Here is a 54,215-nt window from a genome sequence, read left to right as displayed (position 1 = left end):
AGCATCAAGTACCTGCAGATCAGCCCGGCGCCGGCGCGCCTGGACGACGACGGCACGCTGCGCGGCGCCGAGCTGATCGTCTGAGGGCCGTCCGCCTCAGTTACCCTCCCGGCGCAGCGCCTGCGGGGTGAAGTCGCGCGGCCCGAGCTACGCGCCGAAGTCGTACATCGGCTCGTTGTTGTCCAGCCCATCGACGAAGTAGCGGCCGCCCTTGAAGTCGTAGATCGCTTCCAGGGTGCTGGAGACCAGCGGCACATCGTAGTAGTTGATCGGATGGACCTCCTGGGCCCGGGTCAGCACGCCATCCTTGTCGTAGATGTCGGTGGCGAGGATCTGCCAGCTGTCTTCGTCGAGGTAGAAGCGGCGCTTGGCGTAGGGATGGCTGAAGCCCTTGCGCAGGGTCGCCTCGACCACCCAGACGCGATGCAGCTCGTAGCGCAGCAGGTCGGGATTGATGAAGCGGCTCTTGAGGATGTCGCCATAGGCGAGGCCCTTCTGGTGCACCGCGTAGCTGTTGTAAGGCACCAGCATCTCGCGCTTGCCGAGCAACGCCCACTCGTAGTGGTCCGGTGCGCCGTTGTAGACATCCACGGTGTCCGCCGTGGCCATGCCGTTGGTATCCGGCTGCAGGCTGTCGTAGGCCAGGGTCGGCAAGCGCCGCACGCGCCGCTCGCCACGGTTGAAGCGCCAGGCCTTGCGGATCGACAGCACCTGGTCGAGGGTTTCCTGCACCACCAGCGCCGAACCGGCCAGGCGCGCCGGCGCGACCACCTTGTACTTGTAGTAGAACAACGTGTTGTCGAGGTTCTCCGGGATCATCCCCTCGCGGCCATAGACGAAGTACAGGTAGCGGTCGAGCTTGAGCAGGTTGTAGCTGCCGTTGGCCAGCACCGCCGCCTGGTTGGTCTGCAGGTGCAGTTGCTCGCCGCGGTAGCGCATGATGTGGTTCCAGATCGCTTCCTGGCCGCTCTGCGGCAGGGGGAAGGGCACGCCGGCGGCAGCGCCCTGCACGCCGTTGCCATCGGCGATCAGCTCGGCGCGGCTGGCGTTGGCGCGGGTAGCGTCGTACAGGCGCTGCGGCAGGGATGCGCTGCGGCGGGTGGGGAAGACCCGCAGGTGGTAGTCCGGGTTGGCCTGCAGCAGGGCCTGGGTGCCCGGCGTCAGCAGCGTCTGGTAGGCGGCCATGTTGCGGCTGTCGACGACCAGGCGCGGACGATCGGCGGCGAACGGGTCGAGGTGATGCATGCCGGGCCGGTAGCCGGCCGGCGCCTGGGTGATGCCGCCGGTCCAGGGCGGGATGCTGCCATCGGCGTTGCCGGCCCGCTCCGCTCCCAGCGGGGTCAGGTCCTGGCCCAGGCGTGCGGCCTGGACTTCGTCTACCTTGGCCTGCGCCGCCCAGGCGCAACCGGCCCCGAGCAACAGGATGCCCAGTTTCTTCAACACAGCAGTCTCCTTTGCAGCCGGCCGAGCCGTGCCGCTCTTATTATTGGATCCGGCCGAAGCCGGGAAACGTGCAGCTTGAAGGTGAGGTCCGCCGGGTGTTCCCGGTCTGCTTGGAGTCCCGGTGCCGGTTCGGCGCCAGGGGTACGTCGCTGGTGCGGTGGATCAGTCGACGCGCTCGAACTTGAGGTCCCAGACGCCATGCCCCAGGCGCTCCCCGCGCCGTTCGAACTTGGTCACCGGGCGCTCTTGCGGGCGCGGTACGAAGCGACCGTCTTCGGCCTGGTTGCGGTAGCCCGGCGCCGCGCTCATGACGTCCAGCATGTGCTCGGCATAGGGCTCCCAGTCGGTGGCCATGTGCAGGACGCCGCCGACCTTCAGCTTGCGCCGCACCAGTTCGGCGAATTCCGGCTGGACGATCCGCCGCTTGTGGTGGCGCTTCTTGTGCCAGGGATCGGGGAAGAACAGCAGCAGCCGATCGAGGCTGGCGTCGGCCACGCAGTGGCGCAGCACTTCCAGCGCGTCGGAGCTATACACCCGCACATTGCCCAGGCCCTGGGTCAGCAGGCCGTTGAGCAGCGCGCCGACGCCCGGCTTGTGCACCTCGACGCCGATGAAGTCGATGTCAGGCGCGGCGGCGGCCATTTCCAGGGTGGAATGGCCCATGCCGAAGCCGATCTCGAAAGTCCGTGGCGCCTGGCGGCCGAAGATCGCGTCGAAGTCCTGGACCTTATCGCTCAGTTCCAGGCCGAACTTCGGCCAGCCCAGATCGAGGCCACGCTGCTGGCCTTCGGTCATGCGCCCGGCGCGCATCACGAAGCTCTTCACGGTACGCATCGGCCGTGCTTCGTCGTGTTCCGCCAGGGAGTCCTGGGCCGGGGATTGCGGGGTATCGCTCATGGAAAAGAAAACCTTGCTAGAGACAGAAGGGCGGGCTGCCTGCCGGACGCTTCCCGCATCCGGCGGACAGCCCGCCCCTGGTGGTCGGTATCAGTCGATCAGGCCGTCCAGCGGCGACGAGGCGCTGGCATACAGCTTGCGCGGCATGCGTCCGGCCAGGTAGGCGAGACGACCGGCGACGATCGCGTGCTTCATGGCCTCGGCCATCATCACCGGGTCCTTGGCATGGGCGATGGCGGTGTTCATCAGCACCGCCTCGCACCCCAGCTCCATGGCGATCGCTGCATCGGAAGCGGTGCCCACGCCGGCGTCGACCAGCACCGGGACCTTGGCTTCCTCGAGGATGATGCGCAGGTTGTAGGGGTTGCAGATACCCAGGCCGGAGCCGATCAGGCCGGCCAGCGGCATCACCGCGATGCAGCCGATCTCGGCCAGCTGGCGGGCGATGATCGGGTCGTCGCTGGTGTACACCATCACGTCGAAGCCGTCCTTCACCAGTTGCTCGGCGGCCTTGAGGGTCTCGACGACATTGGGGAACAGGGTCTTCTGGTCGGCGAGGACTTCCAGCTTGACCAGGTTGTGCCCGTCCAGCAGCTCGCGGGCCAGGCGGCAGGTGCGCACGGCCTCGACCGCGTCATAGCAGCCGGCGGTGTTCGGCAGGATGGTGTAGCGATCCGGCGGGATCACATCCAGCAGGTTCGGCTCGTCGGGATTCTGCCCGATGTTGGTGCGCCGCACCGCCACCGTGACGATCTCCGCTCCGGAGGCCTCGATGGCCCGGCGGGTCTCGTCGAGGTCCTTGTACTTGCCGGTCCCCACCAGCAGGCGCGAGCCATAGGTACGGCCGGCGATGACGAAGGGGGTATCGGTACTGGATGCTTGGCTCATCGGATGACTCCTGGATGGAAAGGCTTGCGGGGCCGATGGAAGGGTTCGGGGGCCAGGCCTAGCCGCCGCCGATGGCGTGGACGATCTCCACGCGGTCGCCATCCTTGAGCGCGGTGCTGGCGTGCTGGCTGCGCGGCACGATATCCAGGTTCAGCTCGACGGCCACGCGGCGGCCGCCAAGCTCCAGGCGGGCCAGCAGGTCCGCGACGCTCTGCGCGTCGGGCAGCTCGAAGGGCTCGCCGTTCAGTTGAATCTGCATGGCTGGACGGTCACGAAAGTGAAAGGGAGCGGCATTCTAGCCCGATCCACCCCGATGACCAAGGCGCCTTGTCGACAAGTGCGCCGCCTGAGGCAACCGGTCTCAGGCGCTGCCCAGGCGCCAGGCGGCCAGCCCCAGGCACAGCCAGCCAGCGAGGAAGGAGACGCCGCCGAACGGGGTGACGATGCCGAGCTTGCCGACGCCACTGAGGGCCAGCAGGTAGAGGCTGCCGGAGAACAGCAGGATGCCCAGCGTGAACAGGCCACCCGCCGCGCTCACCAGGCGGCCGTCCAGGCGGGTGGCGAGCAGCGCCACGCCGAACAGCGCCAGGGCGTGGATCAACTGGTAGTGCACGCCGGTCTGGAATACCGCCAGGTACTCGGCGCTGAGCTGCTTCTTCAGGCCGTGGGCGGCGAACGCCCCGAGGGCCACGCCGGTAAAACCGAAAAATGCCGCCAACAACAGGAAGGGACGAAGCATGGACAAGACTCCGGTGATAGCATCCAGCCCGCTATAATGGCCGCCCCCTTCTTCCAAGCCAAGCCGCGCATGTTGCGATCCCTGTTCCGCCGCCTGTTCAAGTACCTGCTCTGGTTCATGGCCGCCAGCGTCGTGCTGGTCGCGGTCCTGCGCTGGGTGCCGCCACCGGGGACCATGGTCATGGTCGAACGCAAGATCGGCTCCTGGGTCGACGGCCAGCCCATCGACCTGCAGCGCGACTGGCGCTCCTGGGAGCAGTTGCCGGACAGCCTGAAGGTCGCGGTGATCGCCGGCGAGGACCAGCACTTCGCCGAGCACCACGGCTTCGACCTGCCGGCCATCCAGCAGGCCCTCGCGCACAACGAGCGCGGCGGCAGTATCCGTGGCGCCAGTACGCTCAGCCAGCAGGTGGCGAAGAATGTCTTCCTCTGGTCCGGGCGCAGTTGGCTGCGCAAGGGCCTGGAGGCCTGGTTCACCCTGCTGATCGAGACGCTCTGGACCAAGCAGCGGATTCTCGAGGTCTACCTGAACAGCGCCGAATGGGGCCCGGGCGTCTTCGGCGCGCAGGCTGCGGCACGCTATCACTTCGGCCTCGACGCCGAGCGCCTGAGCCGCACCCAGTCCAGCCAGCTCGCCGCGGTGCTGCCCAGCCCGCTGAAATGGAGCGCGGCCAGGCCAGGACCCTACGTGCGCCAGCGCGCGGCCTGGATTCGCCAGCAGATGTGGCAATTGGGCGGCGACGACTACCTGCTGCGCCTGGAGCGCTGAAAGCTCAACGCGGCGGTTGTTCCAGGGCCTGGCGCGGCACCGCGAGCATCAGCCGCAAGTCGTCGTCCGGCAGGTGCGCGGTCAGGCCCAGTTGCGGATAGACCCAGGCCTCGCCCTGGGCCAGTTGCAGGCGCAGGCGCGGCTGGCCGAGACTGGCCAGCAGCCGCTCGGCGCCGACCCTGCCTTCGGGAATCATGCTCAGCGCCACGATCGGCTTGTCGCCCAACTGTCCTTCCAGCCCGGCGCTCAATGGCTGCGGCGCACTGCCAGGCTGCAACGCGGATGCCCGCTGCAGGCTCAGTTGCTCCTCGGCGCTCAGTCCCAGCTCGCCCTCCACCCGCCAGGGGCCGCCGTCGCCCAGCAGGCGGCCGCGGAAGGCCAGGCGCACGCCATCCAGGCGCGGGTCCACCCACAACTCGCCATCCACCGCGTCGTGCAACTGGCGCAGGGTCAAGGCGTTGTCCGCCAACGGCGCCAGCACCTGCTCCTGCCAGTCGGCCAGCCACGGCAACGGCCGCGCCGGTTCCGGCGTACGGACCAGCCAGGCGCCGACGACGAAGGTCAGGACCGCCAGCGACAGGTAGAACAGCCAGCGGGTATTGCGCGGCATGGGATTCCTCCGGGCAGAAAAAAACCGCACCCTTGCGGGGTGCGGTTTTCGCGTGGCACGGCGATCAGGCGAGAATCCGCCCTTTCAGCTTGCTCATGGCGTTCTTTTCCAGCTGCCGGATACGCTCGGCGGAGACGTTGTACTTTTCCGCCAGGTCGTGCAGCGTGGCCTTCTCCTCGGACAGCCAGCGCTGCTGGAGAATGTCGCGACTGCGCTCGTCGAGGCCTTCCAGCGCCTCGTGCAGGTTGGCGCTGGAGCTGTCGCTCCAGTCGGCGTCTTCCAACTGGCGCGCCGGGTCGTAGCGGTGGTCTTCGAGGTAATGCGCCGGCGACTGGTAGGCGCTCTCGTCGTCCGCGTCGGCGGCCGGGTCGAACGCCATGTCCTGGCCGGTCAGGCGGCTTTCCATCTCACGCACTTCGCGGGGCTCGACCCCCAGGCTCTCGGCGACGCGATGGACTTCCTCATTGTTCAACCAGGCCAGGCGCTTCTTCTGGCTGCGCAGGTTGAAGAACAGCTTGCGCTGCGCCTTGGTGGTGGCGACCTTGACGATCCGCCAGTTGCGCAGGATGAACTCGTGGATCTCCGCCTTGATCCAGTGCACGGCGAAGGACACCAGGCGAACGCCCATTTCCGGGTTGAAACGCTTCACGGCCTTCATCAGGCCGACGTTGCCTTCCTGGATCAGGTCGGCCTGGGCCAGGCCATACCCCGAATAACTCTTGGCGATATGAACAACGAAGCGCAGGTGCGCCAACACCATCTGCCGCGCCGCTTCCAGGTCTTGCTGATAGAAGAGGCGTTCGGCCAGTTCACGCTCCTGTTCCGGCGACAACAGCGGAATGCTGTTCACCGAGTGCACGTAGGCTTCCAGGTTTGCGCCTGGAACCAAGGCATGTACAGGTTGCAAAGAAGTGGTCATGCGAATCCTCCGATTCACGAAACTCGCGCAGTGTAGCACTCGGATATCTGACTGCAAGCGGGTGTATAAGTTCCTTTACAGCGACCCGCTGGCCGATCGTGATCCCCCTGTCCTCAGCGCGGCGCCAGCTCGCGCAGGTGGCGGGCCACGGCCAGCCAGGCGCCGACCCAGCCAAGCAGCACCGCGCCGACGGTCAGCGACAGGCCGTCGTCCAGCGGCACGCCCTGCAGGCCGAAGTCGCTGCCGTACAGCCCTGAAAGGTTGACCACCGAACCGTTCAGCCAGTTCAGCGAATAGGCCAGCAGCGCCCAGGACAGGATGCCCGCGCCCAGGCCGTACAACGCGCCCATGTACAGGAATGGCCGGCGCACGTATCCGTCCGTCCCGCCGACCAGCTTGATCACCTCGATTTCGTTACGGCGATTTTCGATGTGCAGGCGGATGGTGTTGCCCACCACCAGCAAGAGGGTCAGCACCAGCAGGATGGTCAGGCCGAAGACGAAGCGTTCGCCGAGCTTGAGGATCGCGCTCAGGCGCTCGACCCATACCAGGTCGAGCTGCGCCTGCTGCACATGAGGCAGCTCCGCGAGCTGCTGGCGCAGCGCCTCCAGGCCGGCCCGGTCGATCTGCTTGGGCGTGACCGAGATCACCGGCGGCAGCGGGTTCTCCGGCAGCTCCTTGAGCGCTTCGCCCAGGCCGGACTGTTCCTGCAATTCGCTGAGCGCCTGCTCGCGGCTGATCAATTGGGCCTCGATCACGTCCGGCAGGCGTTCGATCTGCTCGCGCAGGTCCTGGCCCTGGTCTTCGCTGGTCTTCAGGTCGAGGAACAGGGAGATCTGCGCCGCGCGCTGCCAGGAGCCGCCGAGCCGTTCGACATTGTTCAGCAGCAGCGAGAGGCCCATCGGCAGGCTCAGGGTGATACCCATCACCAGGCAGGTGAAGAAGCTGCCGAACGGGTGGCCGAACAACCGGCGCAGGCTGTCCACCAGGCTGGCGCGATGGCTTTCCAGGTAGGCGCTGAACGAGCCGCTCCAGTCGGTCTGTTCCTGGCTCGGTTTCTCGCGGGTCTTGCGTTCCGGTGCGCCCTCCTCGGGGCCACGGGGAAGATCGTTGGCGCTCATCAGGCCTCATCCTCACGGTCAGCGATGATCCGGCCACGCTGCAGGGTCAGCATGCGATGGCGCATACGGGCGATCAGGGCCAGGTCGTGGCTGGCGATCAGTACGGTGGTGCCCAGGCGATTGATATCCTCGAACACACCCATGATTTCCGAGGCGAGTCGCGGGTCGAGGTTGCCGGTGGGTTCGTCCGCCAGCAGCAGGGCCGGCTGGTGGACGATGGCGCGGGCAATGCCGACCCGCTGCTGCTGGCCGGTAGAAAGGTCGGAAGGCAACGCCTCGCCCTTTTCCTTCAGGTTCACCCGTTCCAGGGCCGAGGCCACGCGCTTGGCGATCTCCGGCTTGGGCATGCCGAGGATCTGCAGCGGCAGGGCGATGTTGTCCGCCACCGTACGATCGGTGAGCAGTTGGTGGTTCTGGAACACCACGCCGATCTGCCGGCGCAGGAAAGGGATCTGCGCGGTGGTGATGCGCCCCAGGTCCTGGCCGCCGAGCAACAGCTTGCCGCTGGTCGGTCGCTCCATCGCCAGGATGAGGCGCAGCAGGGTGCTCTTGCCGGCGCCGGAGTGGCCGGTGACGAAGAGGATCTCGCCACGGTGCACGCGGAAGGACACCTCGTGCAGGCCTACGTGGCCGTTGGGATAGCGTTTGCCGACCTGCTCGAAGCGGATCATGCGTTCTCCCGCTCTGCGAAGAGTGCCTGGACGAAGGCATCGGCCTCGAAGGTACGGAGATCGTCGATCCCCTCGCCGACACCGATATAACGGATCGGCAGGCCGAACTGCTTGGCCAGGGCGAAGATCACCCCGCCCTTGGCGGTGCCGTCCAGTTTGGTCAGGGCCAGGCCGGTCAGCTCCACCGCGAGGTTGAACTGCTTGGCCTGGTTGATGGCGTTCTGCCCGGTGCCGGCGTCGAGCACCAGCAGGACCTCATGGGGCGCCGTCTCGTCCAGCTTGCCGATCACCCGGCGCACCTTCTTCAGCTCCTCCATCAGATTGTCCTTGGTATGCAGGCGTCCGGCGGTATCGGCGATCAGCACGTCGATGCCGCGGGCCTTGGCGGCCTGCACCGCGTCGAAGATCACCGAAGCGGAGTCGGCGCCGGTGTGCTGGGCGATCACCGGGATGCGGTTGCGCTCGCCCCAGACCTGCAACTGCTCCACGGCGGCAGCGCGGAAGGTGTCGCCGGCGGCCAGCATGACCTTCTTGCCCTCGAGTTGCAGCTTCTTCGCCAGCTTGCCGATGGTGGTGGTCTTGCCCACGCCGTTCACCCCGACCACCAGGATCACATAGGGCTCGCGCGCGACGTCGACCTGCAACGGCTGCTCCACCGGGCGCAGCAGGCTGGCCAGCTCTTCCTGCAGCGCCTTGTACAGCGCGCCGCTGTCGGCCAGCTCCTTGCGCGCCACGCGCTTGGTCAGGTTCTGCACGATCAGGGTGGTGGCCTCGACGCCGACGTCGGCGGTCAGCAGGCGCGTCTCGATGTCGTCGAGCAGATCGTCGTCGATTTCCTTGCGACCGAGGAACAGGCTGGCCATGCCTTCGCCGATGCTGGCGCTGGTCTTGGACAGTCCCTGCCGGAGGCGGGCGAAGAAGCCCGGCCTGGTCGCCGGCTCGCTGACTGCCGGAGCGGCGGCCAGCGGCACAACGGGCTCGGGCTCGGGCTCGGGCTCGGGCTCGGGCTCGGCAGCCAGGATAGGCTCGGGTTGCGCGACGGGCGCCTCGGGCCGGGGCGAATGCTCCTCGGCCGACACTGGCCCGTCACTGGCGAGCGGCGCTTCGGCAACCGGCGCCGGCGGCTCGGCCGGCTCGGCAGCGGAGGGCTGCTGCCGACCTGGCTGTTCTGTCAGGGATTGCGCCACATCATCGGCAGGCGCGCGCTGCTCGGCGGCCGACGTCTCGGAGACCGGCTCGACAGGCTGATCGGCAGGCTGCTCGCCGGCTTGCGGCTTTTTCCGCCACCAGCCGAACAGACCTTTCTTTTCCCCGCCCTGCGGGGCCTTCTTGTCGTCGTTGGAACCAAACATGAATGCTTGTATCTCAAGGGAGCGGCACGGGACGTGGCCGCCCGGAAAACGGATGGGTATCCTAGCATCTCCTCGCCCGACGGGGCTAAGGGTCCTGCCCCGCAGTGACCTGAGACCCCGGTGGCGGCACGAAAGGTCCAGATCACCATGAAAACCCCAGCTCGCCGCCGCGTCGGCCTGCTCCTAGCCAGCCTTTGTCTCCCGCTTTTCGCCCAGGCGGCGGAAACCCAGCCCACCCACGAGTTCAGCCTCGACAACGGCCTGAAGGTCATAGTGCGTGAAGACCACCGCGCCCCGGTGGTGGTTTCCCAGCTCTGGTACAGGATCGGCTCCAGCTACGAGACACCCGGGCTCACCGGCCTGTCCCACGCCCTCGAACACATGATGTTCAAGGGCAGCCGCAAGCTCGGCCCGGGCGAAGCCTCGCGGGTGCTGCGCGACCTGGGTGCGGAAGAGAACGCCTTCACCACCGACGACTACACCGCCTATTACCAGGTCCTGGCCCGCGACCGCCTGCCGGTGGCGCTGGAGATGGAAGCCGACCGCATGGCCCACCTGAGCCTGCCGGCCGACCAGTTCAAGAGCGAGATCGAGGTGATCAAGGAGGAGCGCCGCCTGCGCACCGACGACAATCCCAACGCCCTCGCCTTCGAGCGCTTCAAGGCCGCCGCCTACCCGGCCAGCGGCTACCACACCCCGACCATCGGCTGGATGGCCGACCTGCAGCGCATGACCATCGACGACCTGCGCCACTGGTACGAATCCTGGTACGCGCCGAACAACGCCACCCTGGTAGTGGTCGGCGACGTCACCGCCGACGAGGTCAAGACCCTCGCCAAGCGCTACTTCGGCGAGATCCCCTGGCGCCAGCTGCCGCCGGCGCGCAAGCCGCTGGAACTGGCCGAGCCCGGCGAGCGTCGGCTCAAGCTGTACGTACGCACCCAGCTGCCGAACCTGATCATGGGCTTCAACGTGCCCAGCCTGGGCAGCAGCGAGAACCCTCGCGAAGTCAACGCCCTGCGCCTGATCGGCGCACTGCTCGATGGCGGCTACAGCGCCCGCCTGGCCTCGCGCCTGGAGCGCGGCGAGGAGCTGGTCGCCGGCGCCTCCACCTACTACGACGCGTTCAACCGCGGCGACAGCCTGTTCGTCCTCTCGGCCACGCCGAACGTGCAGAAGGGCAAGACCCTCGAGCAGGTCGAGGCCGGTCTGTGGAAGCAGCTCGACGACCTCAAGCAGAACCCGCCCAGCGCCGCGGAGATCGAGCGCGTGCGCGCGCAGATGATCGCCGGGATGGTCTACGAGAAGGACTCCATCGCCGCCCAGGCCAGCAGTATCGGCCAGTTGGAAAGCGTCGGCCTGTCCTGGAAGCTGATCGACCAGGACCTGGAGGCCCTCAGGGCAGTGACTCCGGACGATATCCAGAAAGCCGCCCGCACCTATTTCACCCCGTCGCGCCTGACCCTGGCGCAAGTGCTGCCTGTGAAGGCCGAGGAAAAGGAGGCCCGTCATGAGTGAGCGCACAGGGCTGCGTTATGGCCTGCTCGGCCTGATCGTCATCGCGTTGCTGGCCGCGCTGGCCTACTTCGTCGCGCGTCCCGTCCAGACCCCGGCGGCGGCCCATGCCGCGGCGGTCGAGGAAAACCAGTTGCAGTCGCTGAAGGACGTCGCCAAGCAGGCGCCGGTCCATCGCAAGCTGGACATCCAGGAATGGAAGACCGCCGAAGGTGCCAAGGTGCTGTTCGTCGAAGCCCATGAACTGCCGATGTTCGACCTGCGCCTGACCTTCGCCGCCGGCAGCAGCCAGGACGCCGGCACCCCCGGCCTGTCGATGCTGACCAACGCCATGCTCAACGAAGGCGTGCCGGGCAAGGACACCACTGCCATCGCCGCCGGCTTCGAGGACCTCGGCGCCTCGTTCAGCAACGGCTCCTACCGCGACATGGCGGTGGCCGGCCTGCGCAGCCTGTCCGATGCCGACAAGCGGACCCAGGCGCTGAAGCTGTTCGAACAGGTGATCGGCCAGCCGACCTTCCCCGAGGACGCCCTGGCACGCATCAAGAACCAGGTCCTGGCCGGTTTCGAGTACCAGAAGCAGAACCCCGGCAAGCTGGCCGGCCTGGAGCTGTTCAAGCGCCTCTATGGCGAGCATCCCTACGCGCACTCCAGCGACGGCGACGAAAAGTCCGTTCCACCGATCAGCCGCGAACAATTGCAGGCGTTCCACAAGAAGGCCTACGCCGCCGGCAACGTGGTCATCGCGCTGGTCGGCGACCTCTCGCGGCAGGAGGCCGAAGCGATCGCCGCGGAAGTCTCCAAGGCGCTGCCCCAGGGCCCGGCGCTGGCCAAGACCGTCCAGCCGGAAACGCCCAAGCCCGGCCTGACGCACATCGACTTCCCCTCCGAGCAGACCCACCTGATGCTCGCCCAGCTTGGCATCGACCGCCAGGATCCCGACTACGCGGCGCTCTACCTGGGCAACCAGATCCTCGGCGGCGGCGGCTTCGGCACCCGCCTGATGGACCAGGTGCGAGAAAAGCGCGGCCTGACCTACGGCATCTATTCCGGCTTCACCGCCATGCAGGCACGCGGTCCGTTCATGATCAACTTCCAGACCCGCGCCGAACTCAGCGAAGGTGCGCTGAAGCTGGTCCAGGACATCGTCCGCGACTACCTGGCCAACGGCCCGACCCAGAAGGAACTGGACGACGCCAAGCGCGAACTGGCCGGCAGCTTCCCGCTGTCCACCGCGAGCAACGCCGACATCGTCGGCCAGCTCGGCGCCATCGGTTTCTACGGCCTGCCGCTGGACTATCTGGAAAGCTTCCTCAAGCAGGTCGAGGGACTCAGCGTCGAACAGGTCAGGACCGCCATGGCCAAGCACCTGGACGCCGACGCCTTCGTCATCGTCAGCGCCGGCCCGAGCGTGCCGCAGAAACCCCTGCCGCCGCCCACCGCCAAGCCGGCCCCGCAACCCAGCGGCGTTCCGGAGCATTGATGAGCAAACCTACTGCGAAAGCCCCCGGCCGCCACGGCGGCCAGGGACAGCTGCGGATCATCGGTGGCGAATGGCGCAGCCGGCGTTTCGTCTTTCCCGACGGGCCCGGCCTGCGACCGACCCCGGACCGGGTCCGCGAGACCCTGTTCAACTGGCTGGCACCCTATGTCGAAGGCGCACGGGTGCTCGATCCCTTCGCCGGCAGCGGCGCGCTGTTCCTCGAGGCGTTGTCGCGCGGCGCCCGCGAGGGGCTGGCCCTGGATACCAACGGCGAAGCGGTGGCGGCCCTGCGCAACCACCTCGACGCTCTCAAGTGCGGCACCGCCCAACTGGTCCTCGGCGATGCCGTGCGCTACCTGGGAAACCAGGCTCCGAGCGCCTTCGACCTGGTGTTCCTCGACCCGCCGTTCCATCAGAACCTGCTGCAGGACGCCTGCCGCCTGCTCGAAACCCGCGGCTGGCTGAACCCCGACGCCTGGATCTATACCGAGAGCGAGAGCGTCCCCTCGTCCCTCGGCCTGCCCGGAAACTGGCGGCTGCACCGGGAAAAGAAGGCCGGCAACGTACATTACGCGCTCTGGCAGCGGGGAGCCTGAGGATGAGCCCGGCTTCCGCGAACATTCGCCAACGCCTGCTGGCGCTTGGCGAGCCTTGCGCGGCGCAACCCGCCGCCGACTGGCAGGGCGATATCGCCCTGCCCGCCGAGCTGGAGCGTTTCTACCGCGAGGTCGGCCCGCTCGACTGCACCCTGGAGAGTGCCGGCAACCCGTTTTTCCTGCCGTCCCTGGCCCGCCTCTGGCAGCGCCAGGCCGGCTATCGCTGGCACGGCATCAGCGGCGAGCGCCTGTCGGGCTGGCAGGACGACTGGCTGGTGGTGGCCGACCAGGGCGCCGACCCGTTCATCCTCGAGACCGGCAGCGGGCGCATACTCTTCGACCTGCATGGCGGCAGGGGCTGGGACCCGGCCCCGTGCTTCGACGACCTGTGGCAGATGGCGGCCAGCCTGGCCTGCTTCGGCGAGGTCTGGAGCGGCGCCGGCGAGGACATCCTGCTGGACGACTGCAGCGTCGCGCCCCGCTATCGGCAGCAGCTCGTCGACGAACTGCGACCGATCCTCGGTTCGCGCCAGCGGGCGGAGGACCTCGCCGACGAGTTCGGCTGGTAAGCTGGTGGTCACACCACCACCGCCCATGACCTGCGCATGACCGCGTCCCCGACCTTCCAGCCCGCCTGGTGGCTGCCCAATCCGCACCTGCAGACCCTGTGGAGCCCGTTCTTCCGCCGCGGGCCGGCCCTGGAACGGCAGCGCGAACGCCTGTGGCTGGCCGATGGCGACTTCATCGACCTCGACTGGGCCGGCCCGCACGACGCCGAAACCCCGCTGGTGCTGGCGCTGCACGGCCTCACCGGGTCATCCTCGTCGCACTACATCCTCGGTCTGCAGCACGCCCTGCTGGAGCGCGGCTGGGCCAGCGTGGCGCTGAACTGGCGCGGTTGCTCGGGGGAGCCGAACCGCCTGCCGCGCGGCTACCATTCCGGGGTCAGCGACGACCTCGCCGAGGTGGTCGCGCACCTGCGCGCCAGGCGCCCGCAGGCGCCGCTGTACGCGGTCGGCTATTCGCTGGGCGGCAACGTGCTGCTCAAGTACCTGGGCGAAACCGCTGGGGACTGCCCGCTGCTCGGCGGCGTCGCGGTGTCGGTGCCGTTCCGCCTGGACGAGTGCGCCGACCGCATCGGCCTGGGCTTTTCCCGGGTCTACCAGGCGCACTTCATGAAGGCCATGCTGGCCTATGTGCGGGACAAGCAGCGGCTGTTCGGCGAGCAGGGCCAGGTGGAAGGCCTGGCCGCCCTGCAACGCCTCGGTCCGCTGGAGGGCATGCGCACCTTCTGGGACTTCGACGGCCGGGTCACCGCGCCGCTGCACGGCTTCGCCGACGCCAGGGATTACTATCGGCGCGCGTCCAGCCGCTACTACCTGCCGGACATCCGCACGCCGAGCCTGATCATCCATTCCAGCGACGACCCCTTCGTGTTCGCCCGCAGCCTGCCCGATCGCAGCGAACTGGCACCCTGCACCGAGCTGGAACTGCACGCCCGCGGCGGTCACGTCGGCTTCGTCGACGGCTCTCCGCGCCAGCCCACCTACTACCTGGAACGACGCATCCCCGACTGGCTGGAGGCCCGCCTGCGGCAGCACTGAGCTGGCCGGCGTCCGGCGACGGGCGGCAGAATAGGTGCAGGCTGAAGGAAAGAAGAGAGGGCGAATGGAACTGACGCTGCGGCACAACCCGGTGCTCGACGATGCCGACTGCGAGGCAATCCTGGCGATCCACGCGGCGGTCGGCTGGGACCGGCGCATGCCGCCAGCCGAGCTACGCACGCTGTATCAGCATTCCGGCTATTCCCTGCTGGCCGAACGCGACGGCCGCCTGGTCGGCCTGCTGCGCGCCGAGGAAGAAACACCGATTCGCGTCTGGCTGGCGGAAATCGCCGTGCTGCCCGGCGCACAGAGCAGCGGCGTCGGCGCAGCCCTGCTGCGGCGCTTCGCCGAGGATCACCGCGGCGCCTACCTGTTCACCGACGCCACCCTCGGTACCGAAGCCTTCTTCCGCCGCCACGGCATCCACATCCAGCAGGTGCTGGAGAAAACCCCGCGCGATCAGAGCGGCACGTAGAGCCGCTCGGAAATCCCGTCCACCGCATCCTGGGCCTGCGCCTCGATGTGCCCGCTCTCCAGCGCGAGCACCTGGTAGATGCCGCGACGCAGTTGCGCCTCGCTGAGGTCGCCGTCGAGATCGAGGGTGGTGCAGAGGAAGCGCACCCAGGAGGTGAGGATGATCCAGGCGTTGAGGGTCAGGGCCTCCAGCTGGGTCTCGTTCATCCGCAGGATGCCGGCCTCGGTGAAGCCCCGGTAGATCGCCTTGGCGTTGACCAGGCAGCGCTGGGCGAAGGCACGGTAGCGCGCCGCCAGCTCCGGGTCGCTTTCCAGCAGGTGCTCGAGGTCGCGGTGGAGGAAGCGGTAGCGCCACATCGCGGCCAGTAGCGCTTCCAGGTAGAAGGTCTTGTCGTCCACCGTCAGACCCCGCCCTTCGGGCAGGCGCAGGAAGCTCTCGACGTGGCTTTCATACTCGGCGAACAGCTCGGCGATGATCGCCTGCTTGTTCGGGTAGTGGTAGTAGAGGTTCCCAGGCGATATACCCAGGTGGGTGGCGATATGGTTGGTGGTGACGCTGCGCTCGCCCTGGGCGTTGAACAGTTCCAGGCTGGCCTGGGCGATGCGGTCGCGGGTCTTGATGCGTGGTGCCATGGGGACGACGGGCTCGTTCGGGTAACAGTGCGGGGCGCGGCCCGCCGTGACAGCGTAGAAGGTACACAAAGCCGGCCGCCCGGGTCAGCCCCCGGGGCGGCGGCCGACGACCGGCCCGCCTTTCGTTGGGTACGCAAGCGCCGGGCTGGCAGGCATGCTGTTTGACACTTTAGAGTATTTACTCTAGAAATCCAGCGACGCAGCGAAATTCATCGGACCGAGCCAGGTCCGCCATAACGACAGACGCGCGGCCACGCAGCCGCCCACGCTTCGCCGAGGAGCCAGCCCATGGTCGCCGATATCGCCTACCTGCAGCAGAGCCAGCAGGAAATCAACCAGCTCGAAGCCCTCTTCGCCCGCCAGCGCGCCGCCTACCTGGCGCAGCCGATGCCCGACGCCACGCAGCGCGTGCAGTGGCTGAAGGCCCTGCGCGACCTGCTGTTCAAGGAACAGAAGGCACTGATCGAGGCCATCGACCGGGACTTCAGCGCGCGCTCCGCCGACGAGACCCTGCTTGCCGAGATCATGCCCAGCCTGCACGGCATCCACTACGCCGCCAAGCGCGTGAAGAAATGGATGAAGCCCGCGCGCCGCGCGGTCGGCCTGCAATTCCAGCCGGCCTCGGCCCAGGTGGTGTACCAGCCGCTGGGCGTGGTCGGGGTGATCGTGCCGTGGAACTATCCGCTGTTCCTCTCCATTGGCCCGCTGACCGGCGCCCTCGCCGCCGGCAACCGGGTGATGATCAAGATGAGCGAGTCGACCCCGGCCACCGGGCGCCTGCTCAAGGACCTGCTGGCGCGGATCTTCCCCGAGGACCAGGTCGTCGTGGTGCTCGGCGAGGTGGACGTCGGCGTGGCCTTTTCCAAGCTGCCGTTCGACCATCTGCTGTTCACCGGCGCCACCAGCGTCGGCAAGCACGTGATGCGCGCCGCCGCCGAGAACCTGACCCCGGTCACCCTGGAGCTGGGCGGCAAGTCGCCGGCGATCGTCTCCGACAGCGTGCCGATGAAGGACGCCGCCGAGCGGATCGCCTTCGGCAAGAGCCTCAACGCCGGGCAGACCTGCGTCGCGCCCGACTACGTGCTGGTACCGAGCCGGCGCGTCGAGGAATTCGTCAGTCAGTACAAGGAGGTGGTCCGGGGCTTCTTCCCGCGTCTTTCGGACAACCCCGACTACACCGCGATCATCAACGAGCGCCAGCTCGGCCGCCTCCAGGGCTATCTCGACGACGCCCGCGAGAAGGGCGCGACCCTCGTCCCACTGTTCGCCGAGGGCCAGCAGCGGCGCCTGCCGCAGACGCTGCTGCTGAACGTCAGCGACGACATGAAGGTGATGCAGGAAGAAATCTTCGGCCCGCTGCTGCCGGTGATCCCCTACGAGCGCCTGGAAGACGCCCTGGCCTACGTCAACCAGCGCCCGCGACCGCTGGCCCTGTACTACTTCGGCTACGACAAGGCGCAGCAGCAGCGCGTGCTGCACGAGACCCACTCGGGCGGCGTGTGCCTGAACGACACCCTGCTGCACGTCGCCCAGGACGACATCCCGTTCGGTGGCGTCGGCCCCTCCGGCATGGGCCACTACCATGGCCACGAAGGCTTCCTCACCTTCAGCAAGGCCAAGGGCGTGTTCAGCAAGCCGCGCTTCAACGCCGCGCGAATGATCTACCCCCCCTATGGCAAGTCGATCCAGAAGCTCGTCTACAAGCTGTTCGTGCGCTGAACCGGGGCGCGTGCGGCGCCCCCTCATTCCTACGCTGCAGGTGACATAACAACAATGAGCGACACCACTCTCGAAAGCGCCGGCCTGTCCCGACGCAGCCTGATGAAAGTCGGCCTGATCGGCGGCGCCTTCCTCGCCACCGCGGGCATCACCGCCAGCCTCACCGGCTGCTCGGCGGAGAAACCGGCGAGCGGCCTGGAAAAGGTCCGCGAATCCGACCTGCCGTTCCTCCGTGCGCTGCTGCCGGTGATGCTGCTCGGCGCGGTTTCCGCCGAGCAGATGCCGAAAGCCGTGGAGGGCGCGATCCAGAGCCTCGACCACAACCTGGCGCGGCTCTCCCCGGAGATGTTCAAGCTCACCCAGCAACTCTTCGACGTGCTCGCCCTGCCGCTCACCCGTGGCCCGCTGACCGGTATCTGGGGCAGTTGGGAGAACGCCAGCGGCGACGACGTGCGGGCATTCCTTTCGCGCTGGGAAAACAGCTTCATCGGCCTGTTGCGGATGGGCCACAGTTCGCTGATGCAACTGGCGATGATGGCCTGGTACGCCCGCCCCGAGGCGTGGGTCCATTGTGGCTATCCCGGACCGCCGAAGATCGCTTGAGCCTACCCCGGAACAATACGAAGAGCCCGAAGCCGCCTAGCCTGAGAGTGCATTCATGCCTGTACCCGATCTGTTCGCCGAGGGCCTCGCCCGCGGCTGGAAAACCTACAACGGCTCGCGCCTGGACGACGACCTGGAGCTGGAGGCCGACGTGGTCGTGGTCGGCACCGGCGCCGGCGGCGGCACCACCGCGGAAATCCTCAGCGCCGCCGGCCTGAAGGTGCTGCTGGTGGAGGAAGGCCCGCTGAAGACCAGCAGCGATTTCAAGATGCAGGAGGCCGACGCCTACCCCGAGCTGTACCAGGAAGGCATCGGCCGAATGAGCAAGGACGGCGCCATCACCATCCTCCAGGGCCGCGCCGTGGGCGGCACCACGCTGATCAACTGGACCAGCAGCTTCCGCACCCCGGAACCGACCCTGCAGCACTGGGCCCAGGTCTACGGGGTCAAGGGCCATAGCGCGGAGGACATGGCGCCCTGGTTCGAGAAAATGGAGCAGCGCCTGCACGTGGCGCCCTGGGCGCTGCCGCCGAACGCCAACAACGACGTGATCCGCCTGGGCTGCGAGAAGCTCGGCTATCACTGGAAGGTCATCCCGCGCAACGTCCTCGGTTGCTGGAACCTCGGCTACTGCGGCATGGGCTGCCCGGTCAACGCCAAGCAGTCGATGCTGGTCACCACCATCCCGGCGACCCTCGACAAGGACGGCGAGCTGCTCTACCTGGCGCGCGCCAACCGCCTGCTGCTGGACGGCGACAAGGTGACGGGCCTCGAATGCCTGGGCATGGATGAGCGCTGCGTGGCGCCCAACGGCCGCAAGATCAGGGTCCGGGCCAGGCACTACGTGCTCTCCGGCGGCGGCATCAACACCCCGGCGATTCTCCTCCGCTCGAAGGCGCCTGACCCGAGCCAGCGGGTCGGCAAGCGCACCTTCCTGCACACGGTGAATTTCAGCGCGGGACTGTTCGACCGGGTGATCAACCCCTTCTACGGCGCACCGCAGTCGATCTACTCCGACCATTTCCAATGGGACGACGGCGTCACCGGACGCATGTCCTACAAACTGGAGGTGCCGCCGCTGCAACCGTCGCTGGCCTCGGTGCTGCTCGGCGGCTTCGGCAGCGACAACGCCCTGCGCATGGAACAGCTACCACATACCAACATGATGCTCGCCCTGCTCCGCGACGGCTTCCACCCGGACAGCGCGGAGGGCTCGGTCGGCCTGCGCGGCGACGACACCCCGGTGCTCGACTACCGGATGACCGACTACACCTGGGACGGTATCCGCCGTGCCTTCCATACCATGGCGGAGATCCAGTTCGCCGCCGGCGCCCGGGAAGTGCGGCCGGTGCACAGCGACGCGCGTAGCGCGAAGAACCTGCGCGAGGCGCGGGAGATCATCGACGGTCTGCGCCTGGAGATCTACCGCACGCGCCTGGGCAGCGCCCACGTCATGGGCGGCTGCGCCATGGGCGAAGATCCAGCCATGGCGGTGGCCGACAGCCTCGGCCGCCATCACCACCTGCGGAACCTGTCGATCCACGATGGCTCGCTGTTCCCCACCAGCATCGGCGCCAACCCGCAGCTGTCGGTCTACGGTCTCACCGCGCAACTGGCCAGCGCGCTGGCCGAACGCCTGGCCAGCGCCTGAACCGCCGCCCGGCCGGCCGCGCGCCGCGGCAGCCGGCCCGGCGCCATCAGACCTATGGGCTAAAGGCCGATGGCCCGTGCGTCTTGGCCGCACGGGCATCCCTGCGCTACCATCCGATTCCCTTACGAAACCCTGCCAGGACGTAGCGATGAACCGAGTGCTGTACCCAGGCACCTTCGATCCCATCACCAAGGGTCACGGCGATCTGATCGAACGTGCTTCACGGCTTTTCGACCATGTGATCATCGCGGTCGCCGCCAGCCCCAAGAAGAACCCCCTGTTCAGCCTCGAACAGCGGGTGGCGCTGGCCCAGGAGGTCACCAAGCACCTGCCGAACGTCGAGGTGGTGGGCTTCTCCACCCTGCTGGCGCACTTCGTCAAGGAGCAGAAGGCGAATGTCTTCCTCCGCGGCCTGCGCGCGGTTTCCGACTTCGAGTACGAGTTCCAGTTGGCCAACATGAACCGCCAACTCGCCCCCGACGTGGAAAGCATGTTCCTCACCCCGTCGGAGAAGTACTCCTTCATTTCCTCGACGCTGGTCCGGGAAATCGCCGCTCTCGGCGGGGATATCAGCAAGTTCGTGCATCCGGCCGTGGCAGACGCCCTGGCGGAACGTTTCAAGCGCTGATCCGCGTCGCTCCGCCGGCCTCCCGTCGGCGCCCCGCGTGCACTGCGGGCGCCGATGCGGCACAATTCCGCTATTCCCGTTACCGATGCCGTGGCTGTCCGTCGCGGTTGGAGTTGTTAGATGTCCCTGAAAATCACTGACGATTGCATCAATTGCGACGTCTGCGAACCCGAATGCCCGAACGGCGCGATCTCGCAAGGCGAAGAAATCTATGTGATCGATCCCAATCTCTGCACCGAGTGCGTCGGCCACTACGACGAGCCGCAGTGCCAGCAGGTCTGTCCGGTGGATTGCATTCCCCTCGACGACGCCAATGTCGAGAGCAAGGACCAGTTGATGGAGAAATACCGGAAGATCACCGGCAAGGCCTGATCCCCGCCGTTGCCTGTCCTTCAGGGACGGTTCGCACCCCGTCCGACGCGCTTTTGGCTATCCTTGGCAATCCAGTCTGAGGCGTTCGCGGTCCCGTCCCGCGAACGCCGCTGAACAGTGAGCCGCCATGTCCTTCCTGAACCTGCCCGTCCGTACCCTGGTCGCCGCCTGCGGCCTGTCCCTGCTCAGCCTCGCGGCGCATGCCGACAGCTTTCGCGGCGACGCCCACGCACCGCAGCAGGCCGCCGTCGCCACGCCGCATCCGGCCGCGACCGTCGCCGGCCTGGAAACCCTGGCCAATGGCGGCAACGCCTTCGACGCCGCGGCGGCCATCGCCGCTGCCCTGGCGGTAGCCGAGCCTTACGGCTCGGGACTCGGCGGCGGTGGATTCTTCCTTCTGCGCCAGGCCGGCGCGCAGCCGACCTATCGCTTCCTCGACGCCCGCGAGCGCGCGCCGAAGGCCGCCTACGCCGATATGTACCGGCGCAACGGCAAGGTCGACCCCAGGCTGTCCGTCGACGGCCCGCTGGCGGCGGCGATTCCCGGCCTGCCGGCGGCGCTGGTCGAATTGAGCGGCCGCTACGGACGCAAGCCCCTGGCCGACAACCTGGTGCCGGCGATCCGCCTGGCGGTGGATGGCGTATCAGTCGACCGGATCTATCGTGACCGCGCCGCCATGCGCCTGGAAGCGATGCGCAAGGACCCGGAAACCGCGCGGATCTTCCTCGACAAGGGCGCAATCCCCGACGAATGGAACCTGCTCCGCCAACCGCAACTGGCACGTACCCTGGAACGCCTCGGGCGCTACGGGCGGATCGGCTTCTACGAAGGCGAGACAGCGGACAAGCTGCTCACCGGGGTCCGCGCCGGCGGCGGCATCTGGAGCGCGGCCGACCTGCGCGACTACCGGGTGATCGAACGCCGCCCGCTGGAGGTGAAGCTGGCCAACGGCCGCGAACTGATCAGCGCACCGCCGCCCTCGGCCGGCGGCGTCGCCCTGGCGCAGAGCCTGCAGATGCTGGAACAGCTGCCGTGGCAGAAGGCCGAGCCGGTACAGCGCGCCCATTACGTGCTGGAGGTCCTGCGCCGTGCCTACCGCGATCGAGGCCTGCTCGGCGACCCGGACTTCGTCGCCAACCCGCTACCCAGCCTGCTGGCGCCGGACTACCTCAAGCGCCTTGCCGCCGGCATCGACCCGCGCCGCGCCACGCCCAGCTCGGCGCTGCCGGAGGCGCCGGCCTGGCGCGAAGGCGACCACACCACCCACTTCGCGGTAATCGACGCCCAGGGTAACGCGGTGGCTGCCACCCTCTCGGTGAACCTGCCGTTCGGCGCCGCCTTCACCGTTCCCGGTACCGGCGTGGTGCTGAACAACGAGATGGACGATTTCGCCGCCGACACCCAGGGCGCCAACAGCTACGGCCTGGCCGGCAGCCAGGCGAACGCGGTGGCGGCCGGCAAGCGCCCGCTGTCGAGCATGAGCCCGAGCTTCCTGGAAAGCCCGACCGACTTCGCCGCCTTCGGCACCCCTGGCGGCAGCCGCATCCCGAGCATGGTGCTGATCTCCATGCTGCAGTACTTCGACGGCCGCCCGGTCGGCCAATGGGTCGCCGCGCCGCGCTACCACCACCAGTACAAGCCGGACGTCGTCGAGTACGAACCGCGCGCCTTCAGCGATGCCGAGGCCGCCGAACTGCGCCGGCGCGGCTATCAGCTCAAACGCCTGGAGCGCAGCTATGGCAACCAGCAGGTGCTCTACTGGGACAAGCGCAGCGGCCGCGTCGACGCCGCCAGCGACCCGCGCGGGATCGGCTACTCGTCTCTGTCCCTGGAGGCGCAAGCGCAGCCTCGCCCGCATTGAACAAACGAGAGACAGCGCTCAAAAATGTTCGACGATCTCAACCAGATAGGCGCCGCGTAGGGATTTCGCCGACGAGTCCGGCTGGCAATCCAGGCGGCGGGCCTCACTGGCTCGCCGCTTCAACTGCCTGCTGCGCATCCTCCGCACTGGCTTCCACCGCCTCCGGGTCAGACGGGGCGCCCTCCATGCCTCGGCCGGAGTGCCGGCGATCGGCGGCACCGGAGCAGTCGGCGACGCCGGACAGCTCTCCATCCAGCGCAGCGTGAATCCAGTTTTCCAGGCGGGTGTACCAGGCTGCGTTCGCGGCGCTCTCCAGCCAGGCGATGGCATCCGCATCCTGCTGCTGTGCGGCCTTTTCCAGCCAGAGCCGTGCTTGCAGCTTGTTCATCCCGGCACCGGAACCGTTCCAGTAGGCCTCGCCCACCTTGAACTGGGCACGGGCATCTCCCTGGGTCGCAGCCTTGCAGAACCACTGGAAGGCCTTTTCCCGGCTGCCGGCATAACGGTCCAGCAGGGCGGCTTCCTCGTCTGAAGTAGCGGAATAGACGCCTTGCGAGTCGTCCAGGTAGAACCATCCCAGATTGGTTTCGGCGTCTTCGCTACCGCTGGCCGCCGCGCGTTCGAACCAGGTCCCGGCCTTCACCCGGTCCTGGTCGACCCCTTCGCCTCTCCAGTAGAGAACGCCCATTTCATTCTGGGCGGCGGCATCCCCCTGCTCCGCGGCCTTCCGGAACCAGCGTGCCGCCTCGGTCTTGTCCTGTGGCCCGCCGTCACCATCGCGATAGAGCATGGCCAGTTGGATCTGCGCGCGGACCATCCCCGCAGCGGCCGCCTTGCCCCACCATTCGCGCGCGCTGGCGTAGTTCTGTTGCTGGTAGAAGTAGGCGCCGAAATCGAACAGAGCCTGCGGCTCCCCCGTCTCGGCGGCCTGGCGGAGGCGGGTGAATTCGGCGAACAGTTCATCGCCGCGCTTGTCGCCCTGCTCGGCCTTGGACTGCTCCTTGGCGAGGTCGGACACCGCGTCCTCCGCCCAGGCGAACGAGGGTACGGCAAGAGCAAGAACGGACAGGAACACCCACTGACTGAACATACGCGAAATCCTTATCTTGGTTGAGCCGGTCGGCCACCCCTGGTCGACCTTGTGACCTTGCTGGTCAGCAGGACACTGTCACCATCGGAGAGTCCGATCAAGTGCCACGAACGGTCCGTGCGGAACATCGGTCATCGGCCGATGCGGCGCTATAGCTGCCGCATCGGTTCAAGCATGGCCTGCCGCCTGCCGTGGCGGAAGAAAAGCCTCAGCCAATCGCCGAGCCCCTGCAATGCATCGAGAAAACAAAAAGCCGGTCGATGACCGGCTTTTTTTCATCCCGTTGGAAACTCAGCTTTCGTCGTGGTTATAGCCGCTGTTGGTGCAGCCCAGGCAACGGACGAAGGCTTCCTTGCCCGGATCGACCACCAGCGCCTGGCCGGCCTTGCCGACGCTGCCGCTGGCCGCGGTGAACGGCAGGCTGACCACGAAGGCCACCGCCCCGACGGCCGTGGCGGCGATCAGGAAAGGACGGGCGATGAGCAGATCGCCGATCATGGCGTACGCGGGGGGCGCTTCGACGGTGTACATCGGGTCGCCGCTGGCGTTTTCCTGCACGGCATCCGCCAGCGCGGGCATGGACGAGAGCCCGGTGGTCAGCGCCAGCACGAGCGCGGTGGTGCGAAACAGGTTCATGGAGGCGGTCCTTTCTGGTTTTTGGTTGGGCAGATATCGCCTAACTATAACAGCGCTGCGGGTAGTGCCAGCGTGACCGCCTTCAATCGCCGAGGAATGCGTAGTGCGGCTTTTTCGGGATGAATGGCCGGTAGAAGCCGATCAGGCTGCACAGGTCGGCGTCCTCGTTGCCGGTCGGCCAGAAGGGTTCGCCGATGACGATCCGCCGGTTCTCGTAGTCCAGCGCCGCCGGCACCACCGGCACGCCGGCGCCACGGGCGATGTGGTAGAAGCCCATGCGCCAGCGGTCGACCTTCTTGCGCGTGCCTTCCGGAGCGATGATCAGCATGAACTCACGGTGCTCGCGGAAGGCCTGGATCGCCTGGTCCACGGTATTCAGCTTCAGGTGTCGCTGGATCGGGATACCACCCCAGCGCCGCATCAGGCCGCCCAGCGGGCCGTTGAACAGGGTGTGCTTGCCGAACCAGCGGGCGTTCAGACGCAGGACGAACTTGGCGGCGAGGAAGGCCACGAAGTCCCAGTTCGAGGTGTGGTGGGCGCCGATCACCACGAACTTGTCGAGCGCGGGCAATTGGCCCTCGATCTTCCAGCCGGAGAGTTTCAGCATGGTATGGCCGAGCGACTCGACCAGGGTGTTGCGAGGCAGGTAATTGCCGGACATCGTGCACCTTTCTTATGGCAGGCCGCTCACCGTGGCGGCCCTTCTTGTGGCGGTAGAGTATGCGCGGCGCGGCGCTTCAGCGTTGGCAGCGCGGGCAGTACACGCTGGCGCGCTGGCCCAGGCGGATCTCGCGCAGGGTGCTGCCGCAGACCTTGCAGAACTCCCCGCCACGCCCATAGACGAACAATTCCTGCTGGAAGTAACCGGGCTGGCCGTCGCCGCCGACGAAATCGCGCAGGGTGGTGCCGCCGCGCTCGATGGCAATCGCCAGAATCCGCTTGATCTCCTCCGCCAGGCGCAGGTAGCGCGCCTTGGAGATGCTCCCGGCGGGCTTGCGCGGATCGATGCCGGCGGCGAACAGCGCTTCGCTGGCGTAGATGTTGCCGACCCCGACCACCACCGCGTTGTCCATGATGAACGGCTTGACCGCCATGCTCCGCCCGCGCGACAGCTCGAACAGACGCTGACCGGCGAAAGCGTCGGTCAGCGGTTCCGGACCGAGGTTGCGCAGCAGTTCGTGCTCCAGCGGCGCCAGGCTCCAGAGCATGGCGCCGAAGCGCCGCGGATCGGTGTAGCGCAGAGCCATGCCCGAGGCCAGCTCGATGTCGACGTGCTCGTGGCGACTGGCCGGGGTGCCGCTCTCCACCAGCCTCAGGCTGCCGGACATGCCCAGGTGGCTGATCAGCGTACCGGCCTCCGCACCTAGCAGCAGGTACTTGGCGCGGCGCTCGACGCTGACGATGCGTTGTCCGGACAGGCGCACGTCCAGGTCTTCGGGAATCGGCCAGCGCAGGCGCCGCTCGCGCACGATCACGCGCTCGACGCGCTGGCCTTCGAGGTAGGGGGCGATGCCCCGGCGGGTGGTTTCGACTTCGGGTAGTTCGGGCATGGCGGCAGCAATCCGGTTGACCGCGGCACCTTAGCAGGAAGCGCCGCGGCGCGACCAGTCAGTAGCTGCCCTGACCGACGCCCAGCTCGAGGATCGAGCCCTTGAGGTTCTCGAAGTCGTAGTCGGTAAGCCCGACGTAGTCCAGCACCAGCGCGCCGATGCTGTTCCATTCGTGGTCTTCCGGCTGGTTGCCGAGAACCCGGTGCGAACCGCAGATGTGCTCGGCCATCTTCAGGATCGCCAGCAGGTTCTTCAGCTGGGTATCGCGTGCCGATTCGTCGCCGAAGATCGACAACGCGTTGTGGTGGTTGGCGATCGCCTCGCAGACGTGCTCCGGCAGGCGCCAGGAGCGCGCGGTGTAGTAGCCGACCACCGCATGGTTGGTATTCAGCACGCGGTTCTCGGTGTCCACCACCCGGCGCTCGTCGCTGGCGGCGGCGTAGGCCTCTTCCAGCACCGCCATGTAGTGCGGGAAGCGCTTGAGCATCAGCGGGATGCCGCAATTGTGGAACAGGCCGAGAGCGTAGGCTTCGTCCACCGATTCGTAGCCGATCCGCTTGGCCAGGCTCAGGCAGCTCATGGCCACGTCCTGGGCGGTGTCCCAGAAGCGGTTCAGGGTGACGATGGTGTCGTCGCTCATCTCGCCCTTGATCGACTGGGCGTTGATCAGGTTGATCACCGAACGACTGCCCAGCAGGTTCACCGCGCGCTGGATCGAAGTGATGCGGTTGGCCAGGCCGAAGAACGGCGAGTTCACCAGTTTCAGGAGAGCCCCGGAAAGGCCCGGGTCCTGGCTGATCAGCCTGGCGATGTTCTTCAGGTCCGGATTGGGCATGACCTGCTCCATCTGCAGGTCGACCATGATCTGGGGTTGCGGCGGCACGCTGATGCCTTGCAGGGCCTGGCGGATCTGCTCGGCGGTGAGTTCTTGGACCATGAGGACGGAGGCGAAAGTTGACGGTGCGCGCAGTTTACCCGGAGAACCCCGCCATGGGGCGGGCTTCTGCCGGAAAAGCGGCGCCAGGCAACGGACATGGAACTTTTCCCGCAGCCGCCAGGGTCGGAATGAATACCCCTTCTGATATCGGGAGACACACCATGACCCAATCCCTGCACGGCAAGGTCGTCGCCGCCCTGGTGACCGACGGTTTCGAACAGGTCGAACTGACCGGTCCGAAAAAAGCCCTGGAAGACGCCGGCGCCACGGTAAGGATTATTTCCGACAAGGCCGGCGAAGTGCGCGGCTGGAACCACCACCAGCCAGCCGACGCCTTCCGCGTCGACGGCACCTTCGAAGACGCCAGCCTGGACGACTACGACGCCCTGCTGCTGCCCGGCGGGGTGATCAATTCCGACCAGATCCGCAGCCTGGCCAAGGCCCAGGAACTGGCGATCCGCGCCGAACAGGCGAGCAAGCCGGTGGCGGTGATCTGCCACGGCGCCTGGCTGCTGATCTCCGCCGGCCTGGTGCAGGGTCGTACCCTGACCAGTTGGCCGTCGCTCAAGGACGACATCAACAACGCCGGCGGCCACTGGGTGGACCAGGAGGTAGCGGTGGACGGCAAGCTGGTGAGCAGCCGCAAACCCGAAGACATCCCGGCCTTCAACCGTCGATTCATCGAAATCCTCGCCGGCTGAACGGCCCGCGTTCGCGCAGCGGCGAACCCCGTCGCTGCGCTATAATCGCGCTCTTTTGCCGGAGCCTTTCCCATGACCCTGCCCAGCTTGCGTCTCAAAGCCAACGCCGAGCGCCGCCTGCGCGCCGGCCACCTGTGGGTCTACAGCAACGAGGTGGATGTCGCCGCGACGCCGCTGAACACCTTCGCCGCTGGCGACCAGGCGGTGCTGGAAATGGCCAACGGCAAGCCGCTGGGCATCGTCGCGCTGAGCCCGAACAATCTCATCTGCGGCCGCCTCATTTCCCGTGATACCAAGCACGTTCTCGATAAATCGCTGCTGGTTCATCGCATCAACATCGCCCTCAGCCTGCGCGAGCGGCTTTTCGACAAGCCGTTCTACCGGCTGGTCTACGGCGATTCCGACCTGCTGCCCGGCCTGGTGGTCGATCGCTTCGGCGACGTGCTGGTGGTGCAACTGGCGTCCGCGGCCATGGAACTGCGCAAGGACGAGGTGCTCGCCGCCCTGCTGCAAGTGCTCAAGCCCGCCGCCGTGCTCTGGAAGAACGACTCCAGCGCGCGCGACGCCGAGGGCCTGGAGCGCTACGTGGCCAATGCCTACGGCGAAGTGCCGGAGTGGGTCGCCCTGGAAGAGAACGGCGTGAAGTTCGAGGCGCCGGTGCTGGCCGGGCAGAAGACCGGCTGGTTCTACGACCACCGCATGAACCGCGCGCGCCTGGCGCCCTACGTGCAGGGCAAGCGGGTCCTCGACCTGTTCAGCTATATCGGCGGCTGGGGCATCCAGGCCGCCGCCTTCGGCGCCAGCGAAGTGATGTGCGTGGACGCGTCCGCCTTCGCCCTCGACGGCGTCGAGCGCAACGCGGCGCTGAACGGCGTGGCGGAGAAGGTCGCCTGCGTCGAGGGCGACGTGTTCGAGGCCCTGCGCGAGCTGAAGGCCGCCGACGAACGCTTCGACGTGGTGATCGCCGACCCGCCGGCCTTCATCAAGCGCAAGAAGGACCTGAAGAACGGCGAGGCCGCCTACCGCCGTCTCAACGAACAGGCCATGCGCCTGCTGAGCAAGGACGGCATCCTGGTCAGCGCCTCCTGTTCGATGCACCTGCCCGAGGACGACCTGCAGAACATCCTGATCGGCAGCGCCCGCCATCTCGACCGCAACATCCAACTGCTCGAGCGCGGCGGCCAGGGCCCCGACCATCCGGTGCACCTGGCGATCCCGGAAACCCGCTACATCAAAAGCCTGACCTGCCGGTTGCTGCCCAACGGCTGAGCCCGTCCCGGCGGATGAGCGCCTGCGTTCATCCGCCCTACGGCCACCGCCGCTCATGGCGCGACGGGCGGCGCAAGACGCCAACCCTGGTCGCGACGCGCCGCTCCGCCGACCACCAGCCTTCCCCATTCGCCCGCTCTGGGCTTAGAATCCGGGCATTCCTCGCCAATCATCCCCCGGCGGGCAGTGAGCCCAGGCCGTCGCCAATGGTGACCCCATTCAGACCCCGGCCAACTCCGTACACTCGGCTATTCCCCGTTTGCATCCGGTTCCTTCGACGCTCACGATACAGTCATAACCCGAACCTGATTAGCCGCAGGAAATCGTCATGCCCGATTACCGCTCGAAAACCTCCACCCACGGCCGCAACATGGCCGGCGCCCGCGCGCTCTGGCGCGCCACCGGGATGAAGGACGAAGACTTCAAGAAGCCGATCATCGCCATCGCCAACTCCTTCACCCAGTTCGTGCCCGGCCACGTGCACCTGAAGGATCTCGGCCAACTGGTCGCCCGCGAGATCGAGAAGGCCGGCGGCGTGGCCAAGGAATTCAACACCATCGCCGTCGACGACGGCATCGCCATGGGCCACGACGGCATGCTCTATTCGCTGCCGAGCCGGGAGATCATCGCCGACTCCGTGGAATACATGGTCAACGCCCACTGCGCCGACGCCATCGTCTGCATCTCCAACTGCGACAAGATCACCCCCGGCATGCTGATGGCCGCGCTGCGCCTGAACATCCCGGTAGTGTTCGTTTCCGGCGGGCCGATGGAAGCCGGCAAGACCAAGCTGGCCAGCCACGGCCTGGACCTGGTCGATGCCATGGTGGTGGCCGCCGACGACTCCTGCTCCGACGAGAAGGTCGCCGAGTACGAGCGCAGCGCCTGCCCGACCTGCGGCTCCTGCTCCGGCATGTTCACCGCCAACTCGATGAACTGCCTGACCGAGGCGCTCGGCCTGTCGCTACCGGGCAACGGCTCGACCCTGGCCACCCACGCCGACCGCGAGCAACTGTTCCTGCGCGCCGGGCGCCTGGCCGTGGAACTCTGCCAGCGCTACTACGGCGAAGGCGACGACAGCGTGCTGCCGCGCAACATCGCCAACTTCAAGGCCTTCGAGAACGCCATGACCCTGGACATCGCCATGGGCGGCTCGACCAACACCATCCTGCACCTGCTGGCCGCCGCCCAGGAGGCCGAGGTGCCGTTCGACCTGCGCGACATCGACCGCCTGTCGCGCAAGGTGCCGCAACTGTGCAAGGTGGCGCCGAACATCCAGAAGTACCACATGGAAGACGTGCATCGCGCCGGCGGCATCTTCTCCATCCTCGGCGAACTGGCCCGCGGTGGCCTGCTGCACACCGACGTCCCCACCGTGCACAGCCCGAGCATGGCCGACGCCATCGCCCAGTGGGACATCACCCAGACCCGCGACGAAGCCGTACACACCTTCTTCAAGGCCGGTCCGGCGGGCATCCCGACCCAGACCGCGTTCAGCCAGAACACCCGCTGGCCGAGCCTGGACGACGACCGCGCCGAGGGCTGCATCCGCAGCGTCGAGCATGCCTATTCCAAGGAAGGCGGGCTGGCCGTGCTCTACGGCAACATCGCTCTCGACGGCTGCGTGGTGAAGACCGCCGGGGTCGACGAGTCGATCCACGTGTTCGAAGGCAGCGCGAAGATCTTCGAAAGCCAGGACGCCGCGGTGAAAGGTATCCTCGGCGACGAGGTGAAGGCCGGCGACATCGTGATCATCCGCTACGAAGGGCCGAAGGGCGGGCCGGGCATGCAGGAAATGCTCTATCCGACCAGCTACCTGAAGTCCAAGGGCCTGGGCAAGCAGTGCGCCCTGCTCACCGACGGGCGCTTCTCCGGCGGTACTTCGGGCCTGTCCATCGGCCATGCCTCCCCGGAAGCCGCCGCTGGCGGCGCCATCGGCCTGGTGCAGGACGGCGACAAGGTGCTGATCGACATTCCCAATCGCTCGATCAACCTGCTGGTCAGCGACGAAGAACTCGCCGCCCGCCGCGCCGAACAGGACAAGAAGGGCTGGAAGCCAGCCGCGCCGCGTGCCCGCCGCGTCAGCACCGCGCTCAAGGCCTACGCCCTGCTCGCCACCAGCGCCGACAAGGGCGCGGTACGCAACAAGGCGCTGCTGGACGGCTGAATCGTCCCGCGACGAAAAAAGCCCGGCGCCCCGCCGGGCTTTTTCATTCGCGCGTGCGCACGCCGAATGGCGGATAACCGCAAGCGGTCATTCGCCCTACCGCTCACTCACGCTCCAGCCGTTGGGGCGGATAACGCCACCGGCGTTATCCGCCGACATGCGGCGCAGCCAGGCCTGGGCGAGACCGCGTTCGCCCAGTAAAATCGCGCTCTTTTTTCCCCGGACCGCCACCATGAGCTCCCTGCAAAGCCCGTCGGACACCAGCGCCCGCAACGACCTGGTCTATGGCCTGGACGACCGTCCCAGCGCTCCCATCGCCCTGCTCGCCGCCCTCCAGCACCTGCTGGCGATCATCGTGCCGATCGTTACCCCCGGCCTGCTGATCTGCCAGGCGCTGGGCGTATCGCCGCGCGACACCAATCTGATCGTGTCGATGTCGCTGGTGATCTCCGGCATCGCCACCTTCGTCCAGTGCAAGCGTTTCGGCCCGTTCGGCGCCGGACTGCTGATCGTCCAGGGCACCAGCTTCAACTTCGTCGGCCCGCTGATCGCCGGCGGGGCGCTGATGGTCAAGCAGGGCACGCCGGTGGAAAGCGTGATGGCGGCGATCTTCGGCGTGGTCATCGCCGGCTCCTTCGTCGAGATGGGCATCTCGCGCATACTGCCGTTCGTCAAGCGGCTGATCACCCCGCTGGTGACCGGCATCGTCGTGCTGATGATCGGCCTGACCCTGATCAAGGTCGGCCTGATCAGCATGGGCGGCGGCTTCTCGGCGATGTCCAACGGCACCTTCGCCAACGGCGAGAACCTGCTGCTGTCCGGCGTGGTGCTGGGCATCATCGTGGTGCTCAACCGCATCCCGGTGGTATGGATGCGCAGTTGCGCCATCGTCATCGCCCTGGCCGTCGGCTACGCGCTGGCCGGCTACCTCGGACGCCTGGACTTCACCGGCATGCACCAGGCCGAGCTGTTCCAGGTACCGGCCCCGCTGCACTTCGGCCTGGACTTCTCCTGGCCGCTGTTCATCCCGATGCTGGTGATCTACCTGGTCACCTCCCTGGAAGCCATCGGCGACGTCACCGCCACCAGCAAGGTGTCGAAGCAGCCGGTGGAAGGCCCGCTATGGATGCAGCGGATCAAGGGCGGCGTGCTGGTCAACGGCGCCAACTCGTTCCTCGCCGGTATCTTCAATACCTTCCCCAGCTCGGTGTTCGCCCAGAACAACGGGGTGATCCAGCTCACCGGCGTGGCCAGCCGCTACGTCGGCCTGTGGATCGCCGCCATGCTGGTCCTGCTCGGCCTGTTCCCGAGTGTCGCCGGGGTCATCCAGGCGGTGCCGGAGCCGGTGCTGGGCGGCGCGGCGATGGTGATGTTCGGCGCGGTGGCCGCTTCGGGCATCAACATCCTCGCCGGCATCCAGCTGGACCGCCGCGCCCTGCTGATCATCGCTGTGTCCCTGGCCCTCGGCCTGGGCGTTTCGCAGGTACCGGAGTTCCTCGCGCACATGCCGGCGGCGCTGCGCAACGTGCTGGAGTCCGGGGTCGCCACCGGCGGTATCTGCGCCCTGCTGCTGAACTGGTTCCTGCCGGAAAGCCCGGCCCAGAAGGCCGGACACTGATAGGCGCGGCGCCACCTCCGGGTGGCGTCGCGGTTTTCGCCGAAGGGTTTTCGTACCCGGCCAATGGTTGGGTATGATCGACGGCATGGCCATGCCCGTCGGCCACCCTCTTCCGCCCCGCAACCCGGACCCGCGCCCATGCCCCAGTCCCGCCGCCCGTTGCGCATCGGCCTGATCGCCGACACCCATGGCCTGCTCCGGCCCGAGGCGCTGGAACGGTTGCGCGGCTGCGACCAGTTGATCCATGCCGGCGACATCGGCAAGCCGGAAATCCTCGCCGAGCTGGAACGCCTGGCGCCGCTCTCGGTGGTGCGCGGCAACAACGACACCCAGGACTGGGCGGCGGACATCCCCGAGCGCCTGCTGCTGAAGATCGGCCGGCTGACCCTCTACGTGCTGCACGACCTCAAGCGACTCGACCTCGACCCGGCCGCCGAAGGCATCGACGTGGTGGTCGCCGGACATTCGCACAAGCCGCTGAAGGAAGAGCGCGACGGCGTGCTCTACCTCAACCCGGGCAGCGCCGGGCCGCGGCGCTTCAGCTTGCCGATCGGGATCGGCGTGCTGGAAGTGGCGGGGAAGAAGATCGAGGCGGAGCTGATCACCCTCTGACCCCGCCTGGAACCGTCAGCGGCGCTCCCATACCTCGAAGGCGTAGGCAGGCGTATCGTCAGCCGCGGCGTGTTCGATGCTCGACGCCAGGCGCCAGGCCGCTCCATCGATCTCGGGGAAAAAGGCATCGCCCTCCGGCGCCAGGCCCACCCGGGTCAGGTAGAGGCGGGCGGCGCGCGGCAAGGCCTCGGCATAGAGCTGGGCGCCGCCGATCAGCATCAGTTCGTCGGCGTCCTCCGCCTGCGCCCACGCCTCGGCGCGCGCCAGCGCGGCGTCCAGGCTGGCGAACACTTCCGCACCCTCCAGTGCCAGGCCGGCCTGGCGGCTGACCACCAGGTTTAGCCGGCCCGGCAGCGGCCGGCCCAGCGAGTCCCAGGTCTTGCGTCCCATGATCACCGGCTTGCCAAGGGTCATCGCCTTGAAATGCTTGAGGTCGGCCGGCAGGCGCCAGGGCAGGCGGTTGTCGATGCCGATCGCACGGTTCTCGCCAAGGGCGGCGATCATCGCCAGCGGTCGTGCCATGGGGTTACCTCATCGTGGAAGGACAAAGGCGCGAGGATAAACACTCGCGCCGGCGGACTCCAGGCCAACTGTGCGGGCCGACCTACAAGGGATTGGCATACGGCGGCACCTGCATGAAGAAGGTGCCATCCTCGTTGACCTGGGTGGTGCCGGTCGCCAGCACCTTGCGGTAGTCCTGCAGGTTGAAGGTCAACACCTGGTCCGGCTTCTCGGTCTTCAGCAGCACCTGGGCGTAGGTGATGAGGATTTCGAAGATCTTCAGGTCGCCGGACTGTAGCCAGAGGAAAGATGGGCCCGCCGCGGCCGGCGGACTGAACACCGGCGACGGCTGGCCGGGCGCCTGGGAGAAACGCAGGTGCAGCCCCTGGTCGTCGAGCCAGGCCTCCTGTACGTGGCCGTCGATGCCCAGCAGCGGGAAGACCTTGCGGTAGTCCAGGCGCATGGCGCTGCCGACCAGGCTCGCCCCCGGCCGATCGAGGCTGACCAGCGCCGACATCGGCAGGCCGACCAGGCTCATCGCCCCGTACAGCGGCAGACCGATCACCTTCAACTGGTCGGGCCGATAGACCAGCGCACCGCTGGCCGCGTCCACCTCCACGCCGCCGCCCAGCCGCAGCGGCAGCCAGGGCCCTACGCCGAGCGGCCGCACCCGTCCCTCCACCTCCAGGCGTCCCGCCGCACTGCTCATGCGGAAGTCCTTCAACATGGTCCCGTCGTAGGCGAGGATCTGCTCGTTGAACAGGTTGGCCAGGTGCCGCGGGCTGAGCAGCACCTCGCCCTCCATCACCTGGAAATGCATGTCCTGCGGGCGGTCGAAGTCCACCGGCTGGCCGGCCCGGTTCGGCACCAGCCAACCCTTCACCTCGGGTACGTGGAAACCGATGTTGCCGCGCAGGTACATGTCCACGTTGCGCAGCAGTATGCCGACGCCATCCTGGCCGGAATCCACCGGCCCGGCCGTACGCATGGGCAGCGGCACCGGCGCCGGCGGGACCTGCCGGTACCAGCCCTCGCGCAGCAGGGCCAGTTCGCGCTGCTGCCGGTCGATGGCGCTTTCGGCCTGGACCGCGCTGGCCGCCAACAGGCAACAGCCAAGCAGCCCGCCCCACGGACGCCGGATCACAGCCGTGCCTCCAGCGGCGCCGGCGCCTTCACCGGCGACACGGCGATCTGCACCATGCCGTCCTCGCGCAGGCGGATCACGCCGTTCTGCAGTTGCCGCCGGTAGTCGTAGAGATTGAACAGCAGCGGCTGCCCCGGGCTGAGGCTGGTGAACAGGGCATAGGCCTTGACCAGCACGGTGCGCGCCATCTTGATATCGCCGCCCTCGATGAACATGTAGCTGTCCGGCGCCCCTAGTGCCGGCCATTGCAGGTCGGCCAGGGAGTCGCCGAGGGCGAGTTGCATGCCGCCGTCGGCCAAGGCCAGGCGACTGACGCGGAAGTCCAGGCGCGGCGGCGGGAACAATCCGTCGAGGTCGACGCGGATGCGGTTGCCGACCAGCTCCATGTGCCGGGTCTTCAGCTTCAGCACCTCGGACATCTCGATCGAGGCCGCCGCCAGCGACGAAGTGACCTCGACCCCGTCGACGAAGATCCGCCGGGGTACCAGGGTCACCTCCAGCGGACCGCTCAGCTCGATCTCGGTGAGCATCCGCAGCGGCCGCCAACGGCCCTTGCGCAACAGCTCGCCACGCACCTCCTGGCCATCCTTGCGGGTGCTCATCCTGAGGTTGCGCACGGCGGCGCGGGACGCGGCGAGGTCCTGGTTGAGCAGGGTCGCCAGGGTGGCGTCGCTGACGAATATCTCGCCGGCCTGGATCCGCGCCACCATCGCCGTCGGATCGTCGAGCGACAAGGGCGCGCCGGGACGAGTCGGTTCCATGCGGATCAGCATGCGCTGGATGAAGAAGCCGATGTCGTCGTGCAGGCGGAAGTCGGTATCGGCGATCCACAGTCGCGAACTCGCCGACCCCGAGCCGCGGGCGCCGACGCCCGCCTCCAGCGTACGCGGCGGCACGGCGCTCATCAGGCTGTCCGGCTGGCGCCCCCAGTCATCGGTAGCGGCCGTCGGCACACGCGCTTCGACGCTGGCCGGCGGCGCCACGGCCTGGCCGCCGCCGTGGGCATCGAAGGCCAGCCAGGCACCCAGCAACAGGCAGGCCAGTTGCAACGACAGGCAGGGAAACGCGGAGGCAGGTTGCGCGGAAGCCATCACCGATCCTCTTATTGTTATGCGAGCGCCGTCACCCTATACGCTGCCCCGGCTGTCCGCCCCTTTCGTTGGATTGGCCGGGAAAACGCCGACGTCGTCACACTGGCGGCGATTGTCACGGGAATGTCGCGAAACGGGCAAAGAAGTATCACCTGGCTGCGTCACTCTGCTGGACTGGAACACTCCCGAACCGCCGACGAGGACCCGTCATGCAACCAGCCTTCCTGCGCCGCCACCTCGGCGCCGCCTGCCTGATGCTCGCCGCTGGCCTGGCCAGCGCCGCCCACGCCGACACCGGCAACGTACAACGCGCCATCGACTGGGCCCAGGGCCAGGCCTCCGTCCGCCACCCGGCCAGCGACGAACGCTCGCCGCTGGTCATCGCCCACCGGGGCGCCAGCGGTTACGTACCGGAACACACCCTGGGCGCCTACGCCCTGGCGGTGATGATGGGTGCCGACTACGTCGAGCCGGACCTGGTGATGACCCGCGACGGCAAGCTGGTCGCCCGCCACGACAACGAACTGGGCCTGACCACCGATGTCGCCCAGCACCCGGAGTTCGCCGACCGCAAGCGCACGCAGAAAGTCGACGGAGTGGAACTCACCGGCTGGTTCAGCGAAGACTTCACCCTCGCCGAACTGAAGACCCTGCGCGCCATCGAGCGCATCCCCACGATCCGCCCGGGCAATGCGCGCCTGGACGGCACCTTCGAGATCCCCACCCTGCAGGAGATCATCGACCTGGTGAAAAGCCTGCAGATCAGCCAGCAGCGCACCATCGGCCTGTACCCCGAGATCAAGCACGGCACCCACTTCCAGCGCCTCGGCCTGGCCATGGAACGCCCGCTGGTGAAGACCCTGCACCGCAACGGCTACCTCGGTTCGCGTGCCCCGGTATTCATCCAGTCCTTCGAGGTGAACAACCTGAAGGAACTCAAGCGCCTCACCGGCATCCGCCTGATCCAGCTCTACGGCAGCGGCCAGCCCTACGACCAGCAGGCTGCCGGCGGCAGCCTGACCTACGCCGAGATGGCCACCGCCAAGGGCCTGCGCCAGGTGGCGCGCTACGCCTACGGGGTCGGTCCGGACAAGAGCTACGTGATTCCCCGCGATGCCAACGGCAACCTCGGCCAGCCGACCCGCTTCGTCGGCGACGCCCACGCCGCCGGACTGAAGGTGCAACCCTACACCTTCCGCGCGGAAAACAGCTTCCTTCCGGCGGAGTTCCGCAGCGCCGACGGCAACCCGCAGTCGCGCGGCGACCTGGCCGGCGAGATCAGGGCCTACCTCGACGCCGGCATCGACGGCCTGTTCAGCGACCAGCCGGACGTCGCCGTGCGCCTGCGCGAGCAGCGCTGACGCAGCCCGACCGGCGCCCATGCGTGGGCGCCGGCCTCATGGACAGTCGATGTAGTTGTCGAAGGGCTGTGCCTTGCCCTTCTCCAGTGCCTGTCGCCTGATGTTCCGGCAGATCCGCCGATCGCGCTCGTGCATGGCGTCGATCGACGGGTTGCCGGTGGGCTCCACGCCCTTGTGGTCCTTGACGCCAAAGGTCACCAAGGGCTGCTCCGGCTCCACCCGGAAGCGCGACGGCGTTTCCTTCTCCTCCTTGCGCGACGGCGGATCCGCCGCCAGGGTCGGCAACTGGTCGGCCTGCACGCCATAGCGTTGCAGCAAGGAGCCATCGGGCAACTCGTCGGCCAGCGCACTCGCCATCCCCAGCAACAGCGCCAGGGGGTATCGGCGTACTACCTTCATCTCAGTGCTCCTCTCGCTACCGGCGCCGAACGCTTTCGCCGCTGCGCCAGTCAAAACCCCACGCCCCGCCGCCAGCCGGCTGGCAAGCCGGCATGAGCCGCCGGGGCGCTTTTTGCTATGTTTGGCGCTGATCAGACGCCGTTGGCCGGGCACGATTCACGCTCGGCAGGGAAATCGACACAGGAGGTGACTTGAGTCACACGACGCATCCCGGCCTCGACGCCCTCTGGCTGACCGAGGCCGTTCGCCTGCGCGAGGAGCAGGCCGGTCCGCTGGAAGACAGCGAGGCGGTTCGCCAGGCGCTGGCCCAGGGCGGTTCCCTGCCGCGCCGTATTCTCACCCGCGCCCACTGGCTGGGCCGCCGCGAGGGCCTGCTCGACGCCCAGCGGACCTGGCGCCAGGGTTCGCGGCTGGCACTGGCCCTGCTGCTGGTGCTGGCCCTGGCCAGCGGCGCCGGACTGGCCTTCGCCGCGCTCGGCGACGGCCAGCGCCCGGTCAACGTGTTCTGGGCGCTGGCCAGCCTACTCGGCCTGCACCTGCTGACCCTGCTCGGCTGGGCCCTCGGCCTGCTCGCCGGCGGCGAGGCCGCGGGCGCGCTCGGCCGGCTCTGGCTGTGGCTCAGCGGCAAGCTGGCGCGCGATGCCCGCGCCGCGCACCTGGCGCCGGCGCTATTGGTCCTGCTCGGCCGGCGCCGGCTGGCGCGCTGGGGCCTCGGCGCGCTGGTCCACGGGCTCTGGCTGCTCGGCCTGCTGACCGCGCTGGCCATGCTCCTCGGCCTGCTGGCGACCCGCCGCTACGGTTTCGTCTGGGAAACCACCATTCTCGGCAGCGATACCTTCATCGCCCTCACCCAGGCGCTCGGTGCCCTGCCGGCGTTGCTTGGCTTCCCGTTGCCGGACGCCGAGCTGATCCGCGCCAGCGGCGACGCCGCCCTCGCCAGCGAAGCCGCACGGCACGCCTGGGCCGGCTGGCTGGTAGGCGTACTGCTGGTCTATGGGGTCCTGCCGCGCGCGCTGCTCGGTCTGTTCTGCCTGTGGCGCTGGAAACGCGGCCTGGCCGACCTCGACCTGGATCTCGACGACCCAGGCTACAGCCTGCTGCGCGAACGCTTGATGCCGGCCAGCGAACGCCTCGGCGTCAGCGACGCGGCGCCGGACTGGCTACCGGAGCCGCAGGGCGGCCAGTCCGGCCAGGAAGCCGCCGGAGCGGTGCTGGTGGCGGTGGAGCTGGACGATCGCCGGACCTGGCCGCCGAAGCTCGCCGAAGGCGTCGCCGACGCCGGCATCCTCGACGACGGCCAGCAGCGCCGCCGCCTGCTCGAACAACTGACCCGCTATCCGCCGGCGCGCCTGGCCATCGCCTGCGACCCGCGTCGCTCGCCGGACCGTGGCACCCTGGCGCTGCTCGGCGAACTCGCCCGCTGCGCCGCCAGCACCCGCATCTGGCTGCTCCAGGCTCCGCCCGGCGAAGCGCTCGACAGCGACCGCCTGGGTGACTGGCACGCCGCCCTGGAACGCCTGCAACTGCCGCACGGCGAGACCTCGCCGCTGGCCTGGCTGGAGACCGGCCATGACTGAGCCGTTGATCCTGGCCGTGGTCGGCCACACCAATACCGGCAAGACCTCGCTGCTGCGCACCCTGACTCGCGACCGCGGATTCGGCGAGGTCTCCCATCGCCCCAGCACCACCCGCCATGTCGAGGGCGCCAGGCTATCGGTGGACGGCGAAGCGCTGCTGGAACTCTACGACACGCCCGGCCTGGAAGACGCCATCGCCCTGCTCGACTACCTGGACGCCCTGGAGCGCCCCGGCGAGCGTCTCGATGGCCCGGAACGCATGGCACGGTTGCTGGACAGCAACGAAGCGCGCGGGCGTTTCGAACAGGAGGCCAAGGTGGTCCGCCAGTTGCTCGCCTCCGACGCCGGGCTCTACGTGATCGACGCCCGCGAACCGGTGCTGGCCAAGTATCGCGACGAACTGGCGGTGCTCGCCGGCTGCGGCCGGCCACTGCTGCCGGTGCTGAACTTCGTCGCCAGCCCGCAGCATCGCGAGGAGGAGTGGCGCGCCGCCCTCGCCCGCCTGGGCCTGCACGCGCTGGTGCGTTTCGACAGCGTGGCGCCGCCGCTGGACGGCGAACGGCGCCTCTACGAGAGCCTGGCGCTGCTGCTGGAGCGCGCCCGGCCGCAGCTCGACCGGCTGATCGCCGACCATGAGACCCAGGCCGCCGCGCGCCTGCGCGCCGGGCAACGGCTGATCGCCGAATTGCTGGTCGACGTCGCCGCCTGCCGGCGCCTGGTGCCCGGCGGCGAAAGCGCCGTGCAGGAAGCCACCCGCGATCTGCACCAGCAGGTGCGCAAGCGCGAGCAGGCCTGCGTGGAAGCGTTGCTGCGGCTCTACGCCTTCGCCAGGGACGACGCCCGCGCCGCCGACCTGCCGCTGCTCGACGGCCGTTGGGGCGACGATCTGTTCAATCCGGAGACCCTGCGCCAACTCGGTATCCGCCTCGGCGGCGGGGTTGCGGCCGGCGCCGCGGCCGGCGCCGGCATCGACCTGCTGGTGGGCGGCGTCACCCTTGGCGCCGCCGCCGCCCTCGGCGCCCTCGCCGGCGGCGCCTGGCAGACCGTCGGCCACTACGGCTCGCGCCTGCTCGGCAAGCTCAAGGGCGCCCGCGAGCTGACCGTCAACGACGCCGTGCTGCGCTTGCTCGCGCTGCGCCAACGGCAGCTCCTGGCCGCCCTGCAAACGCGCGGCCACGCGGCGGTCGAGGCGATCCGCCTGGAGACCCCGGAGGACAAGCAGTGGCGCGAAGGCAAGCTGCCGGAAGCGCTGCGCAAGGCGCGCGCGCATCCGGAGTGGTCGTCGCTGAACGGCAGGCGGGTGGGCGGCAGCGACCGCCAGGAACAGATCGACACGCTGACCGAATTGCTGGAGAGCGGACGCGGGGAATGACAGACTGGGCGACGATCGCCCAAGAGGTAGGCCCATGCCCTTCGTTTCCTACGCGCAGAACCTGGAAGACGTCCGACTCTGGCGGGCCCTGAAGCTCTTCCCCAGGGGGTTCTACATCGACGTCGGTGCCAACCACCCGCGGATCGACTCGGTCACCCTGGCGTTCTACGAGCGCGGCTGGCGCGGCATCAACATCGAACCGCTGCCCCACCTGCACCGCGAGCTGGAGCGGGAGCGGCCGGAAGACCTCAACCTGAACCTCGCCATCGGTGAGCGAGAAGGCCGCGCCACGCTCTACGAGATGGCCGCCTCGGGTCTCTCCACCCTGGACCCCGAACTAGCCCGCCAGCGCCAGGCCGAGGGCTGCACGGCCACCCCGCGCGAAGTGAAGGTCAGCACCCTGGACGCGATCTGCGCGGCCCACGTCGAAGGGCCGATCCACTTCCTCAAGATCGACGTCGAAGGGCTGGAAGGCGCGGTGCTCCGCGGCCTCGACCTGAACCGCTGGCGCCCGTGGCTGATCCTGGCGGAAACTCCATTCGACCACGACCCCGAATGGAAAGCGCCGCTGCTCGCTGCGGGCTACCGTTTCGTCCACTTCGACGGCCTCAACGGCTATTACCTGGCGGAGGAGCAGGCCCGCCTGGAAGGCGCCTTCGCGTTACCGCCGAACCTGCTGGACGACTTCCAGCTCTGCCATGGCCACGCCATGAGCCATCCGGTCGCACCGCTGGAGCAAGCCCTGGAGCAGGCGCTGAAACGCGCAGAAGATGCGGAGCAGGCTTTGCGGGACTGGCGCGCGCTTCCCTGGTACCGCCGCCTGTTCGGTTGAGCGGAGCCGACGGCTCCGTCGAAGGGTCAGACCGCGACCGGTGCCTTGATGTGCGGATGGGCCTCGTAGCCGACCAGTTCGAAGTCCTCGAAGCGGAAGTCGAACAGATCCTTCACCTCGGGATTCAGCTTCATGCTCGGCAACGGCAGCGGCTCGCGGGTCAGTTGCAGGTCGGCCTGCTCCAGGTGGTTGGCGTACAGGTGGCAATCGCCGCCGGTCCAGATGAACTCGCCCGGCTGCAGGCCGGCGACCTGCGCCACCATCAGGGTCAGCAGGGCGTAGCTGGCGATGTTGAAGGGTACGCCGAGGAAGATGTCCGCCGAACGCTGGTAGAGCTGGCAGCTGAGCTTGCCGTCGGCGACGTAGAACTGGAACAGCGCGTGGCAGGGCGGCAGGGCCATCTCGTCGATCAGCGCCGGGTTCCAGGCGGAGACGATCAGCCGGCGCGAGTCCGGATTCTTCTTCAGCATCGCCATCAGGTTGGCGATCTGGTCGATGTGGCGGCCATCCGGCGCCGGCCAGGAGCGCCACTGGTAGCCATACACCGGGCCGAGGTCGCCGTTCTCGTCGGCCCACTCGTCCCAGATCGAGACGCCGTGCTCCTTGAGGTAGGCGATATTGGTGGAGCCCTTGAGGAACCACAGCAGCTCGTGGACGATCGACTTGAGGTGGCACTTCTTGGTGGTCACCAGGGGGAAGCCCGCGGCCAGGTCGAAGCGCATCTGGTGGCCGAACACGCTATAGGTGCCGGTACCGGTGCGGTCGCTCTTGAAGGTGCCGTGCTCGCGCACGTGGCGCATCAGGTCGAGGTACTGTTTCATCGGAGGCTCGGATCGATATCGGTGCGGCGCCAACGTGGCGGTTCCCACCGAGGGATGACAGAAGGATGGCCAAGTCTACGGCGACCGAGCCTGCATCGCCAGTTCGGCGCGACCGGCGCAAGCCATGCACGCCCTGGCGCGGAAAGCCGGCTGCTCGGGGCGGATGACGCCTGCGACGTTATCCGCCCCGAGCATGGGAGGCGGGCCCTCAGGCCGCCTTCGGCTGCGCCGCGTCGCGGCGGTAGGCCCAGACCATCAGGGCAATGCCGGCCAGCACCATCGGTACGCAGAGCACCTGGCCCATGGTCAGCCAACCCCAGGCGAGGTAGCCGAGCTGGGCATCCGGCACGCGGACGAACTCGACGACGAAGCGGAAGATCCCGTAGCACAGCACGAACAGGCCGGAGACCGAGGCGGTCGGCCGGGGCTTGCGGGTGAACAGCCAGAGGATGACGAACAGCGCCACGCCTTCCAGGGCGAACTGGTACAGCTGCGAGGGATGCCGCGGCAACGGGCCGCCGTTGGGGAAGACCATGGCCCAGGGCACGTCGCTGACCTTGCCCCACAGTTCCGAGTTGATGAAGTTGCCGATGCGCCCGGCGCCCAGGCCGATGGGCACCAGCGGGGCGATGAAGTCCATCAGTTGGAAGAAGCTCTTGCCATGGCGCTTGCCGAACCACCAGACCGCCAGCATCACGCCGAGCAGGCCGCCATGGAAGGACATGCCGCCTTTCCAGACCTCGAAGATCAGCGTCGGGTTGGCGATGTACTCGTCCAGGTTGTAGAACAGCACGTAGCCCAGGCGGCCACCGAGGATCACGCCGCAGGCGACCCAGAAGACCAGGTCGGAAAGGCGCTCCTTGGTCCAGGTCGGGTCGAAGCGCTTCATCCGGCGCGACGCCAGCAGCCAGGCGCCGCCGATCCCGATCAGGTACATCAGCCCGTACCAGTGGATCTTCAGCGGGCCGACGGCCAGCGCAACCGGATCGATCTGGGGATACGTCAGCATCGATAACTCCTACGACAGAAAAGCAAGATCGGGGATCAGGAAACTTAGGCCCACGCTGAACAGCAGCAGGGCGAACAGTCGCTTGAGTACGCGCGGCGACAAACGATGCGCCAGGCGCGCGCCGAAGCGGGCGAACAGCATACTGGTGGCGGCGATGCCGACCAACGCCGGCAGATAGACGTAGCCCAGGCTCCACTCCGGCAACTGCGGGTTGTGCCAGCCGACCGCGATGAACGACAAAGCGCCGGAAATGGCGATAGGAAGGCCGCAGGCCGAGGAAGTCGCAACCGCCTGCTGCATCGGCACGCTGCGCCAACTGAGGAAAGGCACGGTCAGCGAACCGCCGCCGATGCCGAAGATCGCCGAGGCCCAGCCGATCACCGCGCCGGCCAGGGTCAGGCCGCCCTTGCCGGGCACCTCGCGGCTACCCTTGGGCTTGAGGTCGAGAAGCATCTGCAAAGCGACCAGGATGGCGAACACCCCGATTATCTTCTGCAACAGCGGCCCCTTGATCTGCGCCGCGGTCAGCGCGCCGAGCGCACTGCCGATGAGGATGCCGAGGGTCATCCAGGCGAACACCGGCCAGCGCACCGCGCCGCGACGATGGTGTTCGAGAATGGAGTTGATCGAAGTGAAGACGATGGTCGCCAGCGAGGTGCCGACCGCCATCTGGGTCAGGACGTCGCCGCCGAAACCGTGCGCGGTGAAGCTGAAGACCAGCGCCGGGACGATGATCAGGCCGCCCCCGACGCCGAACAGTCCGGCCAGCACGCCGGCACAGGCGCCCAGCACGATATAGAGGAGAAACTCCATGCACGCCCCCGTTGGAAAGCCGGCATGGTAACGGAATTGCGCGCCGTGCGGCAGGCGTCGTGCTTGAACGGCGATGGCGGATGCCTTTAGCCTGACGGCCAGCCCATCCCAAGGATCGCGCATGTGCCTGATCGTCTTCGCCTGGCAACCGGGGCACGCCCTGCCGCTGCTGGTCGCCGCCAACCGTGACGAGTTCTATGCCCGCCCGAGCCTGCCGCTGGCGGCCTGGGAGGACGCCGAGGGGGTATTCGCCGGGCGCGACCTGGAGGCCGGCGGCACCTGGCTGGGGCTAGGCCCGGCCGGCCGTTTCGCCGCCCTGACCAACGTCCGCGATCCGTCGCAGCCTCTCGGCAAGCGCTCCCGTGGCGAACTGGTGGCGGACTTCCTGCGCGGCGGCGGCAACCCGGCCGACTATCTGGCGCAGGTCGCCGGGCGCGCCGCGGACTATTCCGGCTTCAACCTGCTCATTGGCGACCGCCATCAGCTCTGGCACTACAACCCCCGCGTAGGGCCACCGCGCCTGCTGCCGGCGGGGATCTACGGGCTGTCCAACGCGGCCCTCGATACGCCCTGGCCGAAGCTGCTCAAGGCTCGCGCCGCCCTCGCCGAGCGGCTTGCCGTGCCGCATCCGCAGGCCCTGCTGGAACTGCTGGCCGACGCAGCCCCGGCCGACGACGGCCAGTTGCCGGATACCGGCGTGGGTCTGGCCACGGAACGCCTGCTCTCCAGCGTGTTCATCGCCAGCCCGAGCTACGGCACCCGCGCCAGCAGCGTCGTACGGGTACACGCCGACGGCACGCGGGAGATGATCGAGCGCAGCTTCGGGCCGTCCGGCGCCCGGCTCGGCGAGGTCGGCCTGGTGCTGCCGCCAGGCTGACCCTTCAGCAACAGGCCACGCAATCGCGACGCTGCTTGGCCCGATAGAGTGCGTCGTCCACCCGGCACAGCAGCAGGTCGAGGGTCTCGTCATCGTTCAGCACGCCGACGCCGAAGCTGGCGGTCAACCGCTCGCCCATCTCGAAGGACTGCGAGCGAACCCGCTGGCGCAGGCGTTCGGCCAAGGCCGCCGCGGCCTCCAGGCCGGTTTCCGGGAGCAGCAGGATGAACTCCTCGCCGCCCCAGCGCGCCAGCACGTCCACCTCGCGCAGTTCGCTGGCGATCAGACGGCCAAAAGCGACCAGCACGCGGTCGCCGGTGGAGTGGCCGAACAGGTCATTGATCCGCTTGAAGTGATCGACATCGATCATCACCAGTGCCGTGGCGCGTCCATGGCGCTGCCGGCGCATCCATTCATGGTGCAGGCACTGCTCGAACTTGCGTCGGTTGTACAGCTCGGTGAGCGGATCGATTTCGCTCAGGCGCTGGGCCTCGGCCATCTTCGAGGCCAGCGCCTGGTTGACCCGGTGCAGCGCCTCAGTGCGCTCGGCCACCAGTTCCTCGAGACGCAGGTTCCAGTCGAACAGTTCCTCGTTGCGCTGCTGCAACTCCAGCTCGACCAGCTTGCGCTGATGGATCTCATGGTGCGCACCGATCATCCGCCGCGGCTCGCCGCGCTCGTCGAACTCGACGAAACGCCCGCGATCGCTGATCCACAGGTAATCCCCGCTGTAGGTGCGGCAGCGGTATTCCTCGCAGTATTCCGGGCTTTCGCCGTCGAGGTAGGCCTGGAAGCTGGCCATCACCCGCGGATAGTCCTCGGGATGGATGATGTTCTTCCAGGTTTCCACGCTCTCCGGCAGGCTATGCGGCGGATAGCCGAGCATCAGGTACCAGCCGGCGCTGCGGCTGACCTGGTCGGTCGCGATGTTCCAGTCCCAGATCCCGTCGCTGACGATCTCCAGGGCATATCGCAGGGTTTTCTCAAGGTCTTCGCGTGACAGCGGAAGAAGACCTGGCGGCTTCGACGCCCGTTCGTCCATTTACGGCAATCCCTCGCACGTTCGACTGGCCAGTGGCCTCTACCGAATGGCAGGCAGTCTATACGCTTGCGGGGAAAGCGTAAGCGCCGCACGACGAAGCGTCCGGCGCGCGGGAAATCAGGGCTGGACGGTAGCCGCCGGGTTGATCACGCGACCCAGGCCGAGGTTGCGCAACGCCAGGTGCAGCGAGCTGTGGATGACCTGCGGGTTGTCGAAGGTGAGCAACTGGCCGAGCAGGTCCCGGGCCTTGTCCAGGGTGATCTGGCGCAGCAGCCACTTCACCTTGGGCAGGTTGGTGGCGTTCATCGACAGGCTGTCGAAGCCCATCGCCATCAGCAGCACGGCAGCCGCGGGATCGCCGGCCATCTCGCCACAGATGCTCACCGGCTTGCCTTCCAGATGGGCATCGTCGACCACCTTCTTCAACGCATGCAGCACGGCCGGATGCAGGTAGTCGTAGAGGTCGGCGACCCGCGGGTTGTTGCGGTCGACCGCCAGCAGGTACTGGGTCAGGTCGTTCGAACCGACCGAAAGGAAGTCGACCTGGCGGGCCAGCTCGCGGGTCTGGTACACGGCGGCGGGAATCTCGACCATCATGCCGATGGGCGGCATGGCGATGTCCACGCCCTCGTCGCGCACCTCGCCCCAGGCGCGGTGGATCAGGTGCAGGGCCTCTTCCAGCTCGTGGGTGCCGGAGATCATCGGCAGCAGGATGCGCAGGTTGTCCAGTCCTTCGCTGGCCTTGAGCATGGCGCGGATCTGGACCAGGAAGATCTCCGGGTGGTCGAGGGTGACGCGGATGCCGCGCCAGCCGAGGAACGGGTTGTCTTCCTTGATCGGGAAGTAGGACAGCGCCTTGTCGCCGCCGATATCCAGGGTGCGCATGGTCACCGGCAGCGGGTGGAAGGCACTGAGCTGCTCGCGGTAGATCGCCAACTGTTCCTTCTCGCTGGGGAAGCGGTCGTTGATCATGAACGGCACTTCGGTGCGGTACAGGCCCACCCCCTCGGCGCCACGCTCCTGGGCGCGGGCGACATCGGCGAGCAGGCCGGTGTTGACCCAGAGCGGCATGCGGTGGCCGTCGAGGGTCTCGCAGGGCAGCTCGCGCAGGGCCGCCAGACCCTTGCTCAGCTCGCGCTCCTCGGCAACCACGTCGCTGTACTGGCGCACCAGCTCGGCGGAGGGGTTGGTGTAGACCTCGCCGTGGTAGCCATCGACGATCAGGTCGATGCCGTCGACCTTGGAGTACGGCAGGTCGACCGCCCCCATCACCGTGGGGATGCCCATGGCGCGGGCGAGGATAGCCACGTGCGAGTTGCCCGAGCCGAGCACCGAGACCAGGCCGACCAGGCGCCCTTCCGGTACCTCGCCGAGCATCGCCGGCGACAGCTCCTCGCTGACGATGATGGTCTGTTCCGGGTAGGTCAGGTTCTGCTTGCGTTCTTCCTGCAGGTAGGCGAGCAGGCGGCGACCGATGTCCTTGACGTCGGAGGCGCGCTCGCGGAGATAGGCGTCGTCCATCAGCTCGAAGCGCTGCACGTGCTCCATCACCACCTGGCGCAGGGCGCCCTGGGCCCACTGGCCGGTACGGATGATGCGCTTGACCTCGTTGCCGATGGAGGCATCGTCGAGCATCATCAGGTAGACGTCGAACAGCGCGCGTTCTTCCTTGCGCAACTGGCTGGCGAGCTTGCTCGACAGCGCGCGCATGTCGGCGCGAACGCCCTCCAGGGCCTGCTTGAACAGGGCGATCTCGGCGTCGATGTCGTCGACCTGCTTGTCCGGCACCACTTCCAGGTCGGCCGGCGGCAACACCACCACCGCCTTGCCCACCCCGACCCCGGGGGCGCCGGGCACGCCGACGAACTTGGCTTCCTGGATGCCCTTGCCGAGCTTGCCCAGGCCACGGATCGAACCGGTCGCCTCGGCATGCGCGATGACCCCGGCGAGCTGGGCGCTCATGGTGACGAGGAAGGCTTCCTCGCCTTCGTCGAACTGGCGGCGCTCCTTCTGCTGCACCACCAGCACCCCCATCACCCGCCGATGGTGGATGATCGGCGCGCCGAGGAACGACGCGTAGCGCTCCTCGCCGGTCTCGGCGAAATAGCGGTAGCGCGGGTGGGCGGCGGCGTTCTCCAGGTTGAGCGGCTCCTCGCGGGTGCCGACCAGGCCGACCAGGCCTTCGCTGGGGGCCATGCTGACCTTGCCGATGGAGCGCTTGTTGAGGCCCTCGGTGGCCATCAGGACGAAACGCTGGGTCTCGGTGTCGAGCAGGTACACCGAGCAGACCTGGGTCCCCATGGCTTCCTTGACCCGCTGCACGATGATGCCCAGCGCCGCCTTCAGATCCTTGGCGGAGTTCACTTCCTGGACGATCTTGCGCAGCGTGTTGAGCATGCTCGGGGCCTTGTCTCCGTGTTCAGTCCCGCGCCAGAAGGCGCGGGGCCAGTTCCTTCAGGGCGCGGCGGTAGACCTCGCGCTTGAAGGTCACCACCTGTCCCAGGGGGTACCAGTAACTCACCCAGCGCCAGCCGTCGAACTCGGGCTTGCTGGTGATATCCATGCGCACGCGCGCCTCGTCGGACATCAGCCGCAGCAGGAACCATTTCTGCTTCTGGCCGATGCACAGCGGCTGGCTGTGGGTCCGCACCAGGCGCTGCGGCAAACGGTAGCGCAACCAGCCGCGGGTGCAGGCCAGGATGCGCACGTCCCCGGCCTCCAGCCCGACTTCTTCGTTCAATTCGCGATACAGCGCCTCTTCCGGCGTTTCGCGATCATTGATGCCTCCCTGCGGGAACTGCCAGGCTTCCTGATTGATACGCCGCGCCCACAGCACCTGCCCCGCCTCGTTGGCGAGAATGATGCCGACATTCGGGCGAAAACCATCGGAATCGATCACGCTGGGACATCCTCGAAATCGCATGTGCCCGCATTGTTCCATAAAGCTTGTGATAGCGGCAACGCGCGGCTTTGCGACTCGTGCGGGGAGGATACAGGGCCGGCAAAAGCCGGTAGGCTAGGGGTTTTCCCAAGGCCCGGTGGGAGCCTTCGCAAAAGGCTCTCGCGGCCCTCCCGCTACCCGCCAACCGATGGAGTCACCCCGTGCGTCTGGCCCTTTTCGATCTCGACAACACCCTGCTCGCCGGCGACAGCGACCATAGCTGGGGCGAATGGCTGTGCCAGCGCGGCCTGGTCGACGCCGCCGAATACCAGGCGCGCAACGACGCCTTCTATGCCGACTACGTCGCCGGCAAGCTCGACGTCCTCGCCTACCAGGCCTTCACCCAGGCGATCCTCGGTCGCACCGAGATGGCCCAGCTGGAAACCTGGCACCGCCAGTTCATGCAGGAAGTGATCGAGCCGATCGTGCTGGCCAAGGGCGAGGCGCTGCTCGCCGAGCACCGCGCCGCCGGCGACCGGCTGGTGATCATCACCGCCACCAACCGCTTCGTCACCGGCCCGATCGCCGAACGGCTCGGGGTGGAGACCCTGATCGCCACCGAGTGCGAGATGCGCGACGGCCGCTACACCGGGCAGACCTTCGACGTGCCCTGCTTCCAGGGCGGCAAGGTGGTGCGCCTGCAACGCTGGCTCGACGAGAACGGCCTGGACCTGGAAGGCGCCAGCTTCTACAGCGACTCGCTGAACGACCTGCCGCTGCTGGAAAAGGTCAGCCGGCCGGTGGCCGTCGACCCCGATCCGCGCCTGCGCGCCGAGGCGGAAAAACGCGGCTGGCCGATCATTTCCCTGCGTTGACCCACTGACAAGCGCGCCGTCCGACGGGCGGCGCCACGGCGGACCCAGGATGCCCCACACCGCCCCCGCTCCCGGCTCGCTGCGGCCGGTCGTGATCGTCGCCCTGGCCACCGCGCTATGCCTGGCCGGCGACTCGATGCTCTACATCGCCCTGCCGATCTACTGGCGCGAGGTCGGCCTGGAGGCGCTCTGGCAGGTCGGCGTGCTGCTGTCGATCAACCGCCTGATCCGCCTGCCCTTCAATCCGCTGATCGGCCGCCTGTACAAGCACCTGGCACTGAAGACCGGCCTGCTCCTGGCGGTCGTCATCGGCGTGCTGAGCACCGCCGGCTACGGCCTGGCCAGCGGTTTCCTGGCCTGGGTGCTGCTGCGCGGACTGTGGGGGATCGGCTGGTCGTTCTTCCGCATCGGCGGGCTCTCGGCGGTGGTCTACTGCGCCGCCGACCACCAGCGCGGCCGCGCCATGGGCCTGTACAACGGCCTCTACCGCCTGGGCAGCCTGGTCGGCATGCTGCTCGGCGGGCTGCTGGTGCCGGTCCTCGGCCTGCCGGCGCTGGCGCTGTCCTTCGCGATCCTGGCACTGCTCGGCCTGCCGCTGCTGGCGAAGGGTTTCGACTTGCCGGAGAGTCCCGCCGGACATGCGCGGACCTCCGCCGCAACGGCAGCCACCAGCGTCGCCAGGCGCCCGCCGCCGCGCGGCCTGGTGATCCTCAGCGGCTTCGCCACCGCGCTCCTGATCCAGGGCGTGCTCGCCGCCACCCTGAGCGCGCTGATCGCCCGCAGCTTCGGCACCGAGGTCAGCCTGCTCGGCCTGGCGCTCAGCGCCGCCGGCCTCTCCGGGATCATCCAGGCCCTGCGCTGGTCCTGGGAGCCCTGGCTGGCCGGGCGCTTCGGTGCCTGGTCGGATGGCCCGCGCGGGCGTCGGCGGTTCTACGTGGCTGCGCTACTGGTCGGCGCAATGGGCTTCGGCCTGCTTTCCAGCAGGCTGCCCATTCTCGCCTGGCTGGCCATCGCCCTGCTGGTGATGCTGGTCGCCACCGCCCTCACCACCCTGACCGACGCCCTCGCCGCCGACGTCGCCCGCGCCGGCGACGTGGTCGGCTTCATGACCCGCTACTCCATCGTCCAGGACCTCGGTGCCGCGCTGGGCCCGGCCCTGGCCTTCCTCCTGCTGGAACGGCCCGGCGGCTTCGCCTGGTTGTACTGGGGCGGTTCCCTGGCGCTCCTGGTCCTGGCGTTGCTCTGGTTGCGCCGAGCGGACTCTCAGACCGGCTTGTTGACCATCAGGTAGAAGATGACCATGAAGGCGATGAAGGCCGGCCAGCCGAGGATGAACCAGGCGTTCATGTAGCGGTACGCCAGCGGTTCGATGGGCCGCGCCTCGCGCAAGGCCGCCTCGGCCATGTCGCGTACGCGGATCTGCAACCACACCACCGGTAGCCAGCAGAGCCCGGCGAACACGTAGAGGCCCAGGCTCCACAGCAACCAGCCCTGGGCCAGCGACCAGCCGGCGACATGCACCATGGCCAGGCCGCTGAGCGGCTGGAACACCGCGGTGGTGGCGATGAACAGCCAGTCGGCGGTGACCAGGTGGCGGAAGGTCACCGCGATCACCGGCAACTGCCCGCTGCGCCAGGCACGCAGAGCGTAGTAGGCCGACCCCAGGCCGGTGCCGAAAAGAATGGTCGAGGAAAGGATATGCAGGGTCTTCAGCAGCAGGTAGAGGTTCATCCACGGGCCTCCTTGGCTCGAGGTTCGTCGCCCAGCAGCCAGAGCGTGGCCACCATCAGCACGATGTTCTTGCCGACCGCCATGTAGGGGTCGTACCAGTAGTGCGGCAGGATCAGGCTGATCGCCAGGCTGTAGCCAAGCATCAGCCAGAATTGCGCCAGCAGCGCGCGCCGGCGCCAGCGGCGGAGCAGCAGGCCGACGCCGAGCACACCGTCGAGCAGGGCCCCGGCGATCACCGCCAGGCTCGCCGGCCAGCCGTGGATGCCGGCCTCGCCGAGGATCCGCAGGCCCCAGCCGTAACCCGGCCCCAGGCAGGCGACCAGGGTACCCAGCCAGATCAGCACCAGCGCCGCCAGCATCAGCGGCCGCATCAGCGCCGCCAGGCTGCGTGCCGCCTGCGGCCAGCCGAGCAGCCGACTGGCCAGCGGCGCGCAACGATAGCCGCAGGCCGCATCGAGGAGTGCCGGGTCGGCCAGGTTGTCGTGGCGCACCAGCTTCAGCATCGATGGACTCAGTGTCCGCCAGCCCGCACGCCGGCCGAGCCCGCCCAACGCATCGAGAAGCGCCGCGGGCGGCACCACATAGCGGCCGCGCGGCCAACCCTGGGCGCGGCGCAGCTCGTCCAGCAGCTCGCCCTGGGTCAGCGCCTGCGGACCCACCAGCGGAATCACCTGCGCCCACTCCGGCCAGCGGCGCAGCAGGGCCAGCACCGCGCCGACCAGGTCCTCGACATGCAGCGGTTGCAGACGCGCGCGATTGTCCAGCAAGGGAATCAGCGGTAGCGGCGACAGGCGTTCCAGCCAGGCGCTGCTGGCGCCGCCCGGCCCCAGCAGCAGGGATGGGCGCAGCACCAGCGCCGGGACGCCCAGTTCCAGCAGGTGGCGGTCGGCCGCCGCCTTGCTGGCGAGGAAGGCCACGTCCGGGTGCGCACCGGCGCCCAGCGCGGAAATCTGCAGGACCTTCGCCCCATGGGCGGCGGCGAGGTCGAAGAGTGTTCGCGCGCCGCTGTCCTGGACGCGAGCCATGCTCGCCTCGTCGAGACTCATGGTGCCGGCGGCGTTGATCAGCAGGTCGACCCCGGCGGGCCAGGCGAAGCTGTCCGGCCTTTCCGCAAGCCGCTCCAGGTCGAGCGCCAGCCAGCGTGCGCCGGCAGGCGCATCGGCCGGCGGGCGGCGCGCGGTGAGGAGCAGTTCGTGTCCGGCGGCGAGCAGCGCCGGGAGCAGGTGCCGCCCGACGAAACCTCCCGCGCCTACCAGCAGAATACGCATGCGTTCCTACAGAACCGGCGAAGGCCGGTGAAGTCCATTTCGTTGGCGTTTCAGAGCGGCTTGCTGACCATCAGTACCGCCACCGCGATGAAGCTGGCCGCACCGAGCAGGGCCATGACCAGGCCCACCTTGATCTCGCGCAGGGTCTGCTCGCCCAGCGCGGCCCCCGCCGTCTCGGCGGCGCCGGCCTGATGCTGGACCCGCGCCAGGCGGCCGGCGAGGACCAGCCAGAAGATGCAGCCGAGCAGATAGAGGCAGGCGCCGAACAGCAGCCAGCTCTGGCCCAACGGCCAGCCGGCCAGGTGCGCCAGCCACCAGCCGCTGATTGGCAGGGCCAGCAGGCTGAGCCCCAGCAACGGCCAGCCGATCAGGCGGACCCGCTTGAAACCGCGCGCGACCCGCGCCGCGTCGCCCGTCCGCCAGCTGCGCCAGGCGTAGAGCGCCAGGCCGAGCAGGCCGCCGAACAGCAGCACGGTGGCGACTCCGTGGAGAATCTTGATCTGGAGAAAATGTTCCATCAGCGCATCCTTGTCCGTGTTCCCGGCCCGTTTGAGGGGCCGGGGGCGGGCTCAGTTCCCGAGGAAGGAGATCACCTGCCCGTGAAGCTTAGCAGCCCGCGCCGGCGAGCCGCCGCGGGTCAGCCGAGGAACAGCCGGTAGGCCGGGTTGGCGGTCTCGTCCCAGTACGGATAGCCGATCGCCTCCAGGGTCTGCGGGATCAGGTGGCGCTCGTCTTCCGGCACCTGCAACCCGGCCACCACCCGGCCGTCGGCCGCGCCATGGTTGCGGTAGTGGAACATCGAGATGTTCCAGCGCCCGCCGAGCTTGGTGAGGAAGTTGAACAGCGCGCCGGGCCGCTCGGGGAATTCGAAGCGGAACACCATCTCGTCGCTGACTTTCACCGCATGGCCGCCGACCATATGGCGGATGTGCAGCTTGGCCAGTTCGTTGTCGGTCAGGTCGAGGACCGGGAAGCCCTTCTCGCGCAGATAAGCCACCAGCGCCTCGCGCGGGTCGTTTTCCGGGTGGGTCTGCACGCCGACGAAGATGTGCGCCTCGCTGCCGCTGTGGTAGCGATAGTTGAACTCGGTGATCTGGCGCTTGCCGACTGCCTCGCAGAACGCCTTGAAGCTGCCCGGCCGCTCGGGAATGGTCACCGCGATGATCGCTTCGCGGCGCTCGCCCAGTTCGGCGCGTTCGGCGACATGCCGCAGGCGATCGAAGTTGACGTTGGCACCGGAGTCGATCGCCACCAGGGTCTGCCCCTCGGCGCGCTCGCGCTCGACGTACTTCTTGATCCCGGCCACCGCCAGCGCGCCGGCCGGCTCGGTGATCGAGCGGGTGTCGTCGTAGATGTCCTTGATCGCCGCACAGATCTCGTCGGTGCTGACGGTGATCACCTCGTCGATGTGGTCCTTGCAGATGTCGAAGGTGTGCTGGCCGATCTGCGCCACCGCCACGCCGTCGGCGAACAGCCCGACCTGGCCCAGCACCA

The 54,215-nt window shown here is 67.9% G+C and carries 55 protein-coding genes and 1 pseudogene (1 of these 56 cut by a window edge); 26 read left to right on the top strand and 30 right to left on the bottom strand.

Annotation, left to right across the window (positions count from 1 at the left end; translation table 11 throughout):
• On the top strand, nt 1-84 hold the 3' portion of the coding sequence (locus HMPREF2886_RS27805; protein ID WP_003084524.1) for a hypothetical protein. It extends 174 nt beyond the left edge of the window; 84 of the gene's 258 nt are visible here — the last part of the coding sequence; the start codon falls outside the window, past its left edge; its stop codon occupies nt 82-84.
• A gap of 63 nt (nt 85-147) precedes the next feature.
• Here HMPREF2886_RS27805 and HMPREF2886_RS27800 read toward each other — a convergent pair whose 3' ends face one another.
• From HMPREF2886_RS27800 to HMPREF2886_RS27780, 5 genes are all read right to left on the bottom strand, one after another.
• A complete protein-coding gene (locus HMPREF2886_RS27800; RefSeq protein WP_070748774.1) occupies nt 148-1,443 on the bottom strand; it encodes a DUF1329 domain-containing protein in 1,296 nt (431 codons plus the stop codon).
• 162 nt (nt 1,444-1,605) lie between these two features.
• Nucleotides 1,606-2,277, bottom strand: a complete 672-nt coding sequence (gene trmB / locus HMPREF2886_RS27795) for a tRNA (guanosine(46)-N7)-methyltransferase TrmB (protein ID WP_218189076.1) — start codon at nt 2,275-2,277, stop codon at nt 1,606-1,608.
• Nucleotides 2,278-2,430: 153 nt separating this feature from the next.
• Nucleotides 2,431-3,228, bottom strand: coding sequence for a thiazole synthase (locus HMPREF2886_RS27790; protein WP_003084517.1), 798 nt, complete (start codon nt 3,226-3,228; stop codon nt 2,431-2,433).
• A 58-nt stretch (nt 3,229-3,286) separates the two neighbouring features.
• The gene (gene thiS, locus HMPREF2886_RS27785) at nt 3,287-3,487 is read right to left on the bottom strand and encodes a sulfur carrier protein ThiS (RefSeq protein WP_003084514.1); all 201 of its coding nucleotides are present in this window, start codon (nt 3,485-3,487) and stop codon (nt 3,287-3,289) included.
• A gap of 102 nt (nt 3,488-3,589) precedes the next feature.
• On the bottom strand, nt 3,590-3,967 hold the full coding sequence (locus HMPREF2886_RS27780) for a DUF423 domain-containing protein (RefSeq protein ID WP_033974098.1): 378 nt from the start codon (nt 3,965-3,967) through the stop codon (nt 3,590-3,592).
• Between the two features lie 36 nt (nt 3,968-4,003).
• Between HMPREF2886_RS27780 and mtgA the strand changes: the two genes are divergently transcribed.
• Nucleotides 4,004-4,735, top strand: a complete 732-nt coding sequence (mtgA, locus tag HMPREF2886_RS27775) for a monofunctional biosynthetic peptidoglycan transglycosylase (protein ID WP_079752026.1) — start codon at nt 4,004-4,006, stop codon at nt 4,733-4,735.
• A gap of 4 nt (nt 4,736-4,739) precedes the next feature.
• On the opposite strand, the gene HMPREF2886_RS27770 is transcribed toward mtgA, so the two are convergent.
• From HMPREF2886_RS27770 to ftsY, 5 genes are all read right to left on the bottom strand, one after another.
• On the bottom strand, nt 4,740-5,345 hold the full coding sequence (locus tag HMPREF2886_RS27770; RefSeq protein WP_033974096.1) for a hypothetical protein: 606 nt from the start codon (nt 5,343-5,345) through the stop codon (nt 4,740-4,742).
• A 64-nt stretch (nt 5,346-5,409) separates the two neighbouring features.
• Complete coding sequence (rpoH, locus tag HMPREF2886_RS27765; protein WP_003084510.1) at nt 5,410-6,264, bottom strand: RNA polymerase sigma factor RpoH; 855 nt, start codon at nt 6,262-6,264, stop codon at nt 5,410-5,412.
• Nucleotides 6,265-6,377: 113 nt separating this feature from the next.
• On the bottom strand, nt 6,378-7,385 hold the full coding sequence (gene ftsX, locus HMPREF2886_RS27760; RefSeq protein ID WP_033974094.1) for a permease-like cell division protein FtsX: 1,008 nt from the start codon (nt 7,383-7,385) through the stop codon (nt 6,378-6,380).
• Nucleotides 7,385-8,056 (bottom strand): cell division ATP-binding protein FtsE, encoded by a 672-nt coding sequence (gene ftsE, locus HMPREF2886_RS27755; RefSeq protein WP_003084505.1) that lies wholly within the window; start codon nt 8,054-8,056, stop codon nt 7,385-7,387. The genes ftsX and ftsE overlap by 1 nt, the downstream gene beginning before the upstream one ends.
• The gene (ftsY, locus tag HMPREF2886_RS27750; protein ID WP_033974091.1) at nt 8,053-9,408 is read right to left on the bottom strand and encodes a signal recognition particle-docking protein FtsY; all 1,356 of its coding nucleotides are present in this window, start codon (nt 9,406-9,408) and stop codon (nt 8,053-8,055) included. Before ftsY ends, ftsE begins: the two co-directional genes overlap by 4 nt.
• 120 nt (nt 9,409-9,528) lie before the next feature.
• On the opposite strand from ftsY, the gene HMPREF2886_RS27745 reads away from it, so the two are divergent.
• The 6 genes from HMPREF2886_RS27745 to HMPREF2886_RS27720 all read left to right on the top strand — a co-directional run bounded on the left by HMPREF2886_RS27745 (nt 9,529) and on the right by HMPREF2886_RS27720 (nt 15,081).
• Nucleotides 9,529-10,926: a M16 family metallopeptidase gene (locus HMPREF2886_RS27745; protein WP_073649045.1), complete on the top strand. Its 1,398-nt coding sequence runs from the start codon at nt 9,529-9,531 to the stop codon at nt 10,924-10,926.
• Nucleotides 10,919-12,406 (top strand): M16 family metallopeptidase, encoded by a 1,488-nt coding sequence (locus HMPREF2886_RS27740; RefSeq protein WP_033974085.1) that lies wholly within the window; start codon nt 10,919-10,921, stop codon nt 12,404-12,406. Before HMPREF2886_RS27745 ends, HMPREF2886_RS27740 begins: the two co-directional genes overlap by 8 nt.
• Nucleotides 12,406-13,002: a 16S rRNA (guanine(966)-N(2))-methyltransferase RsmD gene (rsmD, locus tag HMPREF2886_RS27735; RefSeq protein ID WP_003102864.1), complete on the top strand. Its 597-nt coding sequence runs from the start codon at nt 12,406-12,408 to the stop codon at nt 13,000-13,002. Before HMPREF2886_RS27740 ends, rsmD begins: the two co-directional genes overlap by 1 nt.
• A 2-nt stretch (nt 13,003-13,004) precedes the next feature.
• Nucleotides 13,005-13,571, top strand: a complete 567-nt coding sequence (locus HMPREF2886_RS27730) for a hypothetical protein (protein WP_039028037.1) — start codon at nt 13,005-13,007, stop codon at nt 13,569-13,571.
• Nucleotides 13,572-13,607: 36 nt separating this feature from the next.
• On the top strand, nt 13,608-14,606 hold the full coding sequence (locus tag HMPREF2886_RS27725) for a hydrolase (RefSeq protein WP_033978579.1): 999 nt from the start codon (nt 13,608-13,610) through the stop codon (nt 14,604-14,606).
• Between the two features lie 64 nt (nt 14,607-14,670).
• Nucleotides 14,671-15,081, top strand: coding sequence for a GNAT family N-acetyltransferase (locus HMPREF2886_RS27720; RefSeq protein ID WP_023126903.1), 411 nt, complete (start codon nt 14,671-14,673; stop codon nt 15,079-15,081).
• Here the strand turns inward: HMPREF2886_RS27720 and HMPREF2886_RS27715 are convergent.
• Nucleotides 15,066-15,713: a TetR/AcrR family transcriptional regulator gene (locus HMPREF2886_RS27715; protein ID WP_003084488.1), complete on the bottom strand. Its 648-nt coding sequence runs from the start codon at nt 15,711-15,713 to the stop codon at nt 15,066-15,068. The genes HMPREF2886_RS27720 and HMPREF2886_RS27715 overlap by 16 nt on opposite strands.
• A gap of 288 nt (nt 15,714-16,001) precedes the next feature.
• Between HMPREF2886_RS27715 and HMPREF2886_RS27710 the strand changes: the two genes are divergently transcribed.
• The 6 genes from HMPREF2886_RS27710 (at nt 16,002) to ggt (ending at nt 22,547) form a co-directional block, all read left to right on the top strand.
• A complete protein-coding gene (locus HMPREF2886_RS27710; RefSeq protein WP_070748770.1) occupies nt 16,002-17,432 on the top strand; it encodes a coniferyl aldehyde dehydrogenase in 1,431 nt (476 codons plus the stop codon).
• Nucleotides 17,433-17,486: 54 nt separating this feature from the next.
• A complete protein-coding gene (locus tag HMPREF2886_RS27705; protein ID WP_070748767.1) occupies nt 17,487-18,035 on the top strand; it encodes a twin-arginine translocation pathway signal protein in 549 nt (182 codons plus the stop codon).
• Nucleotides 18,036-18,090: 55 nt separating this feature from the next.
• Nucleotides 18,091-19,686, top strand: a complete 1,596-nt coding sequence (locus HMPREF2886_RS27700) for a GMC family oxidoreductase (protein ID WP_033978577.1) — start codon at nt 18,091-18,093, stop codon at nt 19,684-19,686.
• 148 nt (nt 19,687-19,834) lie between these two features.
• Nucleotides 19,835-20,314 carry a pantetheine-phosphate adenylyltransferase gene (coaD, locus tag HMPREF2886_RS27695; protein ID WP_003084466.1) on the top strand — a complete coding sequence of 160 codons (480 nt, stop codon included), beginning with the start codon at nt 19,835-19,837 and terminating at the stop codon, nt 20,312-20,314.
• 120 nt (nt 20,315-20,434) lie between these two features.
• A complete protein-coding gene (locus tag HMPREF2886_RS27690; protein WP_003084462.1) occupies nt 20,435-20,686 on the top strand; it encodes a YfhL family 4Fe-4S dicluster ferredoxin in 252 nt (83 codons plus the stop codon).
• 127 nt (nt 20,687-20,813) lie between these two features.
• The gene (ggt, locus tag HMPREF2886_RS27685; protein WP_033974073.1) at nt 20,814-22,547 is read left to right on the top strand and encodes a gamma-glutamyltransferase; all 1,734 of its coding nucleotides are present in this window, start codon (nt 20,814-20,816) and stop codon (nt 22,545-22,547) included.
• 103 nt (nt 22,548-22,650) lie between these two features.
• Here the strand turns inward: ggt and HMPREF2886_RS27680 are convergent, their stop codons facing one another.
• The 5 genes from HMPREF2886_RS27680 to HMPREF2886_RS27660 form a co-directional block, all read right to left on the bottom strand.
• A complete protein-coding gene (locus tag HMPREF2886_RS27680; RefSeq protein ID WP_003118791.1) occupies nt 22,651-23,637 on the bottom strand; it encodes a tetratricopeptide repeat protein in 987 nt (328 codons plus the stop codon).
• A 291-nt stretch (nt 23,638-23,928) separates the two neighbouring features.
• Nucleotides 23,929-24,273, bottom strand: a complete 345-nt coding sequence (locus tag HMPREF2886_RS27675; RefSeq protein WP_033978776.1) for a hypothetical protein — start codon at nt 24,271-24,273, stop codon at nt 23,929-23,931.
• Between the two features lie 82 nt (nt 24,274-24,355).
• Nucleotides 24,356-24,934, bottom strand: a complete 579-nt coding sequence (locus tag HMPREF2886_RS27670) for a lysophospholipid acyltransferase family protein (protein WP_033971791.1) — start codon at nt 24,932-24,934, stop codon at nt 24,356-24,358.
• Between the two features lie 76 nt (nt 24,935-25,010).
• Entirely contained in the window at nt 25,011-25,823 is an 813-nt protein-coding gene (gene mutM / locus HMPREF2886_RS27665) for a bifunctional DNA-formamidopyrimidine glycosylase/DNA-(apurinic or apyrimidinic site) lyase (protein ID WP_003102876.1), read from the bottom strand.
• A gap of 58 nt (nt 25,824-25,881) precedes the next feature.
• Complete coding sequence (locus HMPREF2886_RS27660; protein WP_003118789.1) at nt 25,882-26,706, bottom strand: HDOD domain-containing protein; 825 nt, start codon at nt 26,704-26,706, stop codon at nt 25,882-25,884.
• A 215-nt stretch (nt 26,707-26,921) separates the two neighbouring features.
• Here HMPREF2886_RS27660 and pfpI point away from each other — a divergent pair, with 215 nt between their 5' ends.
• The 5 genes from pfpI (at nt 26,922) to HMPREF2886_RS27635 (ending at nt 33,127) form a co-directional block, all read left to right on the top strand.
• Entirely contained in the window at nt 26,922-27,461 is a 540-nt protein-coding gene (gene pfpI, locus HMPREF2886_RS27655; protein WP_033971792.1) for a protease PfpI, read from the top strand.
• 72 nt (nt 27,462-27,533) lie between these two features.
• Nucleotides 27,534-28,730 carry a class I SAM-dependent rRNA methyltransferase gene (locus HMPREF2886_RS27650; RefSeq protein ID WP_033971793.1) on the top strand — a complete coding sequence of 399 codons (1,197 nt, stop codon included), beginning with the start codon at nt 27,534-27,536 and terminating at the stop codon, nt 28,728-28,730.
• Nucleotides 28,731-29,058: 328 nt separating this feature from the next.
• Nucleotides 29,059-30,897 (top strand): dihydroxy-acid dehydratase, encoded by a 1,839-nt coding sequence (gene ilvD, locus HMPREF2886_RS27645; protein ID WP_003084436.1) that lies wholly within the window; start codon nt 29,059-29,061, stop codon nt 30,895-30,897.
• Nucleotides 30,898-31,129: 232 nt separating this feature from the next.
• Nucleotides 31,130-32,515: a nucleobase:cation symporter-2 family protein gene (locus tag HMPREF2886_RS27640; protein WP_033971794.1), complete on the top strand. Its 1,386-nt coding sequence runs from the start codon at nt 31,130-31,132 to the stop codon at nt 32,513-32,515.
• Between the two features lie 138 nt (nt 32,516-32,653).
• Nucleotides 32,654-33,127: a metallophosphoesterase family protein gene (locus tag HMPREF2886_RS27635; RefSeq protein WP_003102894.1), complete on the top strand. Its 474-nt coding sequence runs from the start codon at nt 32,654-32,656 to the stop codon at nt 33,125-33,127.
• 15 nt (nt 33,128-33,142) lie between these two features.
• On the opposite strand, the gene HMPREF2886_RS27630 is transcribed toward HMPREF2886_RS27635, so the two are convergent.
• From HMPREF2886_RS27630 to HMPREF2886_RS27620, 3 genes are all read right to left on the bottom strand, one after another.
• Nucleotides 33,143-33,649: a dihydrofolate reductase gene (locus tag HMPREF2886_RS27630; protein WP_033971795.1), complete on the bottom strand. Its 507-nt coding sequence runs from the start codon at nt 33,647-33,649 to the stop codon at nt 33,143-33,145.
• A gap of 82 nt (nt 33,650-33,731) precedes the next feature.
• Complete coding sequence (locus HMPREF2886_RS27625; RefSeq protein WP_070748765.1) at nt 33,732-34,772, bottom strand: hypothetical protein; 1,041 nt, start codon at nt 34,770-34,772, stop codon at nt 33,732-33,734.
• Nucleotides 34,769-35,863 (bottom strand): hypothetical protein, encoded by a 1,095-nt coding sequence (locus HMPREF2886_RS27620; RefSeq protein WP_083318629.1) that lies wholly within the window; start codon nt 35,861-35,863, stop codon nt 34,769-34,771. The genes HMPREF2886_RS27625 and HMPREF2886_RS27620 overlap by 4 nt, the downstream gene beginning before the upstream one ends.
• Nucleotides 35,864-36,072: 209 nt before the next feature.
• On the opposite strand from HMPREF2886_RS27620, the gene HMPREF2886_RS27615 reads away from it, so the two are divergent.
• Nucleotides 36,073-37,224, top strand: a complete 1,152-nt coding sequence (locus tag HMPREF2886_RS27615; RefSeq protein WP_070748763.1) for a glycerophosphodiester phosphodiesterase — start codon at nt 36,073-36,075, stop codon at nt 37,222-37,224.
• A 36-nt stretch (nt 37,225-37,260) separates the two neighbouring features.
• Here the strand turns inward: HMPREF2886_RS27615 and HMPREF2886_RS27610 are convergent, their stop codons facing one another.
• Nucleotides 37,261-37,623 (bottom strand): hypothetical protein, encoded by a 363-nt coding sequence (locus tag HMPREF2886_RS27610; protein WP_033971800.1) that lies wholly within the window; start codon nt 37,621-37,623, stop codon nt 37,261-37,263.
• 191 nt (nt 37,624-37,814) lie between these two features.
• Between HMPREF2886_RS27610 and HMPREF2886_RS27605 the strand changes: the two genes are divergently transcribed.
• The 3 genes from HMPREF2886_RS27605 to HMPREF2886_RS27595 are packed head-to-tail and all read left to right on the top strand — an operon-like array spanning nt 37,815 to nt 41,404.
• Entirely contained in the window at nt 37,815-39,200 is a 1,386-nt protein-coding gene (locus HMPREF2886_RS27605) for a DUF2868 domain-containing protein (RefSeq protein WP_070748761.1), read from the top strand.
• A complete protein-coding gene (locus HMPREF2886_RS27600; RefSeq protein ID WP_039027913.1) occupies nt 39,193-40,572 on the top strand; it encodes a GTPase/DUF3482 domain-containing protein in 1,380 nt (459 codons plus the stop codon). The genes HMPREF2886_RS27605 and HMPREF2886_RS27600 overlap by 8 nt, the downstream gene beginning before the upstream one ends.
• A gap of 34 nt (nt 40,573-40,606) precedes the next feature.
• Nucleotides 40,607-41,404, top strand: a complete 798-nt coding sequence (locus HMPREF2886_RS27595; RefSeq protein WP_058017882.1) for an FkbM family methyltransferase — start codon at nt 40,607-40,609, stop codon at nt 41,402-41,404.
• A gap of 26 nt (nt 41,405-41,430) precedes the next feature.
• On the opposite strand, the gene HMPREF2886_RS27590 is transcribed toward HMPREF2886_RS27595, so the two are convergent.
• From HMPREF2886_RS27590 to HMPREF2886_RS27580, 3 genes are all read right to left on the bottom strand, one after another.
• Nucleotides 41,431-42,225, bottom strand: coding sequence for a thymidylate synthase (locus HMPREF2886_RS27590; RefSeq protein WP_003110588.1), 795 nt, complete (start codon nt 42,223-42,225; stop codon nt 41,431-41,433).
• 208 nt (nt 42,226-42,433) lie between these two features.
• Nucleotides 42,434-43,234: a prolipoprotein diacylglyceryl transferase gene (gene lgt, locus HMPREF2886_RS27585; RefSeq protein ID WP_003084409.1), complete on the bottom strand. Its 801-nt coding sequence runs from the start codon at nt 43,232-43,234 to the stop codon at nt 42,434-42,436.
• 9 nt (nt 43,235-43,243) lie between these two features.
• Nucleotides 43,244-44,047 carry a sulfite exporter TauE/SafE family protein gene (locus tag HMPREF2886_RS27580; RefSeq protein ID WP_033971804.1) on the bottom strand — a complete coding sequence of 268 codons (804 nt, stop codon included), beginning with the start codon at nt 44,045-44,047 and terminating at the stop codon, nt 43,244-43,246.
• Between the two features lie 121 nt (nt 44,048-44,168).
• On the opposite strand from HMPREF2886_RS27580, the gene HMPREF2886_RS27575 reads away from it, so the two are divergent.
• Complete coding sequence (locus HMPREF2886_RS27575) at nt 44,169-44,924, top strand: NRDE family protein (protein ID WP_033971805.1); 756 nt, start codon at nt 44,169-44,171, stop codon at nt 44,922-44,924.
• A 4-nt stretch (nt 44,925-44,928) separates the two neighbouring features.
• Here HMPREF2886_RS27575 and HMPREF2886_RS27570 read toward each other — a convergent pair whose 3' ends face one another.
• The 3 genes from HMPREF2886_RS27570 to HMPREF2886_RS27560 form a co-directional block, all read right to left on the bottom strand.
• Nucleotides 44,929-45,966 carry a sensor domain-containing diguanylate cyclase gene (locus HMPREF2886_RS27570; protein WP_058173529.1) on the bottom strand — a complete coding sequence of 346 codons (1,038 nt, stop codon included), beginning with the start codon at nt 45,964-45,966 and terminating at the stop codon, nt 44,929-44,931.
• 117 nt (nt 45,967-46,083) lie between these two features.
• A complete protein-coding gene (gene ptsP, locus HMPREF2886_RS27565; RefSeq protein ID WP_070748759.1) occupies nt 46,084-48,363 on the bottom strand; it encodes a phosphoenolpyruvate--protein phosphotransferase in 2,280 nt (759 codons plus the stop codon).
• 22 nt (nt 48,364-48,385) lie between these two features.
• The gene (locus HMPREF2886_RS27560) at nt 48,386-48,865 is read right to left on the bottom strand and encodes an RNA pyrophosphohydrolase (protein ID WP_003084400.1); all 480 of its coding nucleotides are present in this window, start codon (nt 48,863-48,865) and stop codon (nt 48,386-48,388) included.
• A 203-nt stretch (nt 48,866-49,068) separates the two neighbouring features.
• Between HMPREF2886_RS27560 and HMPREF2886_RS27555 the strand changes: the two genes are divergently transcribed.
• Together HMPREF2886_RS27555 and HMPREF2886_RS27550 are read left to right on the top strand one after the other, a co-directional pair.
• Complete coding sequence (locus tag HMPREF2886_RS27555; protein WP_003110585.1) at nt 49,069-49,722, top strand: histidinol-phosphatase; 654 nt, start codon at nt 49,069-49,071, stop codon at nt 49,720-49,722.
• Nucleotides 49,723-49,771: 49 nt separating this feature from the next.
• Complete coding sequence (locus HMPREF2886_RS27550; protein WP_033971807.1) at nt 49,772-51,013, top strand: MFS transporter; 1,242 nt, start codon at nt 49,772-49,774, stop codon at nt 51,011-51,013.
• Here the strand turns inward: HMPREF2886_RS27550 and HMPREF2886_RS27545 are convergent.
• The 4 genes and pseudogenes from HMPREF2886_RS27545 to ilvA form a co-directional block, all read right to left on the bottom strand.
• The gene (locus HMPREF2886_RS27545) at nt 50,986-51,453 is read right to left on the bottom strand and encodes a DUF2269 family protein (protein WP_003084393.1); all 468 of its coding nucleotides are present in this window, start codon (nt 51,451-51,453) and stop codon (nt 50,986-50,988) included. The genes HMPREF2886_RS27550 and HMPREF2886_RS27545 overlap by 28 nt on opposite strands.
• Nucleotides 51,450-52,721: an SDR family oxidoreductase gene (locus HMPREF2886_RS27540; RefSeq protein ID WP_070748757.1), complete on the bottom strand. Its 1,272-nt coding sequence runs from the start codon at nt 52,719-52,721 to the stop codon at nt 51,450-51,452. The genes HMPREF2886_RS27545 and HMPREF2886_RS27540 overlap by 4 nt, the downstream gene beginning before the upstream one ends.
• A 50-nt stretch (nt 52,722-52,771) precedes the next feature.
• Complete coding sequence (locus HMPREF2886_RS27535) at nt 52,772-53,239, bottom strand: DUF2269 domain-containing protein (protein WP_070748755.1); 468 nt, start codon at nt 53,237-53,239, stop codon at nt 52,772-52,774.
• A gap of 119 nt (nt 53,240-53,358) precedes the next feature.
• Nucleotides 53,359-54,215: pseudogene (ilvA, locus tag HMPREF2886_RS27530) on the bottom strand (threonine ammonia-lyase, biosynthetic); the annotation flags it as partial.

The organism is Pseudomonas sp. HMSC066A08 (assembly GCF_001813025.1).
In the GTDB taxonomy this organism is placed as follows: domain Bacteria; phylum Pseudomonadota; class Gammaproteobacteria; order Pseudomonadales; family Pseudomonadaceae; genus Pseudomonas; species Pseudomonas aeruginosa.
This window is presented reverse-complemented; position numbering and strand designations above follow the sequence as displayed.

Bases quoted from the DNA above. Each gene is read 5' to 3' on its own strand.
- trmB (WP_218189076.1), bottom strand. From the start codon at position 2,277: ATGCGTACCGTGAAGAGCTTCGTGATGCGCGCCGGGCGCATGACCGAA.
- HMPREF2886_RS27790 (WP_003084517.1), bottom strand. From the start codon at position 3,228: ATGAGCCAAGCATCCAGTACCGATACCCCCTTCGTCATCGCCGGCCGT.
- thiS (WP_003084514.1), bottom strand. From the start codon at position 3,487: ATGCAGATTCAACTGAACGGCGAGCCCTTCGAGCTGCCCGACGCGCAG.
- HMPREF2886_RS27780 (WP_033974098.1), bottom strand. From the start codon at position 3,967: ATGCTTCGTCCCTTCCTGTTGTTGGCGGCATTTTTCGGTTTTACCGGC.
- mtgA (WP_079752026.1), top strand. From the start codon at position 4,004: ATGGCCGCCCCCTTCTTCCAAGCCAAGCCGCGCATGTTGCGATCCCTG.
- HMPREF2886_RS27770 (WP_033974096.1), bottom strand. From the start codon at position 5,345: ATGCCGCGCAATACCCGCTGGCTGTTCTACCTGTCGCTGGCGGTCCTG.
- rpoH (WP_003084510.1), bottom strand. From the start codon at position 6,264: ATGACCACTTCTTTGCAACCTGTACATGCCTTGGTTCCAGGCGCAAAC.
- ftsX (WP_033974094.1), bottom strand. From the start codon at position 7,385: ATGAGCGCCAACGATCTTCCCCGTGGCCCCGAGGAGGGCGCACCGGAA.
- ftsE (WP_003084505.1), bottom strand. From the start codon at position 8,056: ATGATCCGCTTCGAGCAGGTCGGCAAACGCTATCCCAACGGCCACGTA.
- ftsY (WP_033974091.1), bottom strand. From the start codon at position 9,408: ATGTTTGGTTCCAACGACGACAAGAAGGCCCCGCAGGGCGGGGAAAAG.
- HMPREF2886_RS27740 (WP_033974085.1), top strand. From the start codon at position 10,919: ATGAGTGAGCGCACAGGGCTGCGTTATGGCCTGCTCGGCCTGATCGTC.
- rsmD (WP_003102864.1), top strand. From the start codon at position 12,406: ATGAGCAAACCTACTGCGAAAGCCCCCGGCCGCCACGGCGGCCAGGGA.
- HMPREF2886_RS27730 (WP_039028037.1), top strand. From the start codon at position 13,005: ATGAGCCCGGCTTCCGCGAACATTCGCCAACGCCTGCTGGCGCTTGGC.
- HMPREF2886_RS27725 (WP_033978579.1), top strand. From the start codon at position 13,608: ATGACCGCGTCCCCGACCTTCCAGCCCGCCTGGTGGCTGCCCAATCCG.
- HMPREF2886_RS27720 (WP_023126903.1), top strand. From the start codon at position 14,671: ATGGAACTGACGCTGCGGCACAACCCGGTGCTCGACGATGCCGACTGC.
- HMPREF2886_RS27715 (WP_003084488.1), bottom strand. From the start codon at position 15,713: ATGGCACCACGCATCAAGACCCGCGACCGCATCGCCCAGGCCAGCCTG.
- HMPREF2886_RS27710 (WP_070748770.1), top strand. From the start codon at position 16,002: ATGGTCGCCGATATCGCCTACCTGCAGCAGAGCCAGCAGGAAATCAAC.
- HMPREF2886_RS27705 (WP_070748767.1), top strand. From the start codon at position 17,487: ATGAGCGACACCACTCTCGAAAGCGCCGGCCTGTCCCGACGCAGCCTG.
- HMPREF2886_RS27700 (WP_033978577.1), top strand. From the start codon at position 18,091: ATGCCTGTACCCGATCTGTTCGCCGAGGGCCTCGCCCGCGGCTGGAAA.
- coaD (WP_003084466.1), top strand. From the start codon at position 19,835: ATGAACCGAGTGCTGTACCCAGGCACCTTCGATCCCATCACCAAGGGT.
- HMPREF2886_RS27690 (WP_003084462.1), top strand. From the start codon at position 20,435: ATGTCCCTGAAAATCACTGACGATTGCATCAATTGCGACGTCTGCGAA.
- ggt (WP_033974073.1), top strand. From the start codon at position 20,814: ATGTCCTTCCTGAACCTGCCCGTCCGTACCCTGGTCGCCGCCTGCGGC.
- HMPREF2886_RS27680 (WP_003118791.1), bottom strand. From the start codon at position 23,637: ATGTTCAGTCAGTGGGTGTTCCTGTCCGTTCTTGCTCTTGCCGTACCC.
- HMPREF2886_RS27675 (WP_033978776.1), bottom strand. From the start codon at position 24,273: ATGAACCTGTTTCGCACCACCGCGCTCGTGCTGGCGCTGACCACCGGG.
- HMPREF2886_RS27670 (WP_033971791.1), bottom strand. From the start codon at position 24,934: ATGTCCGGCAATTACCTGCCTCGCAACACCCTGGTCGAGTCGCTCGGC.
- mutM (WP_003102876.1), bottom strand. From the start codon at position 25,823: ATGCCCGAACTACCCGAAGTCGAAACCACCCGCCGGGGCATCGCCCCC.
- pfpI (WP_033971792.1), top strand. From the start codon at position 26,922: ATGACCCAATCCCTGCACGGCAAGGTCGTCGCCGCCCTGGTGACCGAC.
- HMPREF2886_RS27650 (WP_033971793.1), top strand. From the start codon at position 27,534: ATGACCCTGCCCAGCTTGCGTCTCAAAGCCAACGCCGAGCGCCGCCTG.
- ilvD (WP_003084436.1), top strand. From the start codon at position 29,059: ATGCCCGATTACCGCTCGAAAACCTCCACCCACGGCCGCAACATGGCC.
- HMPREF2886_RS27640 (WP_033971794.1), top strand. From the start codon at position 31,130: ATGAGCTCCCTGCAAAGCCCGTCGGACACCAGCGCCCGCAACGACCTG.
- HMPREF2886_RS27635 (WP_003102894.1), top strand. From the start codon at position 32,654: ATGCCCCAGTCCCGCCGCCCGTTGCGCATCGGCCTGATCGCCGACACC.
- HMPREF2886_RS27630 (WP_033971795.1), bottom strand. From the start codon at position 33,649: ATGGCACGACCGCTGGCGATGATCGCCGCCCTTGGCGAGAACCGTGCG.
- HMPREF2886_RS27620 (WP_083318629.1), bottom strand. From the start codon at position 35,863: ATGGCTTCCGCGCAACCTGCCTCCGCGTTTCCCTGCCTGTCGTTGCAA.
- HMPREF2886_RS27615 (WP_070748763.1), top strand. From the start codon at position 36,073: ATGCAACCAGCCTTCCTGCGCCGCCACCTCGGCGCCGCCTGCCTGATG.
- HMPREF2886_RS27610 (WP_033971800.1), bottom strand. From the start codon at position 37,623: ATGAAGGTAGTACGCCGATACCCCCTGGCGCTGTTGCTGGGGATGGCG.
- HMPREF2886_RS27600 (WP_039027913.1), top strand. From the start codon at position 39,193: ATGACTGAGCCGTTGATCCTGGCCGTGGTCGGCCACACCAATACCGGC.
- HMPREF2886_RS27595 (WP_058017882.1), top strand. From the start codon at position 40,607: ATGCCCTTCGTTTCCTACGCGCAGAACCTGGAAGACGTCCGACTCTGG.
- HMPREF2886_RS27590 (WP_003110588.1), bottom strand. From the start codon at position 42,225: ATGAAACAGTACCTCGACCTGATGCGCCACGTGCGCGAGCACGGCACC.
- lgt (WP_003084409.1), bottom strand. From the start codon at position 43,234: ATGCTGACGTATCCCCAGATCGATCCGGTTGCGCTGGCCGTCGGCCCG.
- HMPREF2886_RS27580 (WP_033971804.1), bottom strand. From the start codon at position 44,047: ATGGAGTTTCTCCTCTATATCGTGCTGGGCGCCTGTGCCGGCGTGCTG.
- HMPREF2886_RS27575 (WP_033971805.1), top strand. From the start codon at position 44,169: ATGTGCCTGATCGTCTTCGCCTGGCAACCGGGGCACGCCCTGCCGCTG.
- HMPREF2886_RS27570 (WP_058173529.1), bottom strand. From the start codon at position 45,966: ATGGACGAACGGGCGTCGAAGCCGCCAGGTCTTCTTCCGCTGTCACGC.
- ptsP (WP_070748759.1), bottom strand. From the start codon at position 48,363: ATGCTCAACACGCTGCGCAAGATCGTCCAGGAAGTGAACTCCGCCAAG.
- HMPREF2886_RS27550 (WP_033971807.1), top strand. From the start codon at position 49,772: ATGCCCCACACCGCCCCCGCTCCCGGCTCGCTGCGGCCGGTCGTGATC.
- HMPREF2886_RS27545 (WP_003084393.1), bottom strand. From the start codon at position 51,453: ATGAACCTCTACCTGCTGCTGAAGACCCTGCATATCCTTTCCTCGACC.
- HMPREF2886_RS27540 (WP_070748757.1), bottom strand. From the start codon at position 52,721: ATGCGTATTCTGCTGGTAGGCGCGGGAGGTTTCGTCGGGCGGCACCTG.
- HMPREF2886_RS27535 (WP_070748755.1), bottom strand. From the start codon at position 53,239: ATGGAACATTTTCTCCAGATCAAGATTCTCCACGGAGTCGCCACCGTG.